The sequence below is a fragment of the Entomomonas moraniae genome, from assembly GCF_003991975.1.
GTDB lineage: Bacteria > Pseudomonadota > Gammaproteobacteria > Pseudomonadales > Pseudomonadaceae > Entomomonas > Entomomonas moraniae.
In genome coordinates, this window is sequence record NZ_CP029822.1 from 2,990,038 (window position 1) to 3,047,708 (window position 57,671).

Here is a 57,671-nt window from a genome sequence, read left to right on the forward strand (position 1 = left end):
GTGCTAAGAAAGGCTTTGGCATCAAATGTCTCTGCCATGGTTTTTATGCTCTACGTTTACTTATAATAATGTACAAACACATGCGTATTGTTACTCACAATCTAAACATAAACAGTTGGAGAGTATTCTATCTCTTTTAATCGATTATAACTATGTGGGATTTTTTATGCCGTTTTCAAGTTCAGTTAAAAAGATCAAGCTATTTGGGGCGATAGGCACAAAAGTTTGGCCTCGGGCCTATTTGTGGATGATTTCTACAGGTATTGGGTCTATTAGTATAGACAGTACAACGTCTGGTTTTAGTATCTAAAAAATAACAATCATTATTCGCCAGCCGTGTGATAGTAAAGAGCTCTTTCTTTTGATTAAAGTGTTCGATAACGCCTTGCTTTTTAAGCTGTTTCGCTAGATTCTTTAAGGGTTCATCCCGCGCAAAATCATCTAAAATACCAAGACGAATTAAATCATCTAGTTTTATTTCCACAGGTAATTGGCAACAAGTCGCTTGGCAAGTATCACAAAGTCTTTTGTGATACTTAGCCCATGTTTCTAAACGGTCAGGGTCTGCCGCGGGAATTAGATTATTTGCCATATACTATTGCTTTGGTTCAGATGAAGAGTCCCCTTCATGAGGAGGTGCCGATTCCTTATCATTGTTTGATGGATCTTCAGCACCATCGGAGCGCCCAATGTTCGCTGGCGCTTCGACAACAAGTTCTTCAGGTACTTCATCAATGCGTGGGTCAAGTGTTGCACCCATGGTTGAAACAGTTCTTGTAACTACAACGTGTTGTACGGGTTCGCCTTCTGCATATTTGACTTTGTTGGGTCGTACACAAATAGCAATCAAGGTGGCAACAATAGAACTAGCAATATAGTAAGCTCCCGGTTTGAAGTATTCCATGAGTACCCCAATCAGCATGGGTCCAATACTTGCGCCAATACCGTAGGTTGCTAGTAGTAGTGCACTTAATGCAACACGCTTTGATTGCTCGACGTTGTCATTGGCAAAAGCAATGGCTAATGGGTAGAAAGTAAATAAGAAAATACCTCCTAAAAAGCCACAACTCATCATGAGTGTTGTTGATAAATCAAAAAAACCCCAGAGTGGAATAACACACACTGCAAATAGAAGAGCATTAATACGGATTAATTTAGGGCGGTTAAAGTGGTCAGATAACCAACCCATAGGCCATTGTGATAAAAAACCCGCGGCGATACAAACCATGACGAATAAACTAGCATTAGAAGTATCTAATCCCATCTTACTGGCATAAACAGCAGAAAGACCATAAAATGATCCAACCATGATGCCTACGAGGAAGATCATTGCGAGTGCTTGGGGAACTTTGCTCCAAAAGAAACCAATTTCCAACGGGGCAGCGGCTATTTTTGCAGGGTGAACGCGGCGAGTCATTGCAATAGGAATAAGACAAGCTGCAAACAACATTGCAATCATGATAAGTGGTTTATAGTCTAAGATAGGAACCTGTTGTAAATAACCTTGCCCAAGCATTAGTCCTAAGTCGGTTGCAATCATATAACCAGCAAAAGCTAAACCACGCTGATTATTTTCGGCTTGTTCATTTAACCAACTTTCTAGTACGGTGTATTGGTTCATCATCACAATACCTAATACAAAGCGTAACGCGATCCAGACAGTTAAGTTATCAATCATGACATAGGCTAATGTTGCAATAGTGGCTAATCCTGCGCAGGCAACATATGAGCGGATATGGCCAAAGTTAGCAATAAGACGATGGGCAATTTTAGCGCCGACTACTAAACCTGCATAATAGGCGGTGGTTAAACTCCCAATAATCATTTCACTCACACCATCGGCAGTGAGCCTTAACCCAAGATAGGTAGTAAATAAACCAGAGCCTGCTAACATAAGCATGGTAGCCAAGTAAATGGCTGGAAATGTATAAATAGGATTATTAGTCATTAGATCAGTAGTTAGTAAGTGTATTTTGTTGAAAGGGCTTATTCTACAATAGTATAGTAGGTACTGGTTAAAAAGTTTATGGTGAAGGGAGGTTTTGTTATGTCTTGTGATGTGGTGATAAGAAAAGCGAAAGCGGATGATGCAGATGATATTTTAAGGCTGATTAGAGAGCTTGCTATTTATGAAAAAGCGGAGCATGAAGTATTAGCAACAAAAGAAACCATCATTGCTTCTTTGTTTTCAAACGAGGCTACTGCGAAAACAATTATTTGTGAAAATGAGCAAGGCCGTATTATTGGTTATGCTATTTATTTTTACAATTACTCAACATGGCTTGCTAAAAAAGGGCTCTATTTAGAAGATCTCTACGTGGCAGAAAGTGAGCGTGGAAGTGGTGTAGGTAAGAAACTTCTAACTCATTTGGCAAAAATAGCGGTGAGTGAGGGATGTGGACGTTTTGAGTGGAGTGTGTTGAATTGGAATGCACCTGCTATTGCTTTTTATGAGTCATTAGGAGCTAAACCACAAAGTGAGTGGACAGTTTATCGCTTAACAGGCGAAGCTTTACAAAAGTTAGGTAGTTAAGTCTTTTTCAGTGGGTATTATTTAAAATACCCACATATCCTTTATTCTTCGCTATTAAGATGGTGAGCGTGGAATGCTAAGTGCTCTTCAATAAAGCTCGCAATAAAATAATAACTATGGTCATAGCCTGCTTGAAGCCGTAATGTAAGTGGCCATTTTTTTTGTTTTGCTATGTTTGCTAAGACGTCGGGTTTTAACTGTTCTGATAGAAAGCTATCATTTGTTCCTTGATCAATTAAGATGGGAAACTGTTTTTCTTGATAATACTGAAGTAGATAACAACTGTCGTACTGTTGCCACTGCGTTGCATCTTTTCCTAAGTAAGCGGTGAATGCTTTCTGTCCCCATGGTACTTGCGAGGGATTAACAATCGGTGCAAAGGCAGAGGCTGAACAATAAGTTTTGGGGTGGCGCAGGGCAAGCATGAGTGCACCATGCCCTCCCATTGAATGGCCTGCAATAGATTGTTTGCCATTGGTATTGAAGTTTTGGGTGATGAGCTTTGGGAGCTCTTGACTAATATAGTCAAACATATGGTAATGCTGTTGCCAAGGTGCTTGGGTTGCATTGATATAAAAGCCTGCGCCTTGGCCTAAGTCATAGCTTGGGTCATTAGCAACTGAATCCCCGCGAGGGCTTGTATCGGGAATAACTAAAATAATACCTAGCTTTGCGGCACATTGTTGCGCGCCTGCTTTGGTTGAAAAGTTTTCATCAGTACACGTAAGCCCTGAGAGCCAGTAAAGTATAGGGTATGCATTGGTTTCATGATTGGGGGGCAAATAGATTGAAAAAGTCATCTCACAATCAAGTGTGGATGAGAGATGCTTAAATCGTTTTTGTTGACCACCAAATGATAAATGGCTTTCTAGCTCTACTAGGCTCATGGCTTACCTCTATAATTAATAACGAATGACGGTACGAATTGATTTGCCTTCATGCATTAAATCAAAGGCTTTATTGATGTCTTCGAGCGGTAGCTCATGGGTAATAAAGTCATCGATACTAAATTTACCTTTAAGGTAGTCTTCTACAATAAGAGGAAGTTGTGAACGGCCTTTTACCCCACCAAAAGCAGAGCCACGCCAAACACGACCTGTGACTAGTTGGAAAGGGCGGGTGGCGATTTCTTCTCCAGCACCAGCAACGCCAATAATAACAGATTCTCCCCAACCTTTATGGCAGCATTCAAGGGCTGAGCGCATGACTTTAACATTACCAATACACTCAAATGAAAAATCAACACCCCCATCAGTGAGTTCTACGATGACGTCTTGAATAGGTTTGTCATAGTCTTTAGGGTTAATACAGTCAGTAGCCCCTAATTTTTTGGCAAGATCAAACTTCTCTGGGTTGATATCAATGGCAATAATACGACTAGCTCCCACTGTTTTTGCTGCCATAATAACCGCTAGCCCGATGCCGCCTAATCCAAATACGGCAACGCTATCGCCGGATTTTACTTTAGCCGTATTGGTGACAGCTCCCATACCTGTGGTGATGCCGCAGCCTAGTAAGCACACCTTTTCAAGGGGTACATCTTTGCTGATTTTTGCCACTGCAATTTCGGGAACAACAGTGTATTCAGAAAAAGTTGATGTTCCCATGTAATGGAAAATGGGTTTACCCTCTTTAAAAAAGCGTGTTGTGCCATCAGGCATTAGCCCTTTACCTTGTGTGGTACGAATGGCTTGGCAAAGATTTGTTTTACCTGAAAGGCAAAATTTACATTTCCCGCACTCTGGTGTGTAGAGAGGAATAACATGATCACCGACGTTTAAGCTAGTAACGCCTTCACCTACAGCTTCAACAATACCTGCTCCTTCATGGCCTAAAATGGAAGGGAATATACCCTCAGGATCAGTCCCAGATAATGTGTACGCATCTGTATGGCAAACACCTGTTGCGACAATGCGAATAAGCACTTCACCTTTTTGGGGTGGCATTAAATCGACTTCTTCAATAGATAAGGGCTGATTAGGTTCCCAAGCGATGGCTGCTTTTGTCTTTATCATCTTCATAGCATATTCCTATAGGTATTTTTTATAAGTAAATTATATACATTATAGTGATTATTTGACGTATGAACTAATTAGCAATGTGTCATAAAGTGAATAAAAATAAAGGGAGATATTTTATCATCTCCCCTTACCACGCTATTATCTGTTGATTAGATGACTATTTTCTTTTCGTCTCAAGAGGAAGAATCATCTGTTTTTCAAGCGCAGGCTTAGTATTAATTAACCATTGTTCTAGTTTTTCTCGCAGGGCGATGGCCAATTTTGCATCTTCTTTAAGTCTTATTCCCCTATTCATGGTGAGTCTCCTTTGATTGTTTTGTATACTTAGTCAGTGGGTTCTGTGTCGTTACTTGGTACCAGTCTAGACGTCGGGTCGCAATCATTGCAGTACTTAGAATCATGAAGACTAAAATACTTCCCATCATTAAGCTGTACTCTTCTGCATTGAGCAGCACATAAAGCATGAGATAAATAAGGCTGAGTAGGCAGGTAAAAATAATGGCCTGTTTTTTATTCTCTAAAATGCCAGTGATATAAAAGCTGATGATGGATATACACGCAATTGCTGAACATAAGTAGGCCAGAGCAAAACCAATGTATTCTGACAAAGACAGTAACAGTAAGAAAAAGATGGCTAATGACATGCCCACAAAAGAATATTGGATAGGGTGAATGGCAAGCTTTCTGACCACTTCAAAAATAAAGAACCCGAAGAATGTTAAACCAATAAAAAGAATACCGTATTTTATCGCGCGGTTAGTTTTTGAGTAATGATCAACAGGTTCTACTAAGCCTACTTGAAAGTTTGTATTCTCAAGTGAATAACACTGCTTGTTAGTGAGGCAGTCTTTGAATTTGTTTTCAATGTCGCTTGCAAATAGATTAGTTTGCCATGTGGCTGTAAAACCTTCGTTTTTGATGTCGTGAGAAATGGGTAAGAAACTACCACTAAAACTTGGGTGAGGCCAATTACTGTCTATTGTTACAGAGGTCTCTTTACCGACAGGCATTAGGTTAAATGTTGATGTACCTTTTAAATCAAACTGTATTTCAAAAGGAAAATTACCTGATAGTTTTGCGTCTGTTAACGTGACTTGAGCATGAATACCTGAACCTAATTTGGACCCTGCTGTACCGGGTTTTATTGACAGTGTTTTGTTATCAAAAATGACGGTGGATTGATTACCTATACCTCGTGTATCACTAATACCAATGGCCAAAAAAGGTTGCCCGAATTGATAATCCTCTAGATTTTCTTTGACGCCATAGTCTTTGGGAATATCAAACGACCCTGTCATTTTATTTTTACTGTTATAAACACGTGCTTCATAAATACCGCGGCTACGCTTTTCTACAGTTAAATATCCTGTCATATTTAATTGTTCAGGAAGGAAGTAAAGAGTACCTTTGCGTTGATAATATTTTTTATCTTCTGTGTTATAGCTGAGTTTGCTGTAAGGGATAATCAGCACAGGGCCTTTGATTTGTTGGCTTTTAGAGTAACTGTTTGCGATCTCGCTCACCACGTCGTTACGAAGAGACATCCGCTCATAAACCAGAGAATTCACCATATTAATAGGAATAAGTAATAAAAGGATCAAAATAAAGATAGCGACTATTTTAAAAATGAGCTGCCGTTGCATGATAAAAACTCCTTAAATAATTGATGGCCTATTATTTAGGTTGAATGTGGAGTTTTTATGAAGTAAATATGGAGTTTGTATGGTTCTTATTAAGCAAGAAATATTTAATGAGGAAATGTGAGTGTCACGAGTACCCCTTCTTTATGATTGGTAATGCTAAGTTTTCCTTGATGAAGCAAGGCAACCTCTTGCACAAAATTAAGCCCAAGCCCTGTACTTTTTCGCCCCGTTTTTTTACGGGGTAAAGAGTAGAAGCGTTCACATAAACGTTGAATGGCATAGTTGGGGATAGGGTCAGCTTGATTGTAGAATTTAATCTCAAGCGTCTGATCTGTTTGTTGTGTTGATATATGGATCGTACCGTATTCAGGTGTGAAGTCGAGGGCATTGTCTAGTAGGTTAGATAGGGCTTGCTCCACTAAAAAAAGCTCCCCTTCAATGCAATGGTTTTTATTAATGGCTACTTGTACTTCAATACCTTGCTGGGTGATCTGAGATGATTTACCTTCAAGTAATTTTTGTACCAGAGGTAAAAGTTCAATACGGGTAATGTCTTGTAATGTTTGCCGTTGCTCAACCATACTAAGATTAAGTAAACGATCTGCAAGTTGTTGTAAGCGCTCACTTTCACTATCAATATTTTTAATAAAGTGATTTCTTTTATCAGGGGGCATGTCTTGTTGTAGTAGTTCGCTAGCCCCTCTAATAGCGGCGAGTGGACTTTTTAGTTCATGGGTTAATGTATGAACATAACGTTCGACGTATTGTTTACCATCAAGCTCGCTACGCATTTTATCTAAAGCTTTTGCTAGTTGAGTCAGTTCGCCTCCATAAAATAGGGGCGCTTTAATTTTTTCACCTTTGCTCACTGCATTAGCATATAAGGTTAGGCGGCGTAATGAGGCTCCCAACCACCATGATAATAAAGCACCCACCGCAAGGCTAATCAGTAACAGAATGACACCAAAAAATAAAAGACGCGATTCTGCTTTGGCAATATAAGGATTGGTGGTGACATTGGGTTTACCAACAGTTAATACACCAATAATTTGGTTATTGGCTTTGATGGGGGCCGCAATGTACATGACGGTAGACTTTTCATCATTGGGGTCTTCTTGCGTTGATCTTGCTCCATACTTATGGCGCAACGTTAAGTAAACGTCACGCCATTGTGAGAAGTCAGCACCAACATGTTTACCTGTCGAATCAAATACAACAATTCCTTGATCGTTGGTGATATAAACACGTAATGCTATAGATTTTTTGTCTACCCCCCAGATGGATGCATTAGGGTCGCGTTTCTGATAAGTTGAGATAAGATTTTGTAAATAATGTTGGTCTATTTTACCCTGTGCCATATCATTGCTTACAAGCTCTGCTAAAAGATTGGCTGTGTCGACCAATGTTTCTTCTGTTGTTTGGCGAATGCTAGGATAAATTTGGTTAGAAAATAAGTTCACCATAAAATAGCCACAAAGCGCAACAAAGAGGAAATAAAATAAAAAAATACGTTTTGCTAAGGCCATTATTATTTACTCGTTAGGAGGGGTCATAGCTATAACCAAAACCGCGGTGAGTACGGATGACCTCAAGACTGCTATTTATTTCTCTAACTTTTGCTCTTAATGCTTTGATGTGGCTATCGATATTTCGTTCATAACCTGCATCAATAGAGATACCTAGTGCGTCAAGAAGTTGTTCTCGACTGAAGACGCGCTTGGGTTGTGAGAGTAAACAGGACAATAAGTTAAATTCATGACGTGTGAGGTTGAGTGAGTTGCCTTGCAAAGAAATAGTGCAGCCGATGTCATCAATGACAAATAATCCAATGTCCTTGATTTCGGATGGATTGGCTTTGGTTGTTTGCATCGTAGTTCTTTTTAAAATAGCGCGTACTCTTGCCGCTATTTCTCTAGGACTAAAGGGTTTGCTAACATAGTCATCTGCACCGATTTCTAAGCCAACAATACGGTCTATTTCATTGTCTCTTGCGGTTAAGAAAATAACGGGCACATCAGAGAACTTTCGAAGTTGGCGGCATACTTCAAAACCATTTAAATCAGGAAGACCTACGTCCAGTATCCATAAATCTGCAGGGCTTTGTTTTTGTCGCTCTATTGCTTCACTGCCTAGAGATAACCAAGTGCAATCGAATCCTTCAGTTTGAAGTGAGTAGAGTAGTGTGTCGGCAATAGCGGTTTCATCTTCAATGATTAATATTTTAGGCATTTCAGTCAACCTAGGGTACATGGCTACAGAGATATTTGACATTTAGTTTATCATAATCAGTGTGATTTGCGTGATGTGCTTATCGTTCTTGCCTTATTATTAAGAGTTACTGTTCGCGTTGCGATAGATGGCTTATTAAAGGTCGATGAAATTTTATAATAATAGCTTGTGGTATAATTTTTAAAAGCATTTTTATTGTAATAAGATGCACGTCTTATTAAATAAGTGGCTGGTCGTAGTCACTTATCATTTGGAGAGTATATGACAGATCTGTTAACGGCGGCTAGTCAACAACTGCTAGCGCCTAATGGGCTTGATATTGAAATGCTTCCTAGCATTTTAAGTGTGGCCGTTGGAAATGGTATTGATACAGCTGATTTATATTTTCAGCATGCTGTTTTAGAGAGTTGGTCTTTGGAAGATGGTATTGTTAAACAAGGAACCTTTAGCGTGGATCAGGGGGTGGGTATCCGCTCTTTGGCGATGGAGAAAACAGGCTTTGCATACAGTAATACATTGACTAAAGAGGCTTTAATTCAGGCTGCTACTGCTGCAAAGTCTATTGTAAGTAGTGGTAAAACAGGACGAGTGCAAGCATTTAGCCATATCCCTGCTAATTCTCTTTATCAAGCAAGAAATCCTTTAGAGGTTGTCGCAAGAGAAGAGAAAGTTGCATTGCTTAAACAAATAGATCAGGCTGTGAGAGCAATTGATCCCAGAATTCAGCAGGTGACTGTGAGTCTGACGGGGTTATGGGAACACATTTTAGTGGCTTCTAGTGATGGCGATTTAGCGGCTGATATCCGCCCATTAGTCCGTTTTAATGTGGGTGTTATTGTGGAGCAAAGCGGTCGTCGTGAAAGTGGTAGCCATGGCGGTGGCGGTCGTTATGATTACAGTTATTTTTTAACAGAAGATCGAGCGATGAGTTATGCTCGTGAGGCAGTACGCCAAGCGTTAGTGAATTTAGAAGCCGTGCCTGCGCCAGCGGGTACGTTACCTGTAGTCCTTGGTTCTGGTTGGTCAGGTGTATTACTGCATGAGGCCGTTGGACATGGATTAGAGGGTGATTTTAATCGCAAAGGTAGCTCGGCCTACAGCGGGCGTATCGGCGAAAAGGTGGCCTCTTCACTTTGTACGATTGTGGATGATGGAACCCTTGCTAATCGTCGAGGTTCTTTAGCTGTAGATGATGAGGGTACGCTAACAGAGTGTACTACGCTCATTGAGAATGGCATTTTAAAAGGTTATATGCAAGATAAACTCAATGCTCGTTTAATGAATCAAAAGCCTACAGGTAATGGCCGAAGAGAGTCTTATGCCTATCTACCAATGCCTCGTATGACTAATACTTATATGTTGGCGGGTGAAAGTGATCCTGAAGAAATCATTCGTTCTGTTAAAAAAGGTATCTACTGTGCCAGCTTAGGTGGTGGGCAAGTAGATATTACCAGTGGTAAGTTTGTATTCTCAAGCAGTGAAGCTTATTTGATTGAAGATGGAAAGTTAACGGCACCGATTAAAGGTGCGATGCTCATTGGTAACGGCCCTGATGTCATGAATCAAGTATCCATGGTGGGTAATGATCTTTCGCTAGATAGTGGTGTTGGTATGTGTGGTAAAGATGGCCAATCAGTTCCCGTAGGTGTTGGTCAGCCGACATTAAAAATTGATGCTATTACGGTGGGTGGAACAGGGGTATGATAGTAGTTGTGCTACTATCTTAGTCCCCGAATGGTTTCATCTAGTTCGCGGATATATTTGAAAATTTTACGAGCCGCCGCAGGTGGTTTTTCTTGTGCTGCTTCTTGCTGTGCTAATCGTATCAGTTGTCTTAAATGTTGGCGATCGGCTGTGGGGTATTGGTTTAATAGCTCTGTAAGCGCATCATCACCTTCAGTAACCAACTTGTCGCGCCACTGTTCAAGGGCATGAAAGCGTTCGTTATATTCACGGCTAGAACTGTCGATTTGCTCAAGAAATGATTGAATAAAGTCAATATCTTGGTCTCTTAACAGTTTACCAACGTATTGCATATGTCGCTTATTAGCGATATTAGATTTATGTTTTGGTGCATCTTCGAGTGCTTTTCTAAGCATATCGGTTAAAGGTAATAAAGCCAGTTGATCTTTTTTCAAGGTCGTAAGCTTTCTACCTAAATCGACAAGAGCATGCATTTCACGTTTGATTTGGGATTTGCTTTTTTCTTCAAAAGCATCATCAAAAGTATCAGACATAGTTATAAACTCATAGTAAATAGTGGCGACTATGATAACAGATCGCTTGTTTATTATGAGAATTTTTAAATGAGGAAAGATATGAGTACTGAAAATTCTGTAGGCCCCAAGACAATTCCTTTATTAGAGGAGCAAGTGCAAAAGATTTTACTTGAAGCAAAAAAACAAGGAGCTACAGCCTGTGAGGTTTCAGTCTCTACAAGCCAAAGCTTGGCGGTAACTGTGCGCCAACAAGAAGTAGAAACGGTAGAGTTTAATAGGGATCAGGGTTTTGGTATTACTGTTTACTCAGGTAAAAGAAAGGGTTCAGCCAGTACCACGGTAACGGATGTGAATGCTATTCATGAAACAGTTGCTGCAGCACTTGAAATTGCAAAGCATACGTCTGAAGATGAATATGCAGGTTTGGCAGAACCTGAGTTAATGGCAAAAGATTTGCCGGATCTTGAATTGTTTTCTGCTTGGAATATAACGCCTACGCAAGCGATTGAAAAGTTATTGGCTTGTGAAGCGGCAGCTTTTGATACGGATAAACGCATTACCAATGCAGATGGCACTTCATTAAACACATGGCGAGGCTGTAGAGTATATGGTAATAGCCATGGATTTATTGGTGGATACACCTCGACAAGCCATAGTATGAGTTGCATCATGATTGGTGAAGATAAAGGACAAATGCAACGTGATTATTGGTATGACGTTAATTTGGTAGGTGAGAAGTTAGCGTCTCCAGTTTCGATTGGTCAAGAAGCCGCTCAACGCACGGTTGGGCGACTAGGGGCGAAATCTATTGCTACGTGTGAAGTACCTGTTATTTTTTCTACCGATGTTGCTGCAAGTTTATTTGGTCATTTATTAGGGGCTATTTCAGGCAGTAGTATTTATCGTAAATCTTCCTTTTTAGAAGGTGCAGTAGGAAAGCAGTTATTCCCCAACTGGTTAAATATAGAGGAAAAGCCAAGACTCAAAGCAACACTAAATAGTGCAAGTTTCGACGGTGACGGATTAGCGACCTATGATAAATCCATCATAACACAAGGTCAGTTAATGACTTATTTACTAGGTGTTTATTCTGGTCGCAAGTTAGGTTTACCCAGTACGGCCAATGCTAGTGGTTGTCATAATGTGTTTGTATCTCATGGGCAGAGTGGGTTGACAGGATTATTAAAGAAAATGGATAGGGGATTGTTAATCACTGAGTTGATGGGGAGTGGTGTTAATCTAGTTACTGGTGATTACTCTCGCGGCGCTGCTGGTTTTTGGGTGGAGAATGGTGAGATTCAATATCCTGTGCAAGAGATAACCGTTGCTGGGAATTTAAAAGACATGTTTAGTCAGATCATAGACATTGGGAATGATGTGGACGCTCGTCGGAATATTAAAACGGGATCGATATTAATCGAAAAGATGGCTATTGCTGGCGCGTAATGTGTATGTAAACAAAAAGGAGGCTTAGCCTCCTTTTTGTTTATTGATGCTTACTTCTTTTCTTCGGCTAATGCTGTTTTAACAGATGGGCGCTCTTCCATGTTTTTGATAAAACGTACCAGATTATTGAGTGAAGCAATATCTAGGGTCATTGCTTTAGCCCATGTGATGATGGTATATAAATAAAAGTCGGCAACATTGAGATGCTCACCCAGCAGAAAGTCTTTGTGATCGAGTTGACTATCAACATAAGCGAAATTTTTCTCTAATTGCTGACGTGCTGCTTGTTTTAAATTATCAGGAAAGTTGGGGTTAAATAAAGGCCCAAAGCCTTTGTGTAATTCAGTTGCAATGTAGTTGAGCCATTCAATAGCTTTGAAGTAGCTAAAGTCCGTTTGTGGAGGCATTAATCCCTTTCCAGGAGCTCGACTTGCAATATATTGAATAATTGCAACGCCTTCTGTGAGCAGATCTCCAGTGTCTAGTAACAATGCAGGAACTTGCCCTTTAGGGTTTATTTTTAAATAATCTTCCCCATGTTCAGTTTTTTTAGTGGCGAGGTCAACACGAACTAATTCAAAATGAATGGATGCTTCACAAAGCACCATATGGGGGGAAAGTGAGCATGCACCTGATTTGTAATAAAGTTTCATAATCATACTCCTGATGGTTTTTATTGAGAGAGAAGATAAGTACTTATCTATATTCAGAGTAGTGAAAAAGTGAATAGTTCATCTTTCATAGATGAATGTCTATATGATTTTTTATCAAAATATGATTTTATTTGTAGTATATGTATTTTAATTGGATTTGAACTTGAAATGAAAATGTTAGCTGTGTGGGTAAGTAGTTTACGACTTAAAACGATACCTTTAGCCTGTTGTGGCATTGTCACAGGCAATGCATTATCCATGGCATATGACCACAAAGTAAATATCTCAATTTTTATTTTTTCATTATTAACAGCCGTAGCTTTACAGGTGATGTCAAATTTGGCAAACGATTATGGCGATGTTGTAAAAGGTACAGATAAAGATAAAACCATTGGTGCTGAACGAGGGTTAAAAGAAGGGCTCATCACGCCTCAACAAATGCAATTTGCTATTATTTTTACAGGACTTATCGCTATTGCGTTCGGTATCGTTTTGATTATTTTGGCGTGTCATACGTTTAGAGATGTTGTTATTTTTATTATGCTAGGCTTGTTATCAATGGTTGCCGCAATTTTATACACGGTTGGTGATAAAGCTTATGGTTACTATGGCTTAGGGGATCTTTCTGTATTACTCTTTTTTGGTTACGCGAGTGTGATGGGAAGCTTTTTTCTGCAAACTCATCATGTGGGGATGTATAGCTTTTTACCTGCTACTGCCGCAGGATTACTTTCGGTTATCGTTTTAAATGTGAATAACATTCGGGATATTGATGGTGACGCGCTTTATGGTAAACGAACAATCCCTGTAAGATTGGGAGTGTTATGGTCACGTTATTACCATTTTGCCTTATTAGTTGCAAGTATAGCTTTTCTAAGCTGTTTCGCTTTTTTTTATGCGAGAGATAATGGGTACGCCTGGCTCTTTTTATTAGCGCTACCGCTCTATTTTTGGAATGGTTATGCTGTTTACCATTATAGAGAAACTGCTAAATTACATAAACAATTAGCCGTTGCTATTAAGATAAATATTTTTACGCTATCTTTATTTTCTATTGGTTTGGTTTTGGGGTAATATGATAAGGAATTACTGTATTAAATTACTTTAGAATTAAATAATATCTTGTTGTTTTTATTGTATAAATTTTTTTGTGGGGCTGTTTATATATCAACATGTCGCTATTGGCTCCCTCTTTTTCTAGGATTTTGTAATGCCTGTTTCTTTTGTTCATTTACGCGTTCATACCGAATATTCATTAGTTGATGGGTTAGTAAGAGTCAAGCCACTTATTAAAGCAGTTGCAAAAGCGAATATGCCTGCTGTTGCTGTGACAGATCAAAATAATTTATGTGGATTAATTAAGTTTTACAAGGCTGCTAATGGAGCAGGCATCAAACCGATTTGTGGTGCAGATCTTTGGTTAGCTAGTCGTTTTCCTGACGGCCCTGTTAGTCGACTAACCTTATTAGTAATGAATGAAAAAGGTTATCGTAATCTGACAGAATTGATTTCTCAAGGGTATGAAAATGGTCAGCATGAGGGTATGGTCATTATTGAGAAAGAGTGGCTTATTCAGGCAAATGAAGGTTTGATTGTTTTGTCAGGGGCTCGTGAAGGTGAACTAGGACAGGCACTATTGTCCAATAACCCCAATGATGCGGATGAGCTATTAACTGATTGGTTAGTCTATTTTAATGACCGTTTTTATATAGAGGTTCAACGTACCGAACGCCCTTACGAAGAAGAATATTTGCATGCGGCGGTCACATTGGCCACAAAATACAATGTACCTCTCGTGGCAACCAATGATGTAAGGTTTTTGACAGAAGAAGAGTTTGAAGCCCATGAAACACGCGTTTGTATTGGGGAAGGGCGTGTATTGGATGATTCTAAAAGACCGCGTAATTATAGCCGTCAGCAATATTTAAAAACACCAGAGCAAATGGCAGAGCTTTTTAGCGATTTGCCAGAGGCATTAGAGAATACGGTAGAAATTGCTAAGCGTTGCAATATAAAAGTACAACTAGGGAAGTACTTCTTGCCTAATTATCCTATACCCGAAGGGATGACGATGGATGATTTCTTTCGTAAAGAGTCCTTGGATGGGCTTGAGGAACGATTGTCTCATATATTGCCACTGGATACGCCTGACTATGAAACAAAGAAACAAGTTTATTTAGATCGTTTAAAGTTTGAACTGGATATTATTATTCAGATGGGGTTTCCCGGTTATTTCTTAATCGTGATGGATTTTATCAAATGGGCTAAAAAAAATGGGGTACCTGTTGGGCCTGGGCGTGGGTCTGGTGCTGGGTCGTTGGTTGCTTATTCGTTAAAAATTACTGATCTTGATCCTTTAGCGTATGACTTACTTTTTGAACGTTTTTTAAACCCTGAGCGGATATCCATGCCCGACTTTGACGTGGATTTCTGTATGGATGGGCGTGATCGAGTGATCGATTATGTAGCAGAAACCTATGGACGCAATGCAGTTAGCCAGATTATTACCTTTGGTTCAATGGCTGCTAAGGCTGTTGTGCGTGACGTGGCACGTGTTCAAGGGAAATCTTACGGTTTGGCTGATCGTTTATCTAAAATGATTCCATTTGAAATAGGGATGACTTTAGAAAAAGCCTATGAGCAAGAAGAGACGCTTAGAAATTTCTTAGCCGCAGACGAAGAAGCTGCCGAAATATGGGAAATGGCGCTTAAGTTAGAAGGTATTACTCGAAATACAGGTAAGCACGCAGGGGGCGTAGTTATTGCCCCGACAAAGTTGACAGATTTCTCTCCTGTGCAATGCGATGAAGAAGGTCATAGCCTTGTTACCCAGTATGATAAAGATGATGTAGAAGCCGCGGGGCTTGTGAAGTTTGACTTTCTAGGTTTAAGAACGTTGACAATTATCGACTGGGCAATGGCAACGATCAATAGAGAGCGCTCTAAAAAAGGAGAGTCACCTCTTGATATTAACTTTATTCCTTTAGATGATGCAAATACCTATAAGCTATTACAGCGTGCAGAAACAACTGCGGTGTTTCAGCTTGAATCCAGAGGGATGAAGGAGTTAATCAAAAAATTAAAGCCTGACTGCTTAGAAGATATTATTGCATTGGTGGCACTATTTCGACCAGGGCCTTTGCAGTCGGGGATGGTGGATGATTTTATTAATCGCAAGCATGGACGTGCAGAGTTAGCATTTCCCCATCCTGATTATCAGTTGGAAAGTTTGAGGCCTGTGTTATCTCCTACTTATGGGATTATTCTTTATCAAGAGCAAGTGATGCAAATTGCGCAGGTCATGGCAGGCTATACCCTTGGCGGCGCTGATATGTTACGTCGAGCTATGGGTAAGAAAAAGCCAGAGGAAATGGCAAAGCAGCGTTCGGTCTTCTTGGAGGGATCTGCTAACAATAATATTGATAAAGATTTGGCAGGAAATATTTTTGACTTAGTTGAAAAGTTTGCTGGCTATGGTTTTAACAAATCGCACTCGGCTGCTTACGGATTGGTCTCTTATCAAACGGCTTGGTTGAAAACGCATTACCCTGCACCTTTCATGGCGGCGGTACTTTCTTCGGATATGCATAATACAGATAAAGTGGTTACGCTGATCGAGGAGTGCCGCAATATGAAATTGCGTATTGATGCGCCTGATGTGAACGCCTCGGAGTTTAAATTTACTGTGGGCGATGATCAGCGTATTATCTACGGACTAGGTGCTATTAAAGGAGTAGGAGAGGGGCCTGTAGAGGCAATTGTTGAAGCGCGAGAAGATGGTATATTTAAAGACTTATTTGATTTTTGTAAACGCGTTGATTTAAAGAAAATTAATAAACGTACTTTGGAAGCGTTAATTCGCTCGGGTGCTTTTGATCGCTTAGGGCCTTTTTATAATGATGAGTTAAGTGCGTATAAGGCGACTGTTGATAAAAATCGAGCCGTTTTAGTGGCGGCTATGGATGATGCAATTCAAGCAGCAGATCAGCAGGCGCGAAGTGAAGACAGCGGTCATATGGATTTGTTTGCCGAGTTGTTTGTTGATAATTCAATAGGCGATGTTTATCAGGCTTATAAAAAATCCCGTGAAATCCCACTTAAAGAGCGGTTAAAAGGTGAAAAAGAAACGCTAGGTCTTTATTTGACTGGGCATCCAATTGATGAGTATGAAGTTGAGGTTAGAAGGTTCGCTCGACAACGCATCGTTGACTTGAAACCAGCAAAAGATACGCAGACCGTAGCAGGTTTAATCGTCAGTATGCGCGTTATGAAAAATAAAAAAGGCGAAAAAATGGGTTTCATTGTGCTAGATGACCGCTCAGGTAGAATCGAAGCTTCATTATTTGCGGATGTTTTTAGTGAGTACCAAGAGTTATTGAAAACAGATGCTATGGTTGTGGTTGAAGGCGAGGTGAGTCATGATGACTTTTCGGGTGGATTGAGATTGAGGATTAGAAAAGTCCATAGTTTACTTGATGCCCGTATTAGTTTGGCGGATAGCTTGCGTATAGTCATACAACGTGAACAACTTGCATTAGATAAGTTAACATGGTTAAGTAATTTATTGCAGCAATATAAGGGTACTTGTCCGGCATGTATTGATTATCAAAATAGTACAGCATTGGCTGTGTTGCGTCTGGGTGAGAATTGCAACGTTAAACCATCAGATCAATTAATACAAATATTAAAGGATCAGTTTGGTAAGAAAAATGTTTATCTTAATTATAGATAAAAATATAGGTTACAGGATTTGGGGATAAGCGTGTTTAGTAGAGATATTATTTTAAAGGCTAGTATAATAGGAATTTTCCTGCCTAATGTCTTGATAGTTTTAGCTTGTATTTCCATTGATGTTAATATTAACAGAGCCCCTAGTAATATAAATTATTTTCCACCTATAATAAATATTTGAGAGCTTTAGGGACTATTGCACTTATTTTAAGATAAAAAATAACTAAGATTTAAGATATTGCTATTTATTGTATTGTACTGTTGGTCAAATTCTGTTTAAGTATAAGCATGCAGTAAGATACATAAATGGATAAATTTATATTCAAAAAGTAGTAAGCAAGAGACAGAAAAAGTATATAATCAAATTAATAAGCATTTAATAGATAAAGGTTAATTATGAATCCAAACTTTCTTGATTTTGAACAGCCTATTGCTGACTTGATTGCAAAAATAGATGAATTGCGATTAGCTCAAGATGGAAACTCACAAAATATTGCTGAGGCTATTGCTAATTTAGAAAAAGAAAAGCAAGAAAAAACAGTGGCTCTTTTTAATAATTTGACAAGTTGGCAAATAACACAGTTGTCACGTCATCCTAAGCGCCCATATGCGTTAGATTATATTAATCAGTTATTTACAGAGTTCGAAGAGCTTCATGGTGATCGCCATTTTGCGGATGATGAGGCCATTGTGGGTGGGGTTGCGCGTTTTGATGACAAACCTGTTGTAGTTATAGGGCATCAAAAAGGGCGCGACGTTAAAGAAAAAGTACGCCGTAATTTTGGTATGCCAAGACCTGAAGGTTATCGTAAAGCTTGTCGATTAATGGAGCTTGCAGAGCGATTCAAAATGCCAGTTTTAACGTTTATCGATACCCCTGGGGCTTATCCAGGCGTGAGTGCTGAAGAGCGTGGACAAAGTGAAGCTATTGCATGGAATTTACGAGTAATGTCACGCTTAAAGACACCTATTATTTGTACAGTCACTGGTGAAGGTGGTTCTGGTGGTGCGCTTGCTATTGGTGTAGGTGATCGTTTGAATATGCTTCAATACTCGATTTACTCGGTCATTTCGCCTGAAGGCTGTGCGTCTATTCTTTGGAAAACTGCTGAGAAAGCACCTGATGCTGCAGAAGCAATGGGGGTTACAGCGGATCGCTTGAAGGTGTTAAATATAGTTGATCAGGTTATTAGTGAGCCTCTTGGCGGCGCTCATCGTGATTATGAAACGGCGATGAAGAATGTTCATAATGTATTATCTGAACAATTAAATGAATTACAATTACTCACGATAGATGAGCTATTGGAAAAGCGCTATCAACGTTTGATGAGCTATGGAGTTGCATAAGTCTTTTCAAAAATATGATATATTTTAAAAAAAAGACTTGACAATAGCGGCGTTTACTAGCAAAATGCCGCCTCGCTTGGAGGGGTTCCCGAGCGGTCAAAGGGAGCAGACTGTAAATCTGCCGTCTACGACTTCGAAGGTTCAAATCCTTCCCCCTCCACCAATTTTAAGTATCAAATGCGGGCATGGTTCAATGGTAGAACCTCAGCCTTCCAAGCTGATGATGCGGGTTCGATTCCCGCTGCCCGCTCCAGTCTTTTACATCGCTCATGTAGCTCAGTTGGTAGAGCACACCCTTGGTAAGGGTGAGGTCAGCGGTTCAAATCCGCTCATGAGCTCCATGTTTAGATTCTTTTGTTTTGTGGTTTATAAAAAAATTGATAAAGTAGTTGCTTTTTTGTGAAAGAAAAAAGTATAATGTCCGGCCTTTTATTAGGCCAGTAGCTCAATTGGCAGAGCGACGGTCTCCAAAACCGTAGGTTGGGGGTTCGATTCCCTCCTGGCCTGCCAGATTTAAAAAAATCTGGTTTTTATTCTTATTTAAGGATCTTTATTTAGATGAATACTAAGGTTGAAGCCCAAAACTATCGTCTTGATCCATTGAAGTGGATTGTTATTGCTATTCTCATAGCTGTTGGAGTTGTTGGGAACTGGTATTTTGCATCTATCGGATTATCTATTTTTTATCGCGTGGTAGGGCTAATTGTACTAGCCGCTATAGCTATTCTTATTGGTATTAAGACTCAAAAAGGTCAAGCGATTTTTGCTTTGTTGAAGTCTTCACGTGCTGAAATGCGTAAAGTGGTTTGGCCTAGTCGCCAAGAGACTAAACAAACAACGTTAATCGTAGTAGTGGTTGTGTTGATTACAGCTTTAATATTGTGGGGTTTAGACACTCTATTTGGTTGGTTAGTTTCTTTAATTGTAGGATAATAAATCATGGCTAAACGTTGGTATGTAGTTCACGCCTATTCTGGCTATGAAAAAAATGTTATGCGTGCTTTGCAAGAGCGCGTTAAGTTGCATGAAAAAGAAGAAGATTTCGGTGAGATATTGGTTCCTACTGAAGAAGTGGTAGAAATGCGTGCTGGGCAAAAGCGCAAAAGTGAGCGTAAGTTTTTTCCAGGGTATGTACTTGTGCAAATGGAATTGAATGATAGTACATGGCATTTAGTAAAAAATACCCCGCGTGTAATGGGCTTTATTGGGGGAACGGCTGATAAGCCTGCACCAATTACTGATAAAGAAGCCGAAGCTATTCTTCAGCGTATGGCTACTACAGGTGATAAACCTAAACCTAGAACATTATTTGAACCAGGCGAAACTGTGCGTGTTATTAGCGGGCCATTTGCCGATTTTAATGGGACTGTTGAAGAAGTTAATTATGAAAAAAGCCGTGTTCAAGTGGCTGTTTCTATTTTCGGTCGTTTAACACCTGTTGAGCTTGAGTTTAGTCAGGTAGAGAAAGTTTAGTTTTTTAAAATCCCAATCTTTTTTTAAAAAGGTTGGTTTGTTTGTAACGGGGAGCTCTTTCGAGCGTTATAACCCAAATATTGGAGCATGTAATGGCTAAGAAAATAACAGCATACATTAAATTACAGGTTAAAGCCGGTCAGGCTAATCCTAGCCCACCAGTTGGTCCTGCATTAGGTCAGCACGGTGTTAATATTATGGAGTTTTGTAAAGCATTTAATGCAAAAACTCAAGGTATGGAGCCAGGTCTTCCTACACCAGTAATTATTACAGTTTATGCAGACCGTAGTTTTACTTTTGAAACAAAAAGTACACCAGCAGCTGTATTGTTAAGAAAAGCAGCAGGTATTAAGAGTGGTTCTAGCAAGCCTAATACACAAAAAGTAGGCACTGTTACACGTGCACAATTAGAAGAAATTGTTAAGTTAAAAGAAGCTGATTTAACGGCGGCCGATTTAGATGCTGCTGTGCGCACCATCGCGGGCTCTGCTCGTAGCATGGGCTTAAATGTGGAGGGTGTGTAATGGCTAAATTAACTAAGCGCCAAAAAATGATTGCTGAAAAAGTTGAAGCAAACAAAGTTTATGGTATTGAAGACGCAGCAAAATTATTATCAGAATTATCAACTGTTAAATTTAAAGAGTCAGTTGATATCGCAATTAACTTGGGTGTTGACCCTCGTAAGTCTGATCAAGTTGTTCGCGGTGCTGCTGACATGCCAAATGGTACAGGTAAAACAGTAAGAGTTGCTGTGTTTACTCAAGGTGCAGCTGCAGAGGCGGCTTTGGCAGCAGGTGCTGATAAAGTTGGTATGGATGAGTTAGCTGCTGAAATGAAAGCAGGTAATTTAGACTATGACGTAGTGATTGCTTCTCCAGATGCGATGCGTGTAGTTGGACAATTAGGTCAAGTTTTAGGTCCTCGTGGCTTAATGCCAAACCCTAAAGTTGGAACAGTAACACCTGATGTAGCAACAGCTGTTAAAAGTGCTAAAGCAGGTCAAGTTCGTTTCCGTACTAATAAAGAAGGTATTATTCATGCCTCTATTGGTAAGGTTGATTTTGAACCAGTAAAATTAAAACAAAATCTTGAAGCATTATTAAACGAAGTAAAGCGTTTAAAACCATCAACTTCAAAGGGTGTTTACTTAAAGCGTCTTACTTTGAGCTCAACTATGGGCCCTGGTTTACAAATTGATCAAGCATCTCTAGAGATTTAAAGTTTACTGCTCTTCTAAAAGAGCAACAAGATTGGGGTCCCTGCCTGGCGGGGGCTATCCAAGACCGTAGGTGGATAACCTTAATCTTTTAGGCCTACGCAGATGGTGCTCCCGATTCCAATGAATCAGACACCGAAACCCTTAATGGTTTTAGCCATTAAGTTTAATGGAAACATCCAGGAGTAAACCCGTGGCGATTAAACTCGAAGACAAAAAAGCGATTGTTGCTGAAGTCAGCGAGGCTGCAAATGGTGCTTTATCCGCTGTCGTGGCTGATGCCCGTGGCGTGACTGTAAGTGCTATGACTGGACTTCGTAAACAGGCTCGTGAAGCAGGCGTTTATGTACGTGTCGTGCGTAATACACTTCTTCGCCGTGTAGTAGAAGGTACTGAATTTGAAGTACTTACTGATACATTTAAAGGCCCAACCTTAATTGCATTTTCTAAAGAGCATCCAGGTGCAGCTGCACGTATCTTTAAAGAATTTGCAAAAGGTCAAGAGAAGTTCGAAATCAAAGCTGCCGCTTTTGAAGGCAATTTGATTGCAGCTGATGCTTTAGCAAGCTTACCAACATACGACGAAGCAATTTCTCAATTGATGAGCGTTATTCAAGGTGCTACAAGCAAATTTGTACGTACGTTGGCCGCTGTTCAAGCACAAAAAGAGGCTTCTGCGGCTTAAACGTTGCTAAGTTTATTTGTTAACAAATTTATTTAATGATCGTTTGATTATTAATCATTTATATAGGAATTAGAGTTATGGCTCTTACTAACGAAGATATCATCAATGCAGTTTCTGAAATGTCAGTAATGCAAGTGGTTGAATTAATTAAAGCAATGGAAGAAAAGTTTGGTGTTTCTGCTGCTGCTGCTGTAGTTGCTGGCCCAGCTGGTGGCGCTGCTGAAGCTGCTGAAGAAAAAACTGAATTCAATATTCATTTAACTGAAGCTGGCGATAAGAAAGTAAACGTAATTAAAGCAGTACGTGAAATCACTGGTTTAGGCCTTAAAGAAGCTAAAGCTGTTGTTGATGGCGCTCCTTCTATTGTTAAAGAAGGTGCAACTAAAGAAGAAGCTGAAGCAGCTAAGAAAGCACTTGAAGAAGCTGGTGCTAAGGTTGAACTTAAGTAGTTCTAACTTAATGTTGGCAGCTCCAACATTAAAATAGAGCTGATGGCTGGTGGCTTTTGCTACCGGCCTTTTTCCGTTATAGCATGGGCTATATCTGGAAGATAAAATTTAGAATTTTAAGATTTCTCAAGCTCATTTATGTTGAATGAGTTTAACCAGATTACAACTGGGGCGCACGATGGCTTACTCTTATACTGAAAAAAAACGTATCCGCAAAGATTTTAGTAAGTTGCCGGATGTTATGGATGTACCTTATTTATTAGCAATTCAGTTAGACTCTTATATAGGGTTTTTACAAAAGGGTATCACTAAAGAACAACTCCGTGACAAAGGCTTACATGCAGCTTTTAAATCCGTCTTTCCTATTATTAGCAATTCAGGCAGTGCTGCCCTGGAATATGTTGGCTACCGCTTTAGCGAGCCTGCATTTGATGTAAAAGAGTGTATTTTACGCGGCATAACTTATGCAGCACCTTTAAGGGTTAAAGTACGCTTGATCATTTTCGATCGTGAATCATCTAATAAAGCAATCAAAGATATTAAAGAACAAGAAGTCTATATGGGTGAGATCCCATTAATGACTGATAATGGTACTTTTATTATTAATGGTACTGAACGTGTGATTGTATCTCAATTACATCGTAGCCCCGGTGTGTTTTTTGACCACGACCGTGGTAAGACACACAGTTCAGGAAAGTTATTATATTCAGCACGTATCATTCCCTACCGTGGTTCATGGTTGGATTTTGAGTTTGATCCAAAAGACCAAGTATTTGTGCGTATTGACCGCCGTCGTAAATTACCTGTTTCTGTATTATTACGCGCACTGGGTTATACAACAGAAGAAATTATTGATCAGTTTTATGATACAAATATTTTTAATGTAAAAGGTGAAAGTTTTGCATTAGAGCTTGTGGCATCTCGCTTACGTGGTGAAATTGCTGCATTTGATATTCGTGATGAAAAAGGTAAAGTGATTGTTGAGCAAGGCCGTCGTGTTACTGCTCGTCATATTAACTTGCTAGAAAAAGCAGGTATTACAGAATTAGAAGTCTCTGTAGATTATATTTTAGGTCGGACATTAGCGCATGATGTGGCTGATTCTGCAACAGGCGAAATTATCGCAAATTGTAATACAGAAATCACTGCTGAATTATTAGCGAAATTGGTTAAAGCGGGTGTTACCCGTATAGAAACTATCTATACCAATGACATTGACTGCGGACCATTCATTTCAGATACATTAAAAAATGATACAACCAGTAATCAATTAGAAGCATTGGTTGAAATCTATCGTATGATGCGCCCAGGTGAACCACCAACTAAAGAGGCTGCTGAGAATTTATTTGGTAATTTATTCTTCTCTTCTGAGCGTTATGATCTTTCAGCGGTTGGTCGTATGAAGTTCAACCGTCGGATTGGACGTGAAGAAATAGAAGGTTCAGGTGTATTAAGTAAAGAAGATATCATCGATGTATTAAAAACATTGGTTGCGATCCGTAATGGTAAAGGAACCGTTGATGATATTGACCATTTGGGTAATCGCCGTGTACGTTGTGTTGGTGAAATGGCTGAAAACCAATTCCGTGTTGGTTTAGTCCGTGTTGAGCGGGCTGTTAAAGAGCGTTTATCAATGGCTGAAAGCGAAGGCTTAATGCCTCAAGACCTAATTAATGCTAAGCCGGTAGCAGCTGCAATTAAAGAGTTCTTTGGTGCGAGTCAGTTATCTCAGTTTATGGATCAGAATAATCCATTATCAGAAATTACGCATAAGCGCCGTGTTTCAGCATTAGGCCCAGGCGGTTTAACCCGTGAACGTGCAGGATTTGAAGTACGTGACGTACATCCAACCCATTATGGCCGTGTATGTCCAATTGAAACACCTGAAGGCCCAAACATTGGATTGATTAACTCATTAGCAACTTATGCACGTACTAATGAATATGGCTTCTTAGAAAGTCCATACCGTGTTGTTAAAGAAACAAAAGTTACTGATGAAATTGTATACCTATCAGCCATTGAAGAAGCAGATCATGTAATTGCTCAGGCAAGTGCTAAACTAGAGAACGGCAAGCTAGTTGAAGAGCTTGTAGCTGTTCGTCACATGAACGAGTTTACTGTTAAAGCACCTGAAGATGTTACATTAATGGATGTTTCACCAAAGCAAGTAGTATCGGTTGCGGCGTCACTTATTCCATTCCTTGAACACGATGATGCTAACCGTGCATTGATGGGATCAAACATGCAACGTCAAGCTGTTCCAACCTTGAAGGCGGATAAGCCTCTTGTAGGAACGGGTATGGAACGTTATGTTGCTCGTGACTCTGGTGTTTGTGTGGTTGCTACTCGTGGTGGTGTTATTGACTCAGTTGATGCAAGTAGTATTGTCGTGCGTGTGGCTGATGATGAAGTTGAAAAAGGGGATGCAGGGGTTGATATCTATAACCTAACAAAGTATACCCGTTCAAATCAAAATACTTGTATTAACCAAACGCCTTTAGTTCAAAAAGGTGATGTGATTGCTCGCGGTGATATTTTGGCAGATGGCCCCTCAACTGACATGGGTGAGTTGGCTTTAGGGCAAAATATGCGCGTAGCATTTATGCCTTGGAATGGTTTTAACTTCGAAGACTCGATTTTATTATCTGAGCGTGTGGTTCAAGAGGACCGTTTTACAACTATTCATATTCAAGAATTAACTTGCGTATCACGTGATACTAAGCTAGGTCCAGAAGAAATTACAGCTGATATCCCTAATGTGGGTGAGCTTGCTTTAAATAAACTGGATGAAGCGGGTATTGTTTACGTAGGTGCTGAAGTACAACCAGGCGATATTTTAGTGGGTAAAGTAACGCCAAAGGGCGAGACCCAATTAACGCCTGAAGAAAAGTTACTTCGTGCTATTTTTGGTGAAAAGGCTAGCGATGTAAAAGATACTTCTTTACGTGTTCCTACAGGCACTGTGGGTACTGTTATTGATGTTCAAGTATTTATTCGTGAAGGTGTTGAGCGTGACGCACGTGCCCTATCAATCGAGAAGTCTCAATTAGATGCGATTCGTAAAGATTTAAATGAAGAATTCCGTATTGTAGAAACCGCAACGTTTGAACGTTTAAGTTCAGCATTGGTTGGTCAAAAAGCAGATGGTGGTGCAGGCCTTAAGAAAGGTACTGTATTGACACAAGAAATTCTAGATGATATTGAGCACGGCCAATGGTTTAAAATTCATATGGCAGATGAAGGGCTTAATGAGCAATTAGAAAAAGCGCAAGCTTATCTTGCTGACCGTCGTAAGTTATTAGATGAAAAGTTTGAAGACAAAAAACGTAAATTACAACAAGGTGATGATCTTGCCCCAGGCGTATTGAAGATTGTTAAGGTCTATTTGGCCGTAAAACGTCGTATCCAACCTGGTGACAAAATGGCGGGTCGTCATGGGAATAAAGGTGTTGTTTCTGTCATTATGCCCGTTGAAGATATGCCATACGATGAGAATGGTGAACCTGTAGATATTGTGTTGAATCCATTGGGTGTACCTTCTCGTATGAACGTTGGTCAAATTTTAGAAACGCATTTGGGCTTAGCTGCCAGGGGTCTAGGTGTTAAGATTAACCGAATGTTAGACGAACAACGTAAAGTGGCAGAGCTACGTCAATTCTTGGATGAGATTTATAATAAAATTGGCGGTCGTCAAGAAAATATTGACTCTTTAACTGATGATGAAGTGATTAGCCTTGCTAATAATTTACGCAAAGGCGTACCAATGGCTACGGCTGTATTTGATGGCGCAAAAGAAACAGAAATTAAGTCAATGCTTAAATTGGCAGATATGCCTGAATCTGGTCAAATGCGTCTTTACAATGGTCGTACAGGGGAATTGTTTGAGCGTCCAGTAACTGTAGGCTACATGTACATGTTGAAACTTAACCATTTAGTTGATGACAAAATGCATGCTCGTTCTACTGGTTCTTATAGTCTTGTTACACAGCAACCATTAGGTGGTAAAGCTCAGTTCGGTGGACAGCGTTTTGGTGAGATGGAAGTGTGGGCTCTTGAAGCTTACGGTGCAGCTTATACTCTTCAAGAAATGCTCACAGTTAAATCAGATGATGTTAACGGCCGTACGAAGATGTATAAGAATATCGTGGATGGTAATCATTCAATGGAAGCTGGAATGCCAGAGTCCTTTAATGTATTGATTAAAGAAATCCGTTCGCTTGGTATCGATATCGAACTTGAAACTGAATAATACGTGTTTAGCAGTGGAACAGCTATTTTGCTGTTCCTGCTCCGCTAGGAGGAAAAGCTTTGAAAGATTTGCTTAATTTATTAAAGAATCAAGGTCAACCAGATGAGTTCGATGCAATCCGAATTGGTCTGGCTTCGCCTGAGATGATCCGTTCTTGGTCTTTTGGTGAAGTTAAAAAACCTGAAACCATCAATTATCGTACGTTTAAGCCTGAGCGTGATGGTTTATTTTGTGCCAAGATCTTTGGACCAGTAAAAGATTATGAGTGCTTATGTGGAAAATATAAGCGGCTAAAACACCGTGGTGTGATTTGCGAGAAGTGTGGCGTTGAAGTTGCCTTAACTAAAGTACGTCGTGAACGTATGGGACATATCGAGTTAGCTTCACCTACTGCTCATATTTGGTTCTTGAAATCACTACCTTCACGTATTGGTCTATTATTAGATATGACATTACGCGATATTGAGCGCGTTTTGTATTTTGAAAGTTATGTTGTTATTGACCCAGGTATGACAACCTTAGAAAAAGGTCAATTACTTAATGATGAGCAATACTTTGAAGCATTGGAAGAGTTTGCTGATGAATTTGATGCTCGCATGGGGGCTGAGGCAATCCGTGAGTTATTAATTCAAATCGATTTAGATCATGAAATTAATACATTACGTGAAGAGATTCCACAGACAAACTCTGAAACTAAAATTAAGAAATTGTCTAAGCGCTTGAAATTAATGGAAGCGTTCAAAAATTCTGGTAATAAACCCGAATGGATGATTTTAACAGTTTTACCAGTATTACCACCTGATTTACGTCCTTTAGTACCGTTAGATGGTGGCCGTTTTGCGACGTCAGACTTGAATGATTTATATCGCCGTGTAATCAATCGTAATAATCGCTTGAAGCGCCTATTAGATTTATCTGCACCTGATATTATTGTCCGCAACGAAAAACGTATGCTACAAGAGTCGGTTGATGCGTTATTAGATAATGGTCGTCGTGGACGTGCAATTACTGGTTCTAATAAGCGCCCATTAAAATCATTGGCAGATATGATCAAGGGTAAGCAAGGTCGTTTCCGTCAAAACTTATTAGGTAAGCGTGTTGACTACTCTGGTCGTTCTGTTATTACGGTAGGGCCTGCATTGCGTTTACACCAGTGTGGTTTGCCTAAGAAAATGGCATTAGAACTATTTAAACCGTTCATTTTTGGTAAGTTAGAAGCTCGCGGAATTGCGACAACAATCAAAGCCGCTAAGAAAATGGTTGAGCGTGAATTACCAGAGGTTTGGGACGTTTTAGCGGATGTTATTCGTGAACATCCAGTATTATTAAACCGTGCACCAACACTTCACCGATTAGGTATTCAAGCATTTGAACCTGTATTGATTGAAGGTAAGGCGATTCAGTTACATCCGTTAGTATGTGCGGCGTATAATGCCGACTTCGACGGAGACCAAATGGCTGTGCATGTTCCATTAACAATCGAAGCTCAGTTAGAAGCACGTGCGTTGATGATGTCGACCAATAATGTGTTATCACCTGCAAACGGTGAACCTGTTATTGTACCTTCGCAAGATGTGGTATTGGGTCTTTACTATATGACCCGTGAAGCGATTAATGCCAAAGGTGAAGGTCGTATTTTTTCTGATTTACAAGAAGTTGATCGCTCTTACCGTGCAGGTGAAGCATCGCTTCATGCAAAGATTAAAGTGCGTATCAATGAAGTAGTTAAGGATCGTGATTCTAAAGAAATCACTAAGAATACACGTGTTGTTGATACGACAATAGGTCGTGCTTTATTATTCCAAATTGTGCCTAAAGGTTTATCTTTTGATGTGGTTAATCAACCCATGAAAAAGAAAGCGATTTCTAAGCTAATTAATCAGGCTTATCGTACAGTTGGATTAAAAGATACAGTGATTTTTGCTGATCAATTGATGTACACTGGTTTTGCATTTTCAACGTTATCAGGTGTTTCAATTGGTGTGAATGACTTTGTTATTCCTGCTGAAAAGAAAGTTATTATTGAAAAAGCAACCAAAGAAGTTAAAGAAATTGAAAGTCAGTATGCTTCTGGTCTTGTGACTCAGGGTGAGAAGTATAATAAGGTAATTGACTTATGGTCAAAAGCCAATGATGAAGTTTCTAAAGCGATGATGGCGAACCTTTCAAAAGAAAAGGTCATTGATCGAGAAGGTAAAGAGGTAGAGCAAGAATCATTTAACTCCATGTATATGATGGCTGACTCGGGCGCACGGGGTTCTGCTGCTCAGATCCGTCAGTTAGCGGGTATGCGTGGTCTGATGGCGAAGCCAGATGGTTCTATTATTGAAACGCCTATTATTGCAAACTTCCGTGAAGGCCTGAACGTATTACAGTACTTCATTTCTACTCATGGTGCGCGTAAAGGTCTTGCTGATACAGCATTAAAGACAGCTAACTCTGGTTACTTAACACGTCGTTTAGTTGATGTTGCACAAGATTTGGTTGTGACAGAAACAGATTGTGGTACAGATCAAGGCTTATTAATGACTGCTCATATTGAGGGTGGTGAAATTGTTGAGCCATTATCTGAGCGTGTGCTAGGTCGTGTAGTTGCACAAGATGTGATGAAGCCCGGAACTAAGAGCGATGTCATAATCCCTGCAGGTACTTTACTTGATGAAAAATGGGTTGAGTTTGTAGAAGACTCAAATGTGGATGAAATATTTGTACGTTCATCTATTACCTGTGAGTCTCGTCATGGACTTTGTGCTAAATGTTATGGTCGTGATCTAGCTCGTGGACATTTAGTCAACATGGGTGAAGCTGTGGGTGTTATCGCTGCTCAGTCAATTGGTGAGCCAGGAACGCAGTTAACCATGCGGACATTCCATATTGGTGGTGCGGCTAGCCGTAGTGCTGCGATTGATAGTGTTCAAGTAAGAAGTGCTGGTACAGCTAAATTACATAACTTGAAATATGTAATTCGTGCAGATGGCGCATTAGTCGCTGTCTCACGTTCAGGTGAGTTAGCCATTGCTGATGAGTTCGGACGTGAGCGTGAGCGCTATAAACTACCTTATGGTGCCGTGATTATGATTAATGATGGCGATAAAGTTGAAGCGGGCGCCGTTATTGCTAAGTGGGATCCAAGTACCCATCCAATTATCTCTGAAGTTGAAGGGATTGTTTCTTTCGTTGGTATGGAAGAAGGTATTACGATCAAGCGTCAAGCAGATGAGCTAACAGGTTTAACTAATATCGAAGTAATGGATCAAAAAGATCGTCCAGCTGCTGGGAAAGATATTCGTCCAGCCGTGAAGTTACTAGATGCTAAAGGTAAAGATCTTTTATTACCAGGAACTGATGTTCCTGCCCAATATTTACTACCTGCTAACGCATTAGTAAGTTTAACTGATGGTGCAAAAATTGGTGTGGGTGAGGTCATTGCTCGTATCCCTAATGAAACGGTCAAAACCCGTGATATTACAGGGGGCTTGCCTCGTGTTGCAGACTTATTTGAGGCACGTCGCCCAAAAGAACCTTCAATTTTGGCTGAAATTAGTGGAACAATTTCTTTTGGCAAAGAAACCAAAGGTAAGCGTCGTTTAGTGATTACGCCTGTTGATGGTGGCGAGCCTTATGAGGAGTTAATTCCTAAATGGCGTCATCTTAACGTGTTTGAGGGTGAGCAAGTGAGTCGTGGGGAAGTTATTTCTGACGGTCCAAGCAACCCGCATGATATTTTACGTTTATTAGGTGTTTCTGCGTTAGCTAATTATATTGTCCAAGAAATTCAAGAAGTTTATCGTTTACAAGGTGTAAAAATTAACGATAAGCACATTGAAACCATTTTGCGTCAAATGTTGCGTAAAGTGGAAATTACTGAATCGGGAGATTCAAGCTTAATTAAAGGTGATCAAGCCGAATTAACAAAAGTACTTGAAGAAAATGAAATACTGGTCGCTGCAAATAAATTTACAGCGAAATATGAACGTGTTTTATTAGGTATTACAAAAGCTTCATTATCTACTGAGTCATTTATCTCTGCTGCTTCATTCCAAGAAACTACACGTGTTCTTACAGAGGCTGCTGTAACAGGTAAGAGAGATTACTTACGTGGATTGAAAGAGAACGTAGTTGTAGGACGTTTAATACCTGCCGGTACAGGCTTGACTTACCATAATGAACGTAAACAAAATCGTGACATTGATACTAACCAAGTGACGGCTGATGAAGTGGAAGCAGCTTTAACTGAAGCACTTAACTTATCAGAAAGTTAATTGGTTACGAATTAATATCATTGTTTGCTTGACGTAGGGATGGATTGTCTTTAGACTTTACATCCCTAAAACTGGCGAGGTTTTGTCTCGCCATTTTTATTATGTTGTAAAAAAATATTTGTGGAGCAATAGATGGCAACAATTAATCAATTGGTGCGCAAGCCTCGCAAGCGTCTCGTCGAAAAAAGTGACGTGCCTGCTTTGCAACGCTGCCCCCAACGTCGAGGAGTTTGTGTACGTGTATACACCACAACTCCTAAAAAACCTAACTCGGCAATGCGTAAAGTATGTCGTGTGCGCTTAACTAATGGTTATGAAGTTAGTTCATACATCGGTGGTGAAGGCCATAACTTACAAGAGCATAGCGTTGTACTTATTCGCGGTGGCCGTGTTAAAGATTTACCGGGTGTTCGTTATCACACCGTGCGTGGATCGTTAGATACTACGGGTGTTAAAGATCGTAAGAATGCTCGTTCAAAATATGGCGCAAAGCGTCCTAAGTAATATTAATTCTGTGTCGATAAGAGTAAGGTCAGGATTATCCTGAGCTAACCTGAAGACCGTATAGAGGGCTTATCCAATGCCAAGACGTCGTGTCGCAGCAAAGCGTGAAATTCTTGATGATCCTAAATATGGAAGTCAAATTCTCGCTAAATTTATGAATCATGTGATGGAAAGTGGTAAAAAAGCAGTTGCCGAACGTATTGTTTATGGTGCACTTGATGTCATCAAACAACGTAAAAATACTGATCAACCTGTTGAGTTCTTCGAGAAAGCACTTGAAGCCATCGCTCCACTCGTTGAAGTTAAATCCCGCCGTGTAGGTGGTGCAACTTATCAGGTTCCAGTAGAAGTACGTCCATCACGTCGTAATGCGTTGGCTATGCGCTGGTTAGTAGATGCTTCACGTAAACGTGGGGAAAAGTCTATGGCGCTTAGACTAGCGGGTGAATTATTAGATGCTTCTGAAGGTAAGGGAGCAGCAGTTAAGAAGCGTGAAGATGTACATCGTATGGCTGAAGCCAACAAAGCATTTTCACATTATCGTTTCTAACTGTAATTTTTATTTAACGAGGACCTTATGGCTCGTACAACCCCTATTAATCGTTATCGTAATATTGGTATCTGTGCTCACGTTGACGCGGGTAAAACGACTACAACAGAACGTATTTTGTTTTACACAGGTGTTAATCACAAGCTAGGTGAAGTTCATGATGGTGCAGCCACCATGGATTGGATGGAACAAGAGCAAGAGCGTGGAATCACTATTACTTCGGCTGCTACAACAGCTTTTTGGGCTGGTTCAAGTAAGCAGTTCGATAATTACCGTGTCAACGTAATTGATACCCCTGGACACGTTGATTTTACCATTGAAGTTGAGCGTTCTTTACGAGTGCTTGATGGTGCTGTAGTTGTATTTTGTGGTACTTCTGGTGTTGAACCTCAATCTGAAACTGTATGGCGTCAAGCTAACAAATACGGTGTTCCACGTATTGTTTATGTGAACAAAATGGACCGTGCAGGTGCTAATTTCTTACGTGTTGTTGGTCAGATTAAAAATCGTCTAGGTCATACACCTGTACCTATTCAATTGCCTATTGGTGCTGAAGATAATTTCCAAGGCCAAATTGATTTATTAAAAATGAAGGCAATTTACTGGAATGAAGAAGATAAGGGTGTAACTTATCGTGAAGAAGAAGTTCCAGCAGAATTGAGAGCAGAAGCTGAAGAGTATCGCTCAAATATGGTTGAAGCTGCTGCTGAAGCCACGGAAGAGTTAATGAATAAATACTTGGAAGAAGGTGATTTATCATATGATGAAATCGTCACTGGTCTTCGTATTCGTACATTAGCAAATGAAATTGTTCCAGCTGTTTGTGGTTCTTCTTTTAAAAATAAAGGTGTTCCATTAGTACTGGATGCTGTTATTCAGTTTTTACCAGCACCTGACGAGATTCCTGCTATTAAAGGAACTGACCCTGACGATGAAGAAAAAATTGATGAACGTCATGCTGATGACAATGAACCATTCTCAGCATTGGCTTTCAAAATTGCTTCTGATAAATTCGTAGGAACTTTAACATTCGTACGTGTATACTCAGGTGTGCTTAAATCTGGCGACTCTGTTATTAACTCTGTTAAGGGTAAAAAAGAGCGTGTTGGTCGTATGGTGCAAATGCATGCAAATGACCGTAAAGAGATCGACGAAGTACGTGCTGGTGATATTGCTGCACTTATTGGTATGAAAGATGTGACCACAGGTGATACTCTCTGTGATGCTGATAAGCAAATTATCCTTGAGCGTATGGACTTCCCTGAGCCAGTAATCTCAGTGGCTGTTGAACCTAAGACTAAAGCTGACCAAGAAAAAATGGGGCTTGCTTTAAGTAAGTTAGCACAAGAAGATCCTTCATTCCGTGTTAAAACAGATGAAGAAACAGGCCAAACCATTATTTCTGGTATGGGTGAGTTACACTTAGATATCATTGTTGACCGTATGCGCCGTGAGTTTGGCGTTGAGGCTAATATTGGTAAACCTCAAGTAGCTTACCGTGAAGCGATTCGTAATACTTGTGAAATTGAAGGCAAGTATGTTCGTCAATCAGGTGGTCGTGGTCAATACGGTCATTGTTGGATTCGTTTTGCACCAGCTGATGAAGGGCAAGAAGGTTTAGAGTTTACAAGTGAAATTGTGGGCGGTGCAATTCCTAAGGAATACATTCCTGCTATCCAGAAGGGTATTGAAGAGCAGATGAAAAACGGTGTTGTAGCCGGTTATCCTCTGTTAGGTTTAAAAGCAACAGTATTTGATGGTTCTTACCATGATGTTGACTCTTCCGAGATGGCATTTAAATTTGCTGCTTCTATGGCAACAAAGCAACTCTCTCAAAAGGGTGGTGCAGTGTTGTTAGAACCTATTATGAAGGTTGAAGTGGTAACTCCTGAAGACTACATGGGCGATGTGATGGGTGACCTTAATCGCCGTCGTGGTATGATTCAGGGTATGGAAGATTCTGTTTCTGGTAAAGTTATTAGAGCAGAAGTTCCATTGGGTGAAATGTTCGGTTATGCTACGGATGTTCGCTCAATGTCTCAGGGTCGTGCAAGTTACTCTATGGAGTTCTTGAAATATGCTGAGGCACCATCAAATATTGCTGAAGCAATTAGTAAAAAACAAGGTTAATATTTCCATTTGATTTGATAAGAGGTTTATTCTCGTGGCTAAGGAAAAATTTGAACGTAACAAACCCCACGTAAACGTAGGTACAATCGGTCACGTGGACCATGGTAAAACAACTTTAACTGCTGCTTTAACAACAGTATGTGCACAAACTTGGGGTGGTTCTGCAAGAGCTTTCGACCAAATCGATAATGCACCTGAAGAAAAAGCACGTGGTATTACTATTAATACATCTCACGTTGAGTATGACTCACCAGTGCGTCACTATGCTCACGTAGATTGCCCAGGACATGCTGACTATGTTAAAAACATGATCACTGGAGCTGCACAAATGGATGGTGCTATCCTTGTTTGTTCAGCTGCAGATGGTCCTATGCCACAAACTCGTGAGCACATCTTATTGTCTCGCCAAGTTGGTGTTCCATATATCGTTGTATTCTTAAATAAAGCGGATATGGTTGATGACGCTGAGTTGATTGAACTTGTAGAAATGGAAGTACGTGATTTATTAAATACTTACGATTTCCCAGGTGATGATACTCCAATTATCATTGGTTCTGCGTTAATGGCGTTAGAGGGTAAAGATGATAACGGTATTGGTGTATCAGCAGTTAGAAAACTAGTTGAGACATTGGATTCTTATATTCCTGAACCAGTACGTGCTATCGATCAACCATTCTTAATGCCAATCGAAGACGTATTCTCAATTTCTGGTCGTGGTACTGTTGTAACTGGCCGTGTTGAGCGTGGTATCGTAAAAACTGGTGAAGAAATTGAAATTGTTGGTATTCGTCCAACAACTAAAACAACTTGTACTGGTGTTGAAATGTTCCGTAAATTGCTTGACGAAGGTCGTGCAGGTGAGAACATTGGTGCATTATTACGTGGTACTAAGCGTGAAGAAGTTGAACGTGGTCAAGTGTTAGCAAAACCAGGTACTATTAAGCCTCACACTGATTTTGAATGTGAAGTGTACGTATTATCTAAAGAAGAAGGTGGTCGTCATACTCCTTTCTTCAAAGGTTACCGCCCACAATTCTATTTCCGTACTACTGACGTAACTGGCTCTTGTGAATTGCCAGAAGGTGTAGAAATGGTTATGCCTGGTGATAATGTTAAGATGATCGTAACATTAATCAACCCAATCGCGATGGAAGAAGGTTTACGCTTCGCTATTCGTGAAGGTGGACGTACTGTAGGTGCTGGTGTTGTAGCTAAAATTATTAAATAATTTTATCTAAAGCATAGAAAAACCCAACGTTATGTTGGGTTTTTTTTTATAAAAATATAAGTTAGATATCACAGAAGGCTGCATAAAATAATAAATTTGTTATTAGTTGGCATTGGGATAGATTATTATAAAAAATCACCTTAGACTTATGTATATTACTGGTATAGACTGTATTGCTAATTTAGTAATTAATACCAAATATTAGATGGAACGACTTAATGCACACGAAACTTAACCATTGTATTAATATAATTAATAAAGTCTTGTTAGGAAAAGATCTACAAGTAAGACTTGCCATTGCTTGTTTGTTAGCAAAAGGACATTTGCTACTAGAGGATTTACCTGGGATGGGGAAGACAACATTAAGCCAGGTTTTGGCTAAAGTAATGGGACTTTCCTTTCAACGGATTCAATTTACATCGGACTTATTACCAGGAGATATTTTAGGAACTTCCGTCTTTGATAAAAACTCAGGGGAGTTCGTATTTCATCCTGGGCCTGTGTTTGTTGAGTTGGTATTAGCTGATGAAATTAATAGAGCGACACCTAAAAGCCAAAGTGCGCTATTAGAAGCAATGGAAGAGGGGCAAGTTACTATTGAAGGGATGACAAGGCCTTTACCTGATCCTTTTTTTGTAATTGCAACACAAAATCCTTCTAATCAAGGGGGTACGTTTTCATTACCAGACTCTCAATTAGATCGCTTTTTAATGCGTCTGTCATTGGGTTATCCAACCAGTATGGCAGAGAAAGCTCTGCTTATGGGTAAGTCAAGACGTGATATTCTTCCTAAAATAGTGCCTATTTTAACGCATGATGAGTTAAAAAGAGTACAGGCACTTATACCAGAAATTAAGGCCAGTGAAGCAATTATTGACTATATTTTGCGAATAGTATCACTAACTCGTGTGGATAATACTTTCAGTGAAGGACTATCACCACGTGCAAGTTTAGGTCTACTTGCTGCATCAAAAGCTTGGGCTTATCTGGCAGGACGTGATTACGTCATTCCCGAAGATATACAAACAGTCTTGCCTGCAGTTGTAGGGCATCGTTTGCATGACCAAATAGGTCAGCATGGTGGTGCTTTGGTACAAAAAATATTGACTAATGTATCGGTTATTTAATGTCATATTTTTCAAAGAAAATGAATGACTGGGCTAGTAAAAGAATGCCCAGAGGAAAAGCAATAGAATTAAATAGTCGTCAGGTCTTTGTTGTACCGACAAAGGCAGGTTTTGCTTTTATTGCGCTTTTATTGATCATTTTATTGGTTGGTATTAATTACCAAAATAATCTGGCCTATGGTTTATGTTTTATGCTCGGTGCTTTGTTTTTTTTAACGATTATTCATACGTGTGCGAACTTATCAGGCTTAAAAATCATTAATATGGGAGCTGAACCTGTTTTTGCAGGAGAAATGATAAATTGCAAATTAAGATTGGAAACGTTGAAAGGTAAAACAAAGCAAGCGATAGCTGTAGGTTGGGATGGTAATGAAGAAGTTGGAAATAATCAACTGCAATGGGTTGATGTTGATGGCCTTTCTGGCGTAGAAGTATTATTGACTCAGATAGCTAATCGGAGAGGTTTTTTTTATCCTGGGAAAATCTATATTGAAACTCGTTTTCCGCTGGGGTTGTTTGTAACGTGGATAAAAGTTGATCCTCTTTTTAACGTTATTATTTATCCCAAGCCAGTGGAGGGTAGTCTTTCAACTATTGGCTTTGCAGGTGATGAGGAAGAGGGTACTAATTCAGTAGGGCGTGGAGTAGATGATTTTCAAGGGCTAAGAAGTTATCAGCCAGGGGATTCTATGCGGCTGGTTAATTGGAAATCTTTTTCTAAGGGGCAAGGAGTCTTTGTAAAAGACTTTACAGCACTTGTAGGAAAAGAACCATGGTTAGATTTTGAGCAAGCAGAAGGATCAATAGAACAACGATTGTCTGTCTTATGTTTTTGGGCATTAAAAATGGAAAAAGACCAACAACCTTATGGTTTGAGAATGCCTAACTATGAGTTATCTCCATCGGTTGGTGAATACCACAAAAAAGAAGTATTAAATGTATTAGCGGCGTATGGAATAAATTAATGGCAGGAAATATGACATTAGTCACACGCAATGGTCTAATATGGCTATTGGTGGCACAAGTATTATCAATTATTCCTTTATTATTTTATTTACCTTGGTGGATATTAGGCTTATGGTTAGGGTGTGCCTTGTGGCGTATTCAAATCTATCGAATGAGGTTTAGTTATCCACCAACATTTGTGAAAATTATATTAATCGCTGTTATTGGTGTAGGTGTTTATTTTAGCAAGGGAACTATCATAGGTCTGGAGGGTGGATTAGTTTTATTAGTTGCAGCATTTTCTTTAAAACTAATTGAGTTAAAGACTAAGCGAGATGCATTGGTTATTCTGTATATCGGATTCCTCGTTGTTACAACACTGTATCTTTATAATAATACGTTTATATGGGTAAGTTATTCTTTATTACCTATTGTCACATTATTAGCCGCCTTAATAGGGATTAATCAAGTTAGGCTAGCAATACAGCCGTGGGCAAATGTTAGGCTGGCTTGTATTATGCTACTTGAAGCATTACCCCTTATGCTTCTTCTATTTTTCTTTTTCCCTCGGTTAGAGCCATTCTGGAGCTTCCCCACGCCAAATAAACAGCAGCAAACAGGGATTAAAAATAACATGACCCCCGGTGAAATGGGTAATATCGCTCAGTCATCAGATTTAGTTTCGAGAGTAACGTTTAAAGATAATAAAATTCCTCCCCGGCAACAACTTTATTGGCGAGCATTGACGTTAGAGACTTATGATGGTCGAACATGGCATCAAGCATGGGATATTGAGGGAGGACGTCGTAGGTCTCCTAGATGGCGTTATAGGGAAGATCAGGGAAGTAAAGCAGAGTATACGATGGTTATGCAACCTAATGGACAAAATTGGTTACTTGCATTAGAGACACCTCTTGGCCTCCCAAGTGACACTTTTAGGGCTGCTGATTTTCATTTGGAACATAATACACCTATAAATACAGTTTACACTTATCAGTTAACTTCTTGGTTAAATGCTGAGCGTGAATTTAAGTTCACACCTAGGGTTAATATAAATAAAAGCTTACCTAATACTGATCCAAAGGCTAAGGCATTTGGAGAACAATTAAATAAGCAATATCAAGGGAATACAGAGCAAATAGTAAGTGCTTTACTCAAATATTTTAAAGAAGAACCCTACCATTACACACTCGACACGCCTGACTTAGGTGCAAACAGTGTTGATATGTTCTTTTTTGAAACGAAAAGTGGATTTTGTGAGCATTATGCAGGAGCTACTACTTTTATTTTACGAGCGGCAGGGGTTCCTGCAAGAGTAGTATTAGGTTATCAGGGTGGTGAAGTAAATACAGCAGGAAATTTTCTACAGCTCAGACAGTTTGATGCCCATGCATGGGTAGAATATTGGGAGCCTAGTAAGGGGTGGGTAAGAATTGACCCTACCTTCCAGGTCGCACCTGATCGTATCAATATTGATTTGAATGCTGCGTTAAACCCTCAGGATCAATCGCGAGTGGGTAATAACGCATTAATGGGGTATGGTTCTTCTAGTTTTTTATCCTCACTTCGTATGACGTGGGAAAATTTTAATAATGAATGGGATATGTTTATCTCAAGTTACAGTGCTGATAGGCAGAGGGATACCATTAAAGATTTATTTGGTAAAGCTAATTGGGCCTATGTGGGTATTTTATTTGTTGTTAGTTTATTTATTATTACCGTTATTTGGTTGTTATTATTATTTAAGCCTTGGAAGAGGGAGCATGACCCCGTATTAAAATGCTATAAACAGTTCGAAGCATCACTGGCAAAGCAAGGAGTAATCAGAGGATTAAGTGAGGGGCCTCAGCAATTTACGACACGTGCAGTTAAAAAGCTACCTGACTATCAAGAGCAAATTAAAGCGTTTAGTCAAATGTTTATTGCTCAGCAATATGCAGGCAAAGGTAATATAAGAGATTTAAAGGCATCGCTTCGCATATTAAAAAAAGCGTTGCCTTATCGATTTAAATTTAAATAAGGCTATCTTTGATAGCCTTTTACTTATTCTGCAGATTTATGTTGTAGTGCAACTGCTAAAACATCACAAGGTGCATTTTGTAGAAGATCTTTAGTCGTTGAACCTAGTAGTAAAGCTAACCCATGGCGACCATGACTGCCTACAACGATAAGGTCACAGCCATTCTCTTGAGCTACGCGATGAATTTCAGCACGTGGTTGGCCGTAGCATAAAAAGCAGTGCTCACTGGTTAAACTTGGGTAACCTGAAATATAGGTGTCTAACCTTTCTCGTGCATGTTCTATTTGTTCTTGTTGTAATGTAGATAGATCCATAGGAACATCGCCACCAAAGGCCAATGAAACAGGTTCTAATATATGAATTAACGAGATTTTTGCTTGATATAAATTAGCAAGCTCACAAGCTTGTTGAATAACATGTGGGCTTTCTTCTGTTAGGTCAATAGCAACAAGTAGATGTTTGTAAGCCATAAGAGTGTCCCTCTATTATTAATTGATATAGTGTATCGCAAGTGAATCTATTTATTACAGCCCTACTAATTAACTATTATTATCTATTCGTGGCAGGTTTGTATACTAGATAAGTTAGAATTATTAAAAGAATAATAAAGTAATATTTATGTGCTTAAGGAATATCCTAACTGCTGCCAAACTTGATAGCTAGCGATAGCGACTGTATTAGATAAGTTTAAACTTCTACTATTGGGTTGCATAGGTAAACGTAACTTTTGCTCTGTTGGAAGAGAGTCTAGGATGTTTACAGGTAATCCTCTTGTCTCTGGACCAAATAGCAATGCATCACCTTGTTGATACTGCGTGTCACTGTAAAGTGTTTTGGCTTTCGTTGTAAAGGCAAAAACTCTAGGGGAGTTAAGTGCTTCTAGGCAAGCATTTAAGTTTTCGTATTGTTTTACTTGAGCAAATTCATGGTAATCTAATCCTGCTCGGCGTAAACGCTTGTCATCTAAAATAAAACCCAGGGGCTTTATAAGGTGTAGTTGGCAACCAATATTGGCACAAAGGCGGATTATATTCCCTGTGTTTGGAGGAATTTCAGGCTGAAATAGAATAATATGAAACATAAAGAAAGTGTGAATAATGCTTGTTGATTTTGTTTATTGTAGCATTAATCATTAAAATAGTGTGCATTTCTCTAATCAATAGTAAAGTCTCCTACGCATTAGCGTAGAAGCCTTTGATTATTCGAATTTATTTATATTATAAAAACTCAATAGTGTATAAAGCAACAGTCGAAGGTATTAAACCTACATCCTTAATGGTTAGTACATTATTTGCTAAATTTGCTGATACTGAAGCAGTCACATCTTCTGGAAGCATTTTATCTAAGGGCCCTCCCTCTTTAATTCTATAGGCGATGAGTTTATAGCCTTTAAAGTCGCTAGGGATATCTTTAATTGATAAAATAAGTCCCGTATCACTGAGTGTATAATTTCTTGCACGTGCTTTTAGATCTTTATCGTTAACAGGTAATTGAGATGCAATATTAGTATTTTGAGTTACAGCATTATTAGTTGTAATCTTTGTAGGATTCAGCCCACCAAACCATTCATCCATACCCCATTGGTCTGTTAATTGATTAATTGTACGGCTCGTATCAAGGTAGTGTTGCCTATAAAGAGCGATTCCTTTAGGTGGGTTTGTTGTTGAGAAATCCTTATCTATTTTATAGTTGCTTGCTAAGATATTTAATTTATTCCCTTTGGCATTTTCACCAGCCAAAATAGAAATACCTGTGCTCAATGTATCGTCATGTGAAATGATAAAAGGAGTTTCAAACATTCGAGCAAAAAGATTAAAGCTTTGTGCTGCATGAGTACAAAAGTTTTTAAATTGGGGAGCTTTCGGGTTATCACTATCGTTGAATAATCCAAAAGATGACGCATCCCCACGGTAGTAATAAGCTTTGTCAACTTTACAGTGCTGCATGCAAATTAAGGAGGATGCAATATAAGCAGCATTTTGTGCCGATTGTACTTTGGTGAATACATTTACTGAACCAAAAGGAGTAGAGTTCCATTCAGTACAAATACTTTCTATGTTGCTGTAGCCATATTGGTCTAATGTCTTTTGAATAGAATTACCAAGATCAATAATATTTTGGGGATCACACGTTAAATGTCCATAATAATGCCAAGAGAGGAAATTTATTGGAGTATTGTTTTTTTGACAATAAGCTAGTAGACCATCTAAATAAGCACCTCTAGGATTAAGTCCGTTGGCAGCGCCTGCACCACCTGCTTTTGCGCTTGGGTCAACAGCTTTAATAGCCTTTGCAACTTTTGAGTAAAATTCATAATATTTTTCGGGGTTATTGTTATTCCAAAAGAAAGTTAAATCAGGTTCATTCCATATTTCCCAGTATTTGATTTTTCTAGGTAAGCCTGTTTTTTTATAGTTTAAGGAGTAATGATCGGCAAGTTTGCCAACAAGTGCTGCGTAGATATCAAAGTCTTGTGGAAGCTCATAACCACCATCAAGTGTTCTCCCAACACGGAACATTATTTGCCGCTCAATATTACCAGGATTTAATTCAGGTTTATTATTTAATATTCTGATTAAATATTTATCTGTCATCTGATAATTTGTATTTTTAAGTGCTGTGTTAAAATCATGAGCCTTCATCCCTTCGGCAGCGTAAGGAAAAATAGTTCTTTTATTGGCAATATCAGCAATTAGTTGTTTTCCTTTTTGCTACAGGTTACTAAGGATATTAGGAATTAGCTGGTCTTGGTTAAAATATCTAGACGGTTGAAAATAATTGTCAATATCACCAATACCGAAGGTATCATGTAATCGAATATGAGTAATACCCATTTGATTAAATTGATCTTCTAAGCTAGGAAAACAGGGGCTATTGAAATAGGAACACCATTGACACCATTGATCTCTTTTAATATACCTTTATTACCTGCGGTAGTATCCCTACGATTTTTATAAATAGATATGCCCAAAGACATAATAAATCTCCTTTTTATTGTTTAGTATTATTTTATTTTTTATAAATAATTCTTTCTTTAAAGAATTATTATTTATGATGACAATAATAAGTTAATTGTTATAAGTGAATCTTCAGACTGAAGCAAAAGGTATGAGCAACAGGCTGGTTATGAAAATGTAAAAAAAATGTTGAAAAAAAAATAGTGGTAGCACTTTATTCTATAATGGAACTATTATGAAAATACTGGTTATTGAAGATAATAAAGATATTTTAATTAACATTGTAGATTACCTTTCTATCAAAGGGTATGATGTTGATTGTGCTCAAAATGGTGTTGCAGGATTTAATCTAGCTACCCAAAATACCTATGACCTGATTGTACTGGATATTATGCTGCCGGGAATGGACGGGTTAGAGGTTTGTAATATGCTACGTCAAGAAGCTCGAAAAAATATCCCCATTATTATGTTAACCGCTAGAGATTCGATAGATGACCGTATTACAGGTTTTAAAGCAGGCGCTGATGATTATTTAATAAAGCCTTTTGCTTTAGTAGAGTTAGTGGCAAGAATTGAGGCAGTTATCAGGCGTAGCCAAGGTCATGGCAGTAATTTATTACAAGTGAGCGATTTAGTGTATAACATGGATACTTATGTTGTTCAGCGTGGAGAGATTACTCTAAAGTTAACTCCTCTATCGCTGAAGCTACTTGAGATTTTGATGAAAAGAAGTCCTAATGTAGTTCCTCGAGAAGTTTTAGAACAACAAGTATGGGGAGATGAGATTCCTGATACTGATATTTTACGAAGCCATATCCACCAACTTAGGCAAATCATAGATAAACCGTTTGATAAGCCTTTACTTCATACTGTACCTAAATTAGGTTATAAATTAGCAGACTTTCTTGATGCATCATAGGCAACCACTAAAAAAACGCATTGTTATTGCTTTCTTTTTGATGACGTTGGTGGTTGCTGGTGTATCATCGATTGGTATTTTTTTTATTGTACATGAATTAGAAGAGCATTTTGTTTCACAAGGATTAAGCGATAATTTACAAGAGATTATAAATAACCAAATGTCTCGTGAAAGAATAATGCGACTTAATCAAGACACTGATTTTTATACAACAAATGCGCAGGTACACTATCCTATTCCTGAACAGTTCAAAGAAGTTAAACCAGGATTCTCAGAAATTTTACTAAGAAATGGCAATGCTTATTATATTTATAAAAGATCAATTGGACATCAAGATTATTTAATTGTAAAGAATCAAACAGAATTTGAAAAACGAGAGCAAATATTACTATTGGTTGTTTTTTTATGGTTTATTGTCTCATTGGTCTTTGCCTATGTTTTGGGTAAGTTATTAGCAAATCGTATTCTTGCTCCCGTTATTAAGTTAGCAAAGCAAGTCAGTCAAATTAGCTTATCTCAAAATAAGCAACAAATAATTAATTTTGATAAACAATATGCGGATGATGAAATAGGCCAGTTAGCCACTACATTTGCTCGTGCATTTGCTGATCTTCATCAAGCTCTAGAAAGGGAGCGGTTATTTACAAGCGATGTAAGTCATGAGTTAAGAACCTCATTAATGGTTATTACAACAGGCTGTGAGTTACTTTTGTTAGACAGAGATAAGTTATCTAGTAAGCAGTATCAACAGATACAAAGAATAAATACTGCTAATCAAGACATGCAAGAACTTGTTCAAACGTTTTTAATGCTAGCACGTAAAGAAAATAGTCAGATTGTGGGCGATCAAGTTACTTTAATAACATTAGCAGAAGATCAAAGAGATATATGGTTACCAAAGTTTCAAGAAAAAAACATAAATTTTTCTTTAGACATTAAATCGACCAATATGAGAACCTATAATAAGATATTGTTAAAAACAGTAATGTCTAACTTATTACGTAATGCTTGGCATTATACAGAAGAGGGTATGGTTCGGTTAATTGTCGATGGTGATATGTTTTGGGTAGAAGATACGGGTGTTGGTGTTCCAGCAGATAAGCAACAAGCGATCTTTCAGGCATTTGTTCGAGGCTCTAATCGAGGGGAAGGTTTAGGTTTAGGGCTTTCATTAGTAAAAAGAATATGTACACACGAGAGCTGGCAGGTGAGTGTCGACTCAACCGATGAGAGCGGAAGTGTATTTTATGTCTATTTAAATTAGAAAGTAGCACTAGTAAGTACAAACAATAAATAAGAGTTTACTATTCACTATTGTATGCTAGGATTATACTAAATAATTCTTATCAGTAGCTGCATTTTATTCAGGGTTTAAAGTAATCAATGAAACGTTTAACAATTGCATTATGGGTCATTTTAGTTGTTGGTTTTTCTGTACAGTGTTTCGCACTCTATTTGATACGATCTTCTTGTTATAATCAAACAATTGCTTATGAAACCAAGCAAGAAATTAGCTATAAGCGGGGAGTTTGTACACCCACTATGGAGTTGCCATTAGCAACAAAACAACAGGTATTTCGTGTTTATATGAGCTTAATATATGTCTTACCTGTATTATTTTTTATTTGTGTTGTAATGTTGTTTAAATTACGTTCACGAAGAATGAATCAAGAGCAGGCTAAGCTTGATAATTCAAACTCTTAGTCACTAAATAGAGAGAATAATATAATGGATGATTGCTTATTTTGTAAAATAATAAGAGGAGACATTCCCTCTAAACGCATCTATGAGGATGATAGAGTTTACGCGTTTTATGATATTGACCCTAAAGCACCTGTACACTTCTTAGTTATTCCTAAAAAGCATATTGCAACATTGAATGATTTAGCAGAAAGTGATGAGGCATTAACTGGTCATATGTTGTTTACAGCACAACGCATTGCTAACTCGTTAGGTTGTGAGCAGGGCTTTAGAGTTGTAATGAATTGCAATGACATGGGCGGACAAACGGTCTATCATATCCATATGCATGTGCTTGGCCAAAGACAATTAGATTGGCCACCCGGTTAATAATTTATTCAACTATGTTAATAATGAGGTTTTTATGCCAAACCAGCGTCATTATACCCCAGCAGACAAACTATTAATGCAGGTTAATTCTGCCTTACGCACATTATTACCCTTTTCTGGTTCACCTTATCGTGCATCACCTGCTAAAACTTATTTTGAGGGTGAAATGAGTGAGCAAGAAGAAAGGCACGTTGCGGGGCTTATGCGTATTAATCATACAGGCGAAGTCTGCGCACAAGCGCTGTACCAAGGTCAGGCACTAACGGCTAAGCTTCCTGAAGTTAGAGATGCAATGGAAAAAGCAGCTCAAGAAGAAATAGATCATCTAGCATGGTGTGAAGAAAGAGTACGGGAGTTAGGCCAACGCCCCAGTGTGTTAAACCCACTCTTTTATGGATTATCTTTTGGAATGGGTGCAGTAGCAGGTTTAATCAGTGATCGGCTAAGTTTAGGATTTGTTGCTGCTGTTGAAGATCAAGTATGTAAACACCTAGATGAACACTTAAAACAGCTTCCCATTGCCGATGAAAAGTCTCGAGTTATTCTAGAGCAAATGCGTATTGATGAAGAAAAACATTCAACAACGGCTACTTCAGCGGGTGGTTTAAAATTCCCTAAGCCGATCAAAGTTGGGATGACTCTTCTCTCTAAGGTAATGACGAAGACAACGTACCATATTTAGATGGGTTTATTGACGATGAGGGAGTATTTTATTAAGAATATTCTCTTATTATTTTAAAATGAGAAATATATGAGTAGGGAGTTCACTATTTCTTCATGTATTCATGCTCTCTTAAAAAAAGGATACGAGGGCTTTATCTAATTGTTAAGTTAATCACAATACAAGCTATGATATCTGTATTCGGGTGAACTGTTAGTGCTGTTTTTTTAGCTATTATGATAAGCTAATAAATATAGTTTATGCATAAAATAATCAGATAGCTTCGAAAAAGCTATTTAAATAAAGCCTATGTCTATAGGGAGTATAAAATGGGTAGAGTTTACAATAAATTAGCAGCTATGTGTATGCTACTTACTTGTGCAACTGTTGTACAGGCGGATGATGCTGAAATATTTTTTAATAAAGAATTGCAGCATGTAAATCCTAATGTAATTTTCTTGTTAGATACATCGGGGTCAATGGCGTTTAATCTTAACAATGATAACAGTGCGTTAAATAATCCTAATCGAATGGACTCTTTGAAAGATGCATTAACTGCAATCTTAACGGATAAATCCATTACGGATATTCGAGTAGGTGTTATTTCTTTCTCGTCTTATTTGAGTTTTATTCAAGATATTGAAGAGATAGACAAAGTAACTAATGAGAGTAATGATAAAATAACAATAACTAAGAATGGTTCAACCACAACACTTAGTCAAAAAATTATTGATAATGCTAATGGTTATGCTTCTACAGCTTCAAATAGTCGTTTGACTTTACCTCCGGCAAATGTGGGGAAAACAGTTAGTTCTATTTATCCGTCTGGGGCAGGTTATTTGGCTTATCGGTTTGATAATATTCTTTTAAACCAATCAAGTAATGCAGATACTCTTGTTAAAAGTGCTAAATTACGTATTTTTACTAGATATAATGGAAGAACTTCTATTAATTTATATGTTGATCCTAGTATTTCACCTGATTTTTTAACAACTACTCCAGGATTTTTATACAATAAGATTAGAGGGTTAAGTGGTATCTCATGTTCTAAAACAAATAGTTACTACGAGTGCCCTGTAACTGATATTATTAAAGACAAGATAAAAAATTCTTCTTGGACAGATGGAGCGGCGATTAATTTTTATGTAAAAACAACAGCAAGCACAGATAGCTTGTATATAAGTACTGATACAAGTTCACAATATTCTCCAGAATTAGTCATTGAAGTTGATAATAGCTTGATCGCTGAGAATAAAAGAACTTACCGTGATCAAATATTGGAAAAAGCATTAACGCTAAAAGAGGTCGGCGGAACTAATACCGTTCTTGCTTTGCAAACAATGTCTAACTATATCAGTGGCATTGCTAAGAAGGGTTCTCAGACCCAAGGTCCCTATCACAATACACAAACTCAGTTTGGTAAAGAAATACCTAGCCCCATTGAGGAGGGCTGTCAATTAACTCATGTTATTTTAATGTCAGATGGTGCGCCACAGGCAAATAGAAATGGCTACGTAGACTCCAGTTATTATTGGAACTCTGAAGCTGCTAAGTATATGGGATATAGCAATTATAATAATTGTAGAATTATTACAGGGCTTGATAAAGATAACAATCCACAAACTATTAAAGAGACATACAATACATTACCGTCAAGTACAGGTGCTCCTAATAGTGAAGCTTGTGGACGTGCAATCGCATCATGGATGGCCAATATAGATCAGACTAAGAATACTAATGGTGCTAACTATATTCGAACTCATACCATTGGTTTTGCGCTCTCTAACAATGCTAAAGCAACCAACTTTTTGAAAGAGGTTGCAGATTATGGGCAAGGGACAAGTAAAGCGGCGACTAATACAAATGAGTTAGTACAGGCTTTTAAAGATATTATTACTGATGTAAGGGCAACAGATAGTCCATCAGCTAGCGGTCGTGTTACATTGAGTGCTCAGAGTCGTTATAAACAACGTAATGAAGTTTTTTATGCATTATACGCATCAAATGCTTATAATTATTGGCCAGGTAATATGAAGGGCTTCTTGTTGAAGTATATTGACGTAACATTGTCAGACAATACAAAAGCACAACGTCCAATTCTTGTAGGTAAAGATGGGACAACGCCTGCGATGGGAACAGACGGTGCTATTATTAATACTGTTTCCAGTTTTTGGGCAAACTCAACTTCTGACGGTGGTACTGTTGATAAAGGTGGGGTGAGGGGTATGCTTAATAGAGACTATACAAAGCGCCCTCAGTTTACTTCAAAGTCCGGGCCACTAATTCCATTGAATGCTGATAATGTGACAGCCACGGATTTGGATTTGACTGGTAGTAATGCCGAAGCAAGAAAGCTAGGATTATTAGAGTTTATAAAAGGTAACACATATAAAGAAGGCGGCGGCGGTGCTGCCCCTACAGCAACACCTCCTAAAATTGGTGATTCAGCACGTAGTGGTGTTACATTAGCGACCTATGGTTGTGCTCAAGGCAATTCTGTGAAGCTTGTCGACTGTGGAACTTTAAGTCAGACAGCATTGCTTGCCAGTAATGATGGTTTTTTCCGTGGTTATGATACCGCAACAGGAGAGGTACTGTATGAGTATATGCCTCAAGAAATGTTACCTTTAATTAATAAATTGGAAGCAGCTTCAATTGTTAACTATGATAAACCTCGTTTTTATGGGTTAGACGGTAATGTGGTTATATACCACAATGATATTAATCAGAATGATTATATCGATAATCAAGAAAAGGCCTATGCTTATGTTGTCTCCGGGCGGGGTGGACCTTATATCTATGCATTCGACATTTCTTCAAAAGATTCAATCAAGAATGTGTGGAAAATTAAGGGTGGAGAGGGTAACTTCTCTCGTTTAGGATATACATGGTCAGTGCCTGTTTTGGGTAATATCAAAATCAATGGGAGTGTTACACCCGTTTTAGTATTTGGTGGTGGTTATGATAAGAAACCAAATGAGGATGATCCTTATTCTACAAGAACTGCAACGAAAGGAAATGCAGTATATATTGTTAACGCGATAAACGGTGAGTTGATTCAATCGTTCACAAATAATATGAATTACAGTGTTCCAAGCTCTGTCGCGTTAGTAACTGATGACTCATCAGACCACCTAATCACAGATATTGTTTTTGGTGACACAGGGGGACAAGTATGGCGATTTATCGTTAATAATACTGCTCAATCTAGTACTTATTCTGGTGGGATGGTTGCTACTTTAGGTTCTGATGGAAGCGATTCACGTAAGTTCTTTCAAACGCCATCTATTTATCAATATAAAGATGGTACTCAAGAAATGATATCTATTAATATTGGATCTGGATTTAGAAATCACCCATTATCAACGGATATTAATGATAAAATTTACTCTTTGCGCTTTCCAAAATCAAGCAATGGAACAAAAGGAGTTTTGACAGAAGCTGACCTTGCTGTGGCTACAGTCGACTATAATAGTAACCTAAGTGTAAATAATACTTTAACGGGATCTTTAGAGCATGGCTTTATGATTAGTCTTCAACAAGGCGGGGAAAAAGTTATTACTGATGGGTTAGCTGAGTTTGGCCGATTAGTTTTTAATACGTATGTTCCAGTTCCTACTGATAAAGTAACGTGCAAGCCTCGTGTTGGTTTACAACGTACCTATGTGTATGACTTAATCACAGGCGAGTCATTATTGCAATCTGCTTATTTGGAGTCGAATGTTTCTGCATTACCTGCTGATGTTACTTATTATTGCAAAGGCGATTATTGCACGATTGTACCTTCGACAGATATTCTTTCTGAGAAAAAACTACCCGCCGGAAAAGATGGCGGTGATTCACCATTATTGACCAATGTTTCGGGTAAAGCTGATCCTAGCAAGTATGTAAAAACAGGTTCAACCGATTTATTTGATATTTCGCCTAATTAGCAGATACTTAGAGAGATGTTGTTTATTAAGCTTATACCTTGATTAAAGGTATAAGCTTTTTAATTTGAATGATTTTTCTAAATGATATAAGTAAGCGTTTTGCTATTTGGCTGGTTTGGGAATATTTCTACCATAAAAAATTTCTAACATTTCTTGATGTAGATTGGTGCTAACTTCTTCGCGTTGTTCTATTGATAAGTTATTGGTTGCATGACCAAATAAATAGTTATCAAGCACAAAATCTTTTAATAGCATTTTTGTATGAAACAAGTTTTCTTGATACACATTAACATCCATCATCTGATAATCTTGTTTTGTATCCTCAGATAAGAAGTTTTGTATGGAGTTAATTTCGTGATCAATAAATAGTTTTTTCCCTTCAATGTCACGAGTAAAACCACGTACACGGTAATCTACGGTCACGATATCAGAGTCGAATTGGTGTATTAGATAATTAAGTGCTTTTAATGGTGAGATAACACCGCAAGTTGATACATCTATATCTACACGAAATGTTGCAATGCCATTATCAGGGTGCATCTCTGGGTATGTGTGAACTGTTATATGACTTTTATCTAAATGTGCTAGAATCGTATCACGTAAAGGGCCTGGGGATTCTGTGTCATAGTCAATATCGGTGTGGGTAATAGGTTGTTCTGATATTAAAATAGTGACGCTAGCACCTTGTGGATCATAATCTTGCCGAGCAATGTTAAGTATATTAGCACCAATGATATCAACAACCTCTGTTAGGATTTGAGTAAGCCGTTCAGCATCATAAACTTCATCAATGTAGCGAATATAAGCTTGTTGGTCTTCAAGCGTTTTGGCATAGCTAATATCATAGATATTGAAACTTAAGGTTTTGGTTAGATTATTAAATCCATATAGCTTGAGTTTGTTATTCACTTATTAATTAGGCTCCTCTGTATTATTAAGGTTAGGCGCGTTTCTAGCAAAGCCGATTATAGTGTATTTGTTTAATAGACTAAAAAAATTATTGGATAATATTTTTTAAAGCGTGCATTATGCAACCCTAATTCAATATTGCAAGTTGTTTTTTAGATTAATTTATTAACCGTGGGTTAGTTTGCAGATAATTTCATGAATCGTTTTATTTACAGTGTATTATTTTATATCGCTCTACCTTTGATTGTGAGTAGATTACTTTGGCGTTCACGTAAAGCCCCCGCTTATAAGCAACGTATAAAAGAGCGTTTTGCATTAGGATTGTCAAATATCAAACCCAATGGGATTTGGATTCACGCTGTTTCTGTGGGTGAGAGTATTGCAGCAGCCCCTATGATTAATGAGTTACTAAAAAGACATGCACACCTTCCAATTACCATTACGTGTATGACTCCGACGGGGTCAGAGCGAATTAAATCGTTATTTGGTGAGCGCGTACAGCATTGCTATATGCCTTATGATACCCCTACTATTGCTAAGCGCTTTTTACGCAAACTACAGCCACAATTAGCGATTATTATGGAGACGGAACTTTGGCCAAATCATATCTATTATTGCCAAAAATTGGGGATTCCTGTTGTTTTAGCCAATGCAAGGTTGTCAGAGCGTTCAGCAAAGGGATATGCTAAATTCCCTAAAGTTACAAGACCTATGTTTCAAGCGATAAGTTGGATTGCTGTGCAGTCAAAAGCAGAGGCTGATCGGTTTGTCGCATTGGGGGCTAACCCAGAGAATATTTCTGTCATTGGTTCTATTAAGTTTGATATTAATATTGATTCGGATTTAATTAGAAAGGCGATGGAGTTAAGAAAAAAATGGCAGAGTGATAAAAGACCAACGTGGATCGCTGCGAGTACTCATGCTGGTGAAGATGAGATTGTGTTAGAAGTACATCGACAATTATTAGCACAATATCCCGATGCCTTACTTATCTTGGTTCCTCGTCACCCTGAACGTTTCGATGAGGTTTCCGGGCTAGCTTCAAAATATTTCCCTACGATTACTCGCTCATCCCATGAGTTGGTTAATCACCATACTCAAGTGTTAGTGGGTGATACAATGGGGGAGCTATTATTTTTATATGCGCTGGCTGATATCGCTTTTGTTGGTGGAAGTTTAGTTGATAAGGGCGGGCATAATGTATTAGAGCCTGTGGCATTAAATAAACCTGTTATCTGTGGTCCATCTCTCTATAATTTTCAAGAAATTACCGACCAGTTACAGGATAAGCAAGCAATTGCTATTATTCATAATTCTCAAGAATTATTTTTACAGCTGAATAGATTATTTGATAATCCCAATTTGGTAGAAAAAATGATCCAAGGAGGTCACCAAATTATGCAGCATAACCAAGGAGCCTTAGACAGACTTCTTCAAGGTGCTGATAATTTGTTAAATGAGGAATAAATAAGAACATGAGCATCAAGAAAGGAATGCTTGCTTGGATTATTAGTAGTTTGATATTCGCTGTTGTCATTATTTTTCTAGTAAGTTTTAAAGTTAATATAAACTATACTAAAGAAATAGGGCAGGTAGTTGATAGCTTTAACGGTGTTAATGTTTATTTTAATGGCGCAATAGGGCATGTTTCTGGGCGTAACTTGGCAAAAGATAGCTATAATTTAGGTTTAAAGCATCAATGTGTAGAGTTTGTTAAGCGTTATTACTATGAGCATCTTCAACATAAAATGCCTAATACTTATGGACATGCGAAAGACTTTTTTGATGTAACAGTTCCCTCAGGAGCATTGAACCTACAAAGAGATTTATTACAGTTTAGTAATGGTACTGTGAAGCCTGTAGTAAATGATATTTTGGTAATTAACCGAAGTTTGTTAAATCCTTATGGACATGTGGCTATTGTCTCTCAAGTCAATGAAGATCAATTTGAAATTATCCAACAAAATCCAGGACCTTTTGGCAAGAGTCGAGAGGTAATTGACTTGAAAAAGGTGGATCAAGGATGGTTTATTGATAAGCCCAATGTTTTGGGCTTATTGCGGTTACCTTAATTTTTTAATGGTATTCTAGGTGACCATTTTAACCAATATTCTTTTGCCTCACTATGAAGGATAAAGAACTTACCTTTTGTTGCTTGCCTTCCTATGTTTTCAGGGGTCGCAAAGGAAATTCCACCCGCCATAATAGTTTCAAGTGACTCTGCCCTTACTTTTACACCTTTAAAAATACCTGCCTCGATGCCGATGCCACTGCTTAACCAAAATTGAGAGTTATCTCTTACCAGTGGGGCATATTTAGGTTCAATCAGAAGATCGATGAAAACCATATCTGCTTGAGGAGATAGTTTAAAATTAGTCACTTTTCCTACAGTAATTTCTCTATAAGTGACAGGGACACCAATGTTTAGTGAACCTTTTCGGGGGGCTGTTAGAACAATATGTAATCCTGCTTCGCCCTTTTGTTCAGCCGCAACAGGAGGAGACTGGCGTACATTAAAGGTTGATTGTTTAGGCGCATTGGTTGTACCTGGAAGAACTTCAAGATAAGTTCCGGTAATTAATGTTCCAAGATTAGCTGTTTTTAATAAACCAAGCTCAGGCTTAACGACCCAGAATATACTATTATTGCGCAGTATGATGTCTTTACCTGTAGTAATTTTGGCTTTAGCAATAACACCAGATAGATCTTTGGTTAAATAGACTTCTTCAATGGTACCGATTTCTAATCCTCGCACATTAATAGATGTTCCTTCTGTAATTCCGTCTGAATTATCTAGTTTTAATGTAATAGATACACCTTCTGTTTTAGCTTTGTCTTCATTAGGATAAAGTACAAATGCTTTGACACCTGCTATAGCTTTTGCTTTGGTATCAGGAGTATCAAAAGCAATACCCCCCGCAAGTAATGTCATAATGGAGTCGCTTTTTACTTCGATTCCTGAGAGACCACCTTTAATAGTAATACCACTTACATTCCAAAAACGTGTCGATTCATTAACAAGGTTGGCATATTCAGGTTCGATATGAATTCCTAAAATAACTTTTTGTTTATTGCGTGAAAGTTGATAACTTTGTACAGAGCCGACTTTTAGCTGTTTAAAGAGTATGGGGCTACCCACATCTAATGAGCCGAGCTGTTGGGTTTTTAAAATAAGGTGTAAGCCAGGTGCATCAATATTCAATGGTGGGGCTTTATGTCGAATCGTAAAGTCTCGTGAGGGTTCTCCTTTTTTGGAGAATCTAACCTCGATATAATTTCCTCGTAGAAGGGTTTCTAAGCCAGAAATGCCTGTTAAAGAAATAGAAGGTTTAACAACCCAAAACTCAGTATCTGTTGTGAGTAAGTCTTCTGTACGGGGGTCCATGCTCAATTCAGCGATAGCGCCTGTATAATCTTTATCAATTTTCATTTTACGTAAAATACCAACTTGTACACCTTGATTCATAACAAGAGTTTTACCCTCTGTTAAGCCTGCTAACTCTGTTAGTTTTAACTCTACTTTTATACCCGATTGTGCAGCTACGTAGTCACTATAGAGTTTAAATGGGCTGTTGGGAGTAAGGGTATTATTTTTATCTGAGTCTTGGTGTTCAGGTGTATCAAATGCAATACCTCCAGAAACAAGGCTAACCAATGAATCGGCATGAACTTTAAAGCCAGAAAAACCGCCTGTTATGGTGAGCCCACTAGCATTCCAAAAACGCGTATGATTATTGACTAAGTTTTCGTAAGGCTTATTAACCAAGATGTTGATATTAACAGTCTTTTTATCTTTGGCTAATTGGTAATTAATGACTTCGCCCACTTGTAGTTGTTTGTAGTAAATAGGGCTACCTTTGTCAAGAGATCCTAGCTTGTCTGCTTTTAGCGTGAGATGTAATCCTGGTGCATTATCTAGTAGAGAAGGTGCCTCTTTTAAGGCTGTAAATTGTCGACCAGTGGGGCCATCGATTGGTTCAACAGAAATATAAACGCCTGAAACAATAGTTTCTAATCCTGTAACTCCAGCCAACGACACTTTTGGGCTTACTAACCAAAACATTGACTGTTTACCCAGATAAGGAACAGCTTCTTTTTCTATTTCTATTATAGCAATGACGTTGCGTGTTTTTTTATCAAGGGTTAAGTCTGTAACTTTACCAACTGAAATTCCCTTATACATGACATTGGTTTTATTGGCTTGAATACCACTGCCATTATCGAACTCAACTGTAATAGTAGTCCCTTTATTTTGATAAGCTTGAAAACCTAACCAAAAAGTAATAGCCAGAGCAATAATCGGTAGCAACCAGATAATAGAAAAATTACTTTCTTTTGATTTTTTTACATTCTCTAATTCTGACATTTATTTATTTCCTTCATTACTTTCAATGTGATCCCATATAAGACGGGGGTCGAATGACATAGCGGCAAACATGGTAATAATCACAACGCTACCAAAAGCTAAAGCTCCCCAGTCTGCTTCAATGGTGGAGAGATTACCAAAATTAACCAAAGCAACCATAATAGCGATAACGAAAATATCAAGCATTGACCAACGACCAATCCATTCGATTAAACGAAACATAATTGTACAGGTTTTAGGTGGTAGCAAACGCCCATATTGTACATAAATAAGCAATATGAACATTCCAATGAGTTTCATTGAGGGGACTAAAATACTGGCCGTGAATACTACGCCTCCTACAAACCAATCACCTAAATTAATAAATGTGATCACCCCCTCCATAATAGTTGAGGGAGTCGCCATACCTAAATAGTTAACAGTCATAATAGGTAATAGATTAGCAGGTATATATAAAATAGCCGCTGTGATGAGTAGTAGCCAAGTTTTAGTAATAGATTGGGGTTTGCGTGCATGTAATCTAGTTTTGCAGCGGGGGCAAGGGGTATTTTCATCATGAATTGAAGTCTGTAAATGGCAAACATGACAAAGAATAATGCCTCTATCTAGCGCTCTTACTGTGGTCATTGATTTTTCCTAATAATGTCCAAGTTTGCAGGGGGCTCATGATCACCTCTAACCAAACTTGTACAAAAAGTAACATAATAAAACAGGCCAATCCCATACCTATATGAAGCTCAGCCATGCCATGTAGTTTTACAATAGAAACCAAGATGCCTAATAAATAGATTTCTAGCATTCCCCATTCTTTAAGTTCTTGATAAATCTTAAAATAAAAAATAGCAGAGTGTTTCGCTTTATTAAAGTAAATAGCCAGTAAAACATAAAGTTGACAGAGTAGCTTGACCAATGGAATGGCAAGTCCACACATCAACACAAGAACAGAGATTGTTGCCATCCCTGAATGATAAAGCCCCAATACGCTGTCCCAAACAGAAGCTTCTTGAGTGTGGCCTAAAATATCAATTCTTAAAATGGTTAAAAAACTTGCTGGGATAAATAGAATCAGTGCTGTCAATACCAATGATAACGAATAGGTTACCATGTTGTTACGGTAAATATTGAGTAATGAGCCGCAGCGCTTACAATTTATCTGTTGTTTACGACTCAATTTATCAGCAACCATTAAAAGATCACATTCAGGGCAAGCAATGAGTTTTTCTATTTGCTTGGGGACTTTATTAGGCTGTGTATTATCATCACTGTGCATATTTAGAATAGCTTCGTAGATACAATCATTTTATAGAGGTTTGATAGGCCATTATAGGATTTTCTTAAAAAACAGATAATGACTACCGATATGACAAAGACGACATAAAATAGGTTCCCCAATAATAGCTAATTAAAGCGGTTAATAATGTACTGATAATTGAATATGCCAGTCTTTTAGCTATGTAGTTTTCAATACGGACTAAGTATATAGGGATATAATAAGTAATTCTATAAATTATTATACCGTGATTATAATAATTCTAGACGATACTTATTAGAATAATATTGATCTAATAAGTATCTCTGAGAGAATGATGGAGATGACCATTTAAAATGTAATTTTAGGTATGGTTTTCATCATGATGGTATTCACTTGAGCAATACCTATTTTACCAATAATCATCGCTATTACACCGCCTGCTAATGCGGCAGTTAGCATATTGACCTGCATAAGTAGATGCACTACTGAGTGTAGTGTTAAATCAAGAAGATGATTAAAATTATGACAAAAATAAGTTGTTTTTCAAATTGTCTTTTGTTGTTTAGCTCTGGCTAGGATTATTTTTTCATTTTTATATGAGGTATGCCATCTTCATCATAAATATCACCTTCAGCGATAAAGCCAAATGATCCATAAAATTTTTGTAAGTGGGCTTGCGCGGATAAGTAAATGGAGTAATGATTATCCCAATGTGTTTCGCATACGATTAAAGCTTGTTTTAATAGTTCATTGCCAAGGCCTTGTCCTCGTGAGTTGGGCGCAGTAATGACTCGACCGATAGATAAGCTTGACGGACTGACTAATACTCGGGCATAGGCCACCAATTGATTATTTTGTAAGCCTAACAAATGGCGGTTATCACCCATTAGGTCTAAATTATCAATATCTTGGTAAACACACTGTTGTTCTACAATAAAAACTTCA

Annotated in this window: 49 protein-coding genes and 4 tRNA genes (2 of these 53 only partly in view); 33 read left to right on the forward strand and 20 right to left on the reverse strand. The window is 38.5% G+C overall.

Translation table 11 applies throughout. The annotated features are described in order from the left end of the window. The 3 genes from uvrC to DM558_RS14045 form a co-directional block, all read right to left on the reverse strand. Positions 1-38: the start of an excinuclease ABC subunit UvrC gene (uvrC, locus tag DM558_RS14035; RefSeq protein ID WP_127164524.1), read on the reverse strand. The gene continues 1,786 nt to the left of window position 1, outside the view; the window shows 38 of its 1,824 coding nt (coding positions 1-38); its start codon is at positions 36-38; its stop codon lies beyond the left edge, outside the window. 161 nt (positions 39-199) lie between these two features. Then, complete coding sequence (locus DM558_RS14040; RefSeq protein ID WP_127164525.1) at positions 200-592, reverse strand: YkgJ family cysteine cluster protein; 393 nt, start codon at positions 590-592, stop codon at positions 200-202. Positions 593-595: 3 nt separating this feature from the next. Then, positions 596-1,948 carry an MFS transporter gene (locus DM558_RS14045; RefSeq protein ID WP_127164526.1) on the reverse strand — a complete coding sequence of 451 codons (1,353 nt, stop codon included), beginning with the start codon at positions 1,946-1,948 and terminating at the stop codon, positions 596-598. 99 nt (positions 1,949-2,047) lie between these two features. Between DM558_RS14045 and DM558_RS14050 the strand changes: the two genes are divergently transcribed. Continuing rightward, positions 2,048-2,533: a GNAT family N-acetyltransferase gene (locus DM558_RS14050; RefSeq protein WP_127164527.1), complete on the forward strand. Its 486-nt coding sequence runs from the start codon at positions 2,048-2,050 to the stop codon at positions 2,531-2,533. Between the two features lie 41 nt (positions 2,534-2,574). Here DM558_RS14050 and fghA read toward each other — a convergent pair whose 3' ends face one another. From fghA to creB, 6 genes are all read right to left on the reverse strand, one after another. Next, positions 2,575-3,420: an S-formylglutathione hydrolase gene (fghA, locus tag DM558_RS14055; protein ID WP_127164528.1), complete on the reverse strand. Its 846-nt coding sequence runs from the start codon at positions 3,418-3,420 to the stop codon at positions 2,575-2,577. A 15-nt stretch (positions 3,421-3,435) separates the two neighbouring features. Continuing rightward, positions 3,436-4,548 (reverse strand): S-(hydroxymethyl)glutathione dehydrogenase/class III alcohol dehydrogenase, encoded by a 1,113-nt coding sequence (locus DM558_RS14060; protein ID WP_164731486.1) that lies wholly within the window; start codon positions 4,546-4,548, stop codon positions 3,436-3,438. A gap of 163 nt (positions 4,549-4,711) precedes the next feature. Further along, the gene (locus DM558_RS15685; RefSeq protein ID WP_164731468.1) at positions 4,712-4,849 is read right to left on the reverse strand and encodes a hypothetical protein; all 138 of its coding nucleotides are present in this window, start codon (positions 4,847-4,849) and stop codon (positions 4,712-4,714) included. Continuing rightward, a complete protein-coding gene (creD, locus tag DM558_RS14065) occupies positions 4,842-6,197 on the reverse strand; it encodes a cell envelope integrity protein CreD (protein WP_127164530.1) in 1,356 nt (451 codons plus the stop codon). The genes DM558_RS15685 and creD overlap by 8 nt, the downstream gene beginning before the upstream one ends. A gap of 104 nt (positions 6,198-6,301) precedes the next feature. Further along, positions 6,302-7,723 carry a two-component system sensor histidine kinase CreC gene (creC, locus tag DM558_RS14070; protein WP_127164531.1) on the reverse strand — a complete coding sequence of 474 codons (1,422 nt, stop codon included), beginning with the start codon at positions 7,721-7,723 and terminating at the stop codon, positions 6,302-6,304. A 13-nt stretch (positions 7,724-7,736) separates the two neighbouring features. After that, a complete protein-coding gene (creB, locus tag DM558_RS14075) occupies positions 7,737-8,426 on the reverse strand; it encodes a two-component system response regulator CreB (RefSeq protein ID WP_127164909.1) in 690 nt (229 codons plus the stop codon). A 261-nt stretch (positions 8,427-8,687) separates the two neighbouring features. Between creB and tldD the strand changes: the two genes are divergently transcribed. Continuing rightward, complete coding sequence (tldD, locus tag DM558_RS14080) at positions 8,688-10,130, forward strand: metalloprotease TldD (protein WP_127164532.1); 1,443 nt, start codon at positions 8,688-8,690, stop codon at positions 10,128-10,130. A gap of 14 nt (positions 10,131-10,144) precedes the next feature. Here the strand turns inward: tldD and yjgA are convergent, their stop codons facing one another. Continuing rightward, entirely contained in the window at positions 10,145-10,663 is a 519-nt protein-coding gene (gene yjgA, locus DM558_RS14085) for a ribosome biogenesis factor YjgA (RefSeq protein ID WP_109703936.1), read from the reverse strand. Positions 10,664-10,744: 81 nt separating this feature from the next. Here yjgA and pmbA point away from each other — a divergent pair, with 81 nt between their 5' ends. Beyond that, positions 10,745-12,091: a metalloprotease PmbA gene (gene pmbA, locus DM558_RS14090; protein WP_127164533.1), complete on the forward strand. Its 1,347-nt coding sequence runs from the start codon at positions 10,745-10,747 to the stop codon at positions 12,089-12,091. A 50-nt stretch (positions 12,092-12,141) separates the two neighbouring features. On the opposite strand, the gene gstA is transcribed toward pmbA, so the two are convergent. Beyond that, positions 12,142-12,744 carry a glutathione transferase GstA gene (gstA, locus tag DM558_RS14095; protein WP_127164534.1) on the reverse strand — a complete coding sequence of 201 codons (603 nt, stop codon included), beginning with the start codon at positions 12,742-12,744 and terminating at the stop codon, positions 12,142-12,144. A gap of 168 nt (positions 12,745-12,912) precedes the next feature. Between gstA and menA the strand changes: the two genes are divergently transcribed. The 22 genes from menA (at position 12,913) to DM558_RS14205 (ending at position 39,660) form a co-directional block, all read left to right on the forward strand. After that, positions 12,913-13,818, forward strand: a complete 906-nt coding sequence (gene menA / locus DM558_RS14100; RefSeq protein ID WP_127164535.1) for a 1,4-dihydroxy-2-naphthoate octaprenyltransferase — start codon at positions 12,913-12,915, stop codon at positions 13,816-13,818. Positions 13,819-13,954: 136 nt separating this feature from the next. Further along, the gene (dnaE, locus tag DM558_RS14105; protein WP_127164536.1) at positions 13,955-17,476 is read left to right on the forward strand and encodes a DNA polymerase III subunit alpha; all 3,522 of its coding nucleotides are present in this window, start codon (positions 13,955-13,957) and stop codon (positions 17,474-17,476) included. Between the two features lie 395 nt (positions 17,477-17,871). Continuing rightward, positions 17,872-18,822 (forward strand): acetyl-CoA carboxylase carboxyltransferase subunit alpha, encoded by a 951-nt coding sequence (locus DM558_RS14110; RefSeq protein ID WP_127164537.1) that lies wholly within the window; start codon positions 17,872-17,874, stop codon positions 18,820-18,822. A gap of 78 nt (positions 18,823-18,900) precedes the next feature. Continuing rightward, positions 18,901-18,985: transfer RNA gene (locus DM558_RS14115), tRNA-Tyr, on the forward strand. A 16-nt stretch (positions 18,986-19,001) separates the two neighbouring features. Next, positions 19,002-19,075 (forward strand) — tRNA-Gly (locus tag DM558_RS14120). Between the two features lie 12 nt (positions 19,076-19,087). Beyond that, a tRNA-Thr gene (locus DM558_RS14125) sits at positions 19,088-19,163 on the forward strand. Positions 19,164-19,256: 93 nt separating this feature from the next. Further along, a tRNA-Trp gene (locus DM558_RS14130) sits at positions 19,257-19,332 on the forward strand. 48 nt (positions 19,333-19,380) lie between these two features. Further along, positions 19,381-19,755 carry a preprotein translocase subunit SecE gene (gene secE, locus DM558_RS14135; RefSeq protein WP_127164538.1) on the forward strand — a complete coding sequence of 125 codons (375 nt, stop codon included), beginning with the start codon at positions 19,381-19,383 and terminating at the stop codon, positions 19,753-19,755. Between the two features lie 6 nt (positions 19,756-19,761). Then, complete coding sequence (nusG, locus tag DM558_RS14140; RefSeq protein WP_127164539.1) at positions 19,762-20,295, forward strand: transcription termination/antitermination protein NusG; 534 nt, start codon at positions 19,762-19,764, stop codon at positions 20,293-20,295. 92 nt (positions 20,296-20,387) lie between these two features. Further along, the gene (gene rplK, locus DM558_RS14145; protein WP_109703929.1) at positions 20,388-20,819 is read left to right on the forward strand and encodes a 50S ribosomal protein L11; all 432 of its coding nucleotides are present in this window, start codon (positions 20,388-20,390) and stop codon (positions 20,817-20,819) included. Next, positions 20,819-21,514, forward strand: a complete 696-nt coding sequence (gene rplA, locus DM558_RS14150) for a 50S ribosomal protein L1 (RefSeq protein ID WP_127164540.1) — start codon at positions 20,819-20,821, stop codon at positions 21,512-21,514. Before rplK ends, rplA begins: the two co-directional genes overlap by 1 nt. Before the next feature lie 190 nt (positions 21,515-21,704). After that, positions 21,705-22,196, forward strand: a complete 492-nt coding sequence (gene rplJ / locus DM558_RS14155; RefSeq protein WP_127164541.1) for a 50S ribosomal protein L10 — start codon at positions 21,705-21,707, stop codon at positions 22,194-22,196. Between the two features lie 77 nt (positions 22,197-22,273). Further along, positions 22,274-22,645, forward strand: a complete 372-nt coding sequence (gene rplL, locus DM558_RS14160; protein WP_109703926.1) for a 50S ribosomal protein L7/L12 — start codon at positions 22,274-22,276, stop codon at positions 22,643-22,645. Positions 22,646-22,823: 178 nt separating this feature from the next. Further along, positions 22,824-26,894, forward strand: coding sequence for a DNA-directed RNA polymerase subunit beta (gene rpoB / locus DM558_RS14165; protein WP_127164542.1), 4,071 nt, complete (start codon positions 22,824-22,826; stop codon positions 26,892-26,894). A 59-nt stretch (positions 26,895-26,953) separates the two neighbouring features. Next, positions 26,954-31,156: a DNA-directed RNA polymerase subunit beta' gene (gene rpoC / locus DM558_RS14170; protein WP_127164543.1), complete on the forward strand. Its 4,203-nt coding sequence runs from the start codon at positions 26,954-26,956 to the stop codon at positions 31,154-31,156. Between the two features lie 132 nt (positions 31,157-31,288). Further along, positions 31,289-31,660, forward strand: coding sequence for a 30S ribosomal protein S12 (rpsL, locus tag DM558_RS14175; RefSeq protein WP_127164544.1), 372 nt, complete (start codon positions 31,289-31,291; stop codon positions 31,658-31,660). A gap of 76 nt (positions 31,661-31,736) precedes the next feature. Then, a complete protein-coding gene (gene rpsG / locus DM558_RS14180) occupies positions 31,737-32,210 on the forward strand; it encodes a 30S ribosomal protein S7 (protein WP_109703924.1) in 474 nt (157 codons plus the stop codon). A gap of 27 nt (positions 32,211-32,237) precedes the next feature. Further along, a complete protein-coding gene (gene fusA, locus DM558_RS14185) occupies positions 32,238-34,340 on the forward strand; it encodes an elongation factor G (RefSeq protein ID WP_127164545.1) in 2,103 nt (700 codons plus the stop codon). Positions 34,341-34,374: 34 nt separating this feature from the next. After that, a complete protein-coding gene (gene tuf / locus DM558_RS14190) occupies positions 34,375-35,568 on the forward strand; it encodes an elongation factor Tu (RefSeq protein ID WP_127164546.1) in 1,194 nt (397 codons plus the stop codon). 218 nt (positions 35,569-35,786) lie between these two features. Next, positions 35,787-36,695: an AAA family ATPase gene (locus DM558_RS14195; protein ID WP_127164547.1), complete on the forward strand. Its 909-nt coding sequence runs from the start codon at positions 35,787-35,789 to the stop codon at positions 36,693-36,695. Then, the gene (locus DM558_RS14200) at positions 36,695-37,660 is read left to right on the forward strand and encodes a DUF58 domain-containing protein (protein WP_127164548.1); all 966 of its coding nucleotides are present in this window, start codon (positions 36,695-36,697) and stop codon (positions 37,658-37,660) included. Before DM558_RS14195 ends, DM558_RS14200 begins: the two co-directional genes overlap by 1 nt. After that, a complete protein-coding gene (locus DM558_RS14205; protein ID WP_127164549.1) occupies positions 37,660-39,660 on the forward strand; it encodes a transglutaminase TgpA family protein in 2,001 nt (666 codons plus the stop codon). The genes DM558_RS14200 and DM558_RS14205 overlap by 1 nt, the downstream gene beginning before the upstream one ends. Before the next feature lie 23 nt (positions 39,661-39,683). Here the strand turns inward: DM558_RS14205 and DM558_RS14210 are convergent, their stop codons facing one another. The 4 genes from DM558_RS14210 to DM558_RS15945 all read right to left on the reverse strand — a co-directional run bounded on the left by DM558_RS14210 (position 39,684) and on the right by DM558_RS15945 (position 42,637). Continuing rightward, positions 39,684-40,130, reverse strand: coding sequence for a universal stress protein (locus DM558_RS14210; RefSeq protein WP_109703916.1), 447 nt, complete (start codon positions 40,128-40,130; stop codon positions 39,684-39,686). A 146-nt stretch (positions 40,131-40,276) separates the two neighbouring features. Beyond that, positions 40,277-40,741, reverse strand: a complete 465-nt coding sequence (gene trmL, locus DM558_RS14215; RefSeq protein ID WP_109703915.1) for a tRNA (uridine(34)/cytosine(34)/5-carboxymethylaminomethyluridine(34)-2'-O)-methyltransferase TrmL — start codon at positions 40,739-40,741, stop codon at positions 40,277-40,279. A 136-nt stretch (positions 40,742-40,877) separates the two neighbouring features. Next, entirely contained in the window at positions 40,878-42,302 is a 1,425-nt protein-coding gene (locus tag DM558_RS14220) for a GH39 family glycosyl hydrolase (protein WP_228411765.1), read from the reverse strand. Between the two features lie 209 nt (positions 42,303-42,511). After that, positions 42,512-42,637, reverse strand: a complete 126-nt coding sequence (locus DM558_RS15945) for a hypothetical protein (protein WP_267128183.1) — start codon at positions 42,635-42,637, stop codon at positions 42,512-42,514. A 215-nt stretch (positions 42,638-42,852) separates the two neighbouring features. Here DM558_RS15945 and DM558_RS14225 point away from each other — a divergent pair, with 215 nt between their 5' ends. From DM558_RS14225 to DM558_RS14250, 6 genes are all read left to right on the forward strand, one after another. Beyond that, positions 42,853-43,536, forward strand: coding sequence for a response regulator transcription factor (locus DM558_RS14225; protein WP_127164550.1), 684 nt, complete (start codon positions 42,853-42,855; stop codon positions 43,534-43,536). Further along, a complete protein-coding gene (locus tag DM558_RS14230) occupies positions 43,526-44,800 on the forward strand; it encodes a sensor histidine kinase (RefSeq protein ID WP_228411766.1) in 1,275 nt (424 codons plus the stop codon). The genes DM558_RS14225 and DM558_RS14230 overlap by 11 nt, the downstream gene beginning before the upstream one ends. Before the next feature lie 119 nt (positions 44,801-44,919). After that, positions 44,920-45,240, forward strand: coding sequence for a hypothetical protein (locus tag DM558_RS14235; protein WP_127164552.1), 321 nt, complete (start codon positions 44,920-44,922; stop codon positions 45,238-45,240). Positions 45,241-45,264: 24 nt separating this feature from the next. After that, a complete protein-coding gene (locus DM558_RS14240) occupies positions 45,265-45,606 on the forward strand; it encodes a histidine triad nucleotide-binding protein (RefSeq protein WP_127164553.1) in 342 nt (113 codons plus the stop codon). A 34-nt stretch (positions 45,607-45,640) separates the two neighbouring features. Further along, positions 45,641-46,288: a 2-polyprenyl-3-methyl-6-methoxy-1,4-benzoquinone monooxygenase gene (gene coq7, locus DM558_RS14245; protein ID WP_127164554.1), complete on the forward strand. Its 648-nt coding sequence runs from the start codon at positions 45,641-45,643 to the stop codon at positions 46,286-46,288. A 308-nt stretch (positions 46,289-46,596) separates the two neighbouring features. Further along, positions 46,597-50,199 carry a VWA domain-containing protein gene (locus DM558_RS14250; protein ID WP_127164555.1) on the forward strand — a complete coding sequence of 1,201 codons (3,603 nt, stop codon included), beginning with the start codon at positions 46,597-46,599 and terminating at the stop codon, positions 50,197-50,199. Positions 50,200-50,301: 102 nt separating this feature from the next. Here the strand turns inward: DM558_RS14250 and speD are convergent, their stop codons facing one another. Continuing rightward, positions 50,302-51,108 (reverse strand): adenosylmethionine decarboxylase, encoded by an 807-nt coding sequence (speD, locus tag DM558_RS14255; RefSeq protein ID WP_127164556.1) that lies wholly within the window; start codon positions 51,106-51,108, stop codon positions 50,302-50,304. A 195-nt stretch (positions 51,109-51,303) separates the two neighbouring features. Between speD and waaA the strand changes: the two genes are divergently transcribed. Together waaA and DM558_RS14265 are read left to right on the forward strand one after the other, a co-directional pair. After that, the gene (gene waaA / locus DM558_RS14260; protein ID WP_127164557.1) at positions 51,304-52,575 is read left to right on the forward strand and encodes a lipid IV(A) 3-deoxy-D-manno-octulosonic acid transferase; all 1,272 of its coding nucleotides are present in this window, start codon (positions 51,304-51,306) and stop codon (positions 52,573-52,575) included. A gap of 8 nt (positions 52,576-52,583) precedes the next feature. Next, a complete protein-coding gene (locus DM558_RS14265; protein ID WP_228411767.1) occupies positions 52,584-53,180 on the forward strand; it encodes a CHAP domain-containing protein in 597 nt (198 codons plus the stop codon). Here the strand turns inward: DM558_RS14265 and DM558_RS14270 are convergent. The 4 genes from DM558_RS14270 to DM558_RS14285 all read right to left on the reverse strand — a co-directional run. Continuing rightward, a complete protein-coding gene (locus DM558_RS14270) occupies positions 53,177-55,474 on the reverse strand; it encodes a PqiB family protein (RefSeq protein ID WP_127164558.1) in 2,298 nt (765 codons plus the stop codon). The genes DM558_RS14265 and DM558_RS14270 overlap by 4 nt on opposite strands. After that, positions 55,475-56,101 (reverse strand): paraquat-inducible protein A, encoded by a 627-nt coding sequence (locus DM558_RS14275; protein WP_127164559.1) that lies wholly within the window; start codon positions 56,099-56,101, stop codon positions 55,475-55,477. Further along, positions 56,076-56,744 carry a paraquat-inducible protein A gene (locus DM558_RS14280; RefSeq protein WP_127164560.1) on the reverse strand — a complete coding sequence of 223 codons (669 nt, stop codon included), beginning with the start codon at positions 56,742-56,744 and terminating at the stop codon, positions 56,076-56,078. The genes DM558_RS14275 and DM558_RS14280 overlap by 26 nt, the downstream gene beginning before the upstream one ends. A gap of 560 nt (positions 56,745-57,304) precedes the next feature. Then, positions 57,305-57,671: the 3' portion of a GNAT family N-acetyltransferase gene (locus DM558_RS14285; RefSeq protein ID WP_127164561.1), read on the reverse strand. It continues 80 nt past the right edge of the window; only the last 367 of its 447 coding nucleotides appear in the window; the start codon falls outside the window, past its right edge; it ends in the stop codon at positions 57,305-57,307.

Bases quoted from the DNA above. Each gene is read 5' to 3' on its own strand.
- DM558_RS14060 (WP_164731486.1), bottom strand. From the start codon at position 4,548: ATGATAAAGACAAAAGCAGCCATCGCTTGGGAACCTAATCAGCCCTTA.
- DM558_RS14050 (WP_127164527.1), top strand. From the start codon at position 2,048: ATGTCTTGTGATGTGGTGATAAGAAAAGCGAAAGCGGATGATGCAGAT.
- DM558_RS15685 (WP_164731468.1), bottom strand. From the start codon at position 4,849: ATGAATAGGGGAATAAGACTTAAAGAAGATGCAAAATTGGCCATCGCC.
- nusG (WP_127164539.1), top strand. From the start codon at position 19,762: ATGGCTAAACGTTGGTATGTAGTTCACGCCTATTCTGGCTATGAAAAA.
- coq7 (WP_127164554.1), top strand. From the start codon at position 45,641: ATGCCAAACCAGCGTCATTATACCCCAGCAGACAAACTATTAATGCAG.
- DM558_RS14045 (WP_127164526.1), bottom strand. From the start codon at position 1,948: ATGACTAATAATCCTATTTATACATTTCCAGCCATTTACTTGGCTACC.
- DM558_RS14110 (WP_127164537.1), top strand. From the start codon at position 17,872: ATGAATCCAAACTTTCTTGATTTTGAACAGCCTATTGCTGACTTGATT.
- tldD (WP_127164532.1), top strand. From the start codon at position 8,688: ATGACAGATCTGTTAACGGCGGCTAGTCAACAACTGCTAGCGCCTAAT.
- creD (WP_127164530.1), bottom strand. From the start codon at position 6,197: ATGCAACGGCAGCTCATTTTTAAAATAGTCGCTATCTTTATTTTGATC.
- DM558_RS14040 (WP_127164525.1), bottom strand. From the start codon at position 592: ATGGCAAATAATCTAATTCCCGCGGCAGACCCTGACCGTTTAGAAACA.
- rplK (WP_109703929.1), top strand. From the start codon at position 20,388: ATGGCTAAGAAAATAACAGCATACATTAAATTACAGGTTAAAGCCGGT.
- dnaE (WP_127164536.1), top strand. From the start codon at position 13,955: ATGCCTGTTTCTTTTGTTCATTTACGCGTTCATACCGAATATTCATTA.
- DM558_RS14195 (WP_127164547.1), top strand. From the start codon at position 35,787: ATGCACACGAAACTTAACCATTGTATTAATATAATTAATAAAGTCTTG.
- rplA (WP_127164540.1), top strand. From the start codon at position 20,819: ATGGCTAAATTAACTAAGCGCCAAAAAATGATTGCTGAAAAAGTTGAA.
- DM558_RS14240 (WP_127164553.1), top strand. From the start codon at position 45,265: ATGGATGATTGCTTATTTTGTAAAATAATAAGAGGAGACATTCCCTCT.
- creB (WP_127164909.1), bottom strand. From the start codon at position 8,426: ATGCCTAAAATATTAATCATTGAAGATGAAACCGCTATTGCCGACACA.
- DM558_RS14205 (WP_127164549.1), top strand. From the start codon at position 37,660: ATGGCAGGAAATATGACATTAGTCACACGCAATGGTCTAATATGGCTA.
- DM558_RS14275 (WP_127164559.1), bottom strand. From the start codon at position 56,101: ATGACCACAGTAAGAGCGCTAGATAGAGGCATTATTCTTTGTCATGTT.
- rpsL (WP_127164544.1), top strand. From the start codon at position 31,289: ATGGCAACAATTAATCAATTGGTGCGCAAGCCTCGCAAGCGTCTCGTC.
- DM558_RS14265 (WP_228411767.1), top strand. From the start codon at position 52,584: ATGAGCATCAAGAAAGGAATGCTTGCTTGGATTATTAGTAGTTTGATA.
- creC (WP_127164531.1), bottom strand. From the start codon at position 7,723: ATGGCCTTAGCAAAACGTATTTTTTTATTTTATTTCCTCTTTGTTGCG.
- DM558_RS14200 (WP_127164548.1), top strand. From the start codon at position 36,695: ATGTCATATTTTTCAAAGAAAATGAATGACTGGGCTAGTAAAAGAATG.
- fusA (WP_127164545.1), top strand. From the start codon at position 32,238: ATGGCTCGTACAACCCCTATTAATCGTTATCGTAATATTGGTATCTGT.
- DM558_RS14210 (WP_109703916.1), bottom strand. From the start codon at position 40,130: ATGGCTTACAAACATCTACTTGTTGCTATTGACCTAACAGAAGAAAGC.
- DM558_RS14250 (WP_127164555.1), top strand. From the start codon at position 46,597: ATGGGTAGAGTTTACAATAAATTAGCAGCTATGTGTATGCTACTTACT.
- DM558_RS14235 (WP_127164552.1), top strand. From the start codon at position 44,920: ATGAAACGTTTAACAATTGCATTATGGGTCATTTTAGTTGTTGGTTTT.
- DM558_RS14230 (WP_228411766.1), top strand. From the start codon at position 43,526: ATGCATCATAGGCAACCACTAAAAAAACGCATTGTTATTGCTTTCTTT.
- DM558_RS14225 (WP_127164550.1), top strand. From the start codon at position 42,853: ATGAAAATACTGGTTATTGAAGATAATAAAGATATTTTAATTAACATT.
- trmL (WP_109703915.1), bottom strand. From the start codon at position 40,741: ATGTTTCATATTATTCTATTTCAGCCTGAAATTCCTCCAAACACAGGG.
- DM558_RS14270 (WP_127164558.1), bottom strand. From the start codon at position 55,474: ATGTCAGAATTAGAGAATGTAAAAAAATCAAAAGAAAGTAATTTTTCT.
- DM558_RS15945 (WP_267128183.1), bottom strand. From the start codon at position 42,637: ATGTCTTTGGGCATATCTATTTATAAAAATCGTAGGGATACTACCGCA.
- rpsG (WP_109703924.1), top strand. From the start codon at position 31,737: ATGCCAAGACGTCGTGTCGCAGCAAAGCGTGAAATTCTTGATGATCCT.
- gstA (WP_127164534.1), bottom strand. From the start codon at position 12,744: ATGAAACTTTATTACAAATCAGGTGCATGCTCACTTTCCCCCCATATG.
- pmbA (WP_127164533.1), top strand. From the start codon at position 10,745: ATGAGTACTGAAAATTCTGTAGGCCCCAAGACAATTCCTTTATTAGAG.
- rplL (WP_109703926.1), top strand. From the start codon at position 22,274: ATGGCTCTTACTAACGAAGATATCATCAATGCAGTTTCTGAAATGTCA.
- secE (WP_127164538.1), top strand. From the start codon at position 19,381: ATGAATACTAAGGTTGAAGCCCAAAACTATCGTCTTGATCCATTGAAG.
- fghA (WP_127164528.1), bottom strand. From the start codon at position 3,420: ATGAGCCTAGTAGAGCTAGAAAGCCATTTATCATTTGGTGGTCAACAA.
- DM558_RS14280 (WP_127164560.1), bottom strand. From the start codon at position 56,744: ATGCACAGTGATGATAATACACAGCCTAATAAAGTCCCCAAGCAAATA.
- rpoB (WP_127164542.1), top strand. From the start codon at position 22,824: ATGGCTTACTCTTATACTGAAAAAAAACGTATCCGCAAAGATTTTAGT.
- menA (WP_127164535.1), top strand. From the start codon at position 12,913: ATGAAAATGTTAGCTGTGTGGGTAAGTAGTTTACGACTTAAAACGATA.
- waaA (WP_127164557.1), top strand. From the start codon at position 51,304: ATGAATCGTTTTATTTACAGTGTATTATTTTATATCGCTCTACCTTTG.
- DM558_RS14220 (WP_228411765.1), bottom strand. From the start codon at position 42,302: ATGAAGGCTCATGATTTTAACACAGCACTTAAAAATACAAATTATCAG.
- yjgA (WP_109703936.1), bottom strand. From the start codon at position 10,663: ATGTCTGATACTTTTGATGATGCTTTTGAAGAAAAAAGCAAATCCCAA.